57 protein-coding genes (1 of these 57 running past the window's edge) are annotated in these 57,671 nt (G+C 42.5%); 23 read left to right on the top strand and 34 right to left on the bottom strand.

Annotated features, from left to right (window positions below; translation table 11 throughout):
• Positions 1-125: 125 nt before the first annotated feature.
• Positions 126-986, bottom strand: a complete 861-nt coding sequence (locus DXA54_RS12870; protein ID WP_008650496.1) for a phosphodiester glycosidase family protein — start codon at positions 984-986, stop codon at positions 126-128.
• Between the two features lie 263 nt (positions 987-1,249).
• On the opposite strand from DXA54_RS12870, the gene DXA54_RS12875 reads away from it, so the two are divergent.
• From DXA54_RS12875 to dnaG, 11 genes are all read left to right on the top strand, one after another.
• Complete coding sequence (locus DXA54_RS12875) at positions 1,250-1,471, top strand: DUF3791 domain-containing protein (protein WP_004305471.1); 222 nt, start codon at positions 1,250-1,252, stop codon at positions 1,469-1,471.
• Positions 1,471-1,950 carry a DUF3990 domain-containing protein gene (locus tag DXA54_RS12880; RefSeq protein ID WP_008776722.1) on the top strand — a complete coding sequence of 160 codons (480 nt, stop codon included), beginning with the start codon at positions 1,471-1,473 and terminating at the stop codon, positions 1,948-1,950. Before DXA54_RS12875 ends, DXA54_RS12880 begins: the two co-directional genes overlap by 1 nt.
• The gene (locus DXA54_RS12885; protein ID WP_008650493.1) at positions 1,947-2,177 is read left to right on the top strand and encodes a hypothetical protein; all 231 of its coding nucleotides are present in this window, start codon (positions 1,947-1,949) and stop codon (positions 2,175-2,177) included. Before DXA54_RS12880 ends, DXA54_RS12885 begins: the two co-directional genes overlap by 4 nt.
• A gap of 205 nt (positions 2,178-2,382) precedes the next feature.
• The gene (gene recJ, locus DXA54_RS12890) at positions 2,383-4,101 is read left to right on the top strand and encodes a single-stranded-DNA-specific exonuclease RecJ (protein WP_120079653.1); all 1,719 of its coding nucleotides are present in this window, start codon (positions 2,383-2,385) and stop codon (positions 4,099-4,101) included.
• On the top strand, positions 4,094-6,004 hold the full coding sequence (locus DXA54_RS12895) for an ATP-dependent DNA helicase RecQ (RefSeq protein WP_120079655.1): 1,911 nt from the start codon (positions 4,094-4,096) through the stop codon (positions 6,002-6,004). The genes recJ and DXA54_RS12895 overlap by 8 nt, the downstream gene beginning before the upstream one ends.
• A 38-nt stretch (positions 6,005-6,042) precedes the next feature.
• Positions 6,043-7,005 (top strand): tetratricopeptide repeat protein, encoded by a 963-nt coding sequence (locus DXA54_RS12900; protein WP_004297267.1) that lies wholly within the window; start codon positions 6,043-6,045, stop codon positions 7,003-7,005.
• A gap of 300 nt (positions 7,006-7,305) precedes the next feature.
• Complete coding sequence (locus DXA54_RS12905) at positions 7,306-8,154, top strand: prephenate dehydratase (protein ID WP_004297266.1); 849 nt, start codon at positions 7,306-7,308, stop codon at positions 8,152-8,154.
• Positions 8,129-9,307 carry a pyridoxal phosphate-dependent aminotransferase gene (locus tag DXA54_RS12910; protein WP_074557406.1) on the top strand — a complete coding sequence of 393 codons (1,179 nt, stop codon included), beginning with the start codon at positions 8,129-8,131 and terminating at the stop codon, positions 9,305-9,307. Before DXA54_RS12905 ends, DXA54_RS12910 begins: the two co-directional genes overlap by 26 nt.
• Before the next feature lie 87 nt (positions 9,308-9,394).
• Entirely contained in the window at positions 9,395-10,456 is a 1,062-nt protein-coding gene (locus tag DXA54_RS12915) for a bifunctional 3-deoxy-7-phosphoheptulonate synthase/chorismate mutase type II (RefSeq protein WP_004297264.1), read from the top strand.
• A 57-nt stretch (positions 10,457-10,513) separates the two neighbouring features.
• Positions 10,514-11,287, top strand: coding sequence for a prephenate dehydrogenase (locus tag DXA54_RS12920; protein WP_004297263.1), 774 nt, complete (start codon positions 10,514-10,516; stop codon positions 11,285-11,287).
• Between the two features lie 106 nt (positions 11,288-11,393).
• Positions 11,394-13,475 (top strand): DNA primase, encoded by a 2,082-nt coding sequence (gene dnaG / locus DXA54_RS12925; RefSeq protein WP_004315469.1) that lies wholly within the window; start codon positions 11,394-11,396, stop codon positions 13,473-13,475.
• 29 nt (positions 13,476-13,504) lie between these two features.
• On the opposite strand, the gene folE is transcribed toward dnaG, so the two are convergent.
• From folE to DXA54_RS12995, 14 genes are all read right to left on the bottom strand, one after another.
• Positions 13,505-14,095 carry a GTP cyclohydrolase I FolE gene (gene folE, locus DXA54_RS12930; RefSeq protein ID WP_004297261.1) on the bottom strand — a complete coding sequence of 197 codons (591 nt, stop codon included), beginning with the start codon at positions 14,093-14,095 and terminating at the stop codon, positions 13,505-13,507.
• Positions 14,096-14,102: 7 nt separating this feature from the next.
• Entirely contained in the window at positions 14,103-14,546 is a 444-nt protein-coding gene (locus tag DXA54_RS12935) for an SPOR domain-containing protein (RefSeq protein WP_004297260.1), read from the bottom strand.
• Between the two features lie 140 nt (positions 14,547-14,686).
• On the bottom strand, positions 14,687-15,442 hold the full coding sequence (tpiA, locus tag DXA54_RS12940; protein ID WP_004297259.1) for a triose-phosphate isomerase: 756 nt from the start codon (positions 15,440-15,442) through the stop codon (positions 14,687-14,689).
• 107 nt (positions 15,443-15,549) lie between these two features.
• The gene (locus tag DXA54_RS12945) at positions 15,550-16,908 is read right to left on the bottom strand and encodes a BT_3928 family protein (RefSeq protein WP_004297258.1); all 1,359 of its coding nucleotides are present in this window, start codon (positions 16,906-16,908) and stop codon (positions 15,550-15,552) included.
• On the bottom strand, positions 16,898-17,440 hold the full coding sequence (locus tag DXA54_RS12950; RefSeq protein WP_004297257.1) for a DUF1599 domain-containing protein: 543 nt from the start codon (positions 17,438-17,440) through the stop codon (positions 16,898-16,900). The genes DXA54_RS12945 and DXA54_RS12950 overlap by 11 nt, the downstream gene beginning before the upstream one ends.
• A 122-nt stretch (positions 17,441-17,562) precedes the next feature.
• Complete coding sequence (locus tag DXA54_RS12955; protein WP_004297256.1) at positions 17,563-18,435, bottom strand: peptidoglycan DD-metalloendopeptidase family protein; 873 nt, start codon at positions 18,433-18,435, stop codon at positions 17,563-17,565.
• Between the two features lie 20 nt (positions 18,436-18,455).
• Entirely contained in the window at positions 18,456-18,920 is a 465-nt protein-coding gene (gene ndk, locus DXA54_RS12960; protein WP_004305483.1) for a nucleoside-diphosphate kinase, read from the bottom strand.
• A gap of 223 nt (positions 18,921-19,143) precedes the next feature.
• The gene (gene recG, locus DXA54_RS12965) at positions 19,144-21,240 is read right to left on the bottom strand and encodes an ATP-dependent DNA helicase RecG (protein WP_004315467.1); all 2,097 of its coding nucleotides are present in this window, start codon (positions 21,238-21,240) and stop codon (positions 19,144-19,146) included.
• The gene (locus DXA54_RS12970) at positions 21,241-21,900 is read right to left on the bottom strand and encodes a 2-C-methyl-D-erythritol 4-phosphate cytidylyltransferase (RefSeq protein WP_004297252.1); all 660 of its coding nucleotides are present in this window, start codon (positions 21,898-21,900) and stop codon (positions 21,241-21,243) included. It abuts the gene before it with no gap.
• A gap of 7 nt (positions 21,901-21,907) precedes the next feature.
• Positions 21,908-22,459: a DJ-1 family glyoxalase III gene (locus DXA54_RS12975; RefSeq protein WP_004297251.1), complete on the bottom strand. Its 552-nt coding sequence runs from the start codon at positions 22,457-22,459 to the stop codon at positions 21,908-21,910.
• Between the two features lie 27 nt (positions 22,460-22,486).
• On the bottom strand, positions 22,487-23,362 hold the full coding sequence (locus DXA54_RS12980) for a cell envelope integrity protein TolA (RefSeq protein ID WP_004315466.1): 876 nt from the start codon (positions 23,360-23,362) through the stop codon (positions 22,487-22,489).
• A gap of 6 nt (positions 23,363-23,368) precedes the next feature.
• A complete protein-coding gene (locus DXA54_RS12985) occupies positions 23,369-23,785 on the bottom strand; it encodes an ExbD/TolR family protein (protein ID WP_004305499.1) in 417 nt (138 codons plus the stop codon).
• A 7-nt stretch (positions 23,786-23,792) separates the two neighbouring features.
• Entirely contained in the window at positions 23,793-24,509 is a 717-nt protein-coding gene (locus DXA54_RS12990) for a MotA/TolQ/ExbB proton channel family protein (RefSeq protein ID WP_004297248.1), read from the bottom strand.
• On the bottom strand, positions 24,506-25,222 hold the full coding sequence (locus DXA54_RS12995) for a pyridoxine 5'-phosphate synthase (RefSeq protein WP_118032033.1): 717 nt from the start codon (positions 25,220-25,222) through the stop codon (positions 24,506-24,508). The genes DXA54_RS12990 and DXA54_RS12995 overlap by 4 nt, the downstream gene beginning before the upstream one ends.
• A gap of 148 nt (positions 25,223-25,370) precedes the next feature.
• Here DXA54_RS12995 and DXA54_RS13000 point away from each other — a divergent pair, with 148 nt between their 5' ends.
• On the top strand, positions 25,371-26,240 hold the full coding sequence (locus tag DXA54_RS13000; protein ID WP_004305502.1) for an NAD kinase: 870 nt from the start codon (positions 25,371-25,373) through the stop codon (positions 26,238-26,240).
• 633 nt (positions 26,241-26,873) lie between these two features.
• Here the strand turns inward: DXA54_RS13000 and DXA54_RS13005 are convergent.
• Positions 26,874-27,746: a hypothetical protein gene (locus DXA54_RS13005; RefSeq protein ID WP_004297244.1), complete on the bottom strand. Its 873-nt coding sequence runs from the start codon at positions 27,744-27,746 to the stop codon at positions 26,874-26,876.
• Positions 27,747-28,631: 885 nt separating this feature from the next.
• Here DXA54_RS13005 and mdh point away from each other — a divergent pair.
• From mdh to DXA54_RS13035, 5 genes are all read left to right on the top strand, one after another.
• Positions 28,632-29,573, top strand: coding sequence for a malate dehydrogenase (mdh, locus tag DXA54_RS13015; RefSeq protein WP_004297234.1), 942 nt, complete (start codon positions 28,632-28,634; stop codon positions 29,571-29,573).
• 270 nt (positions 29,574-29,843) lie between these two features.
• Positions 29,844-31,307 (top strand): TolC family protein, encoded by a 1,464-nt coding sequence (locus DXA54_RS13020; protein WP_004305509.1) that lies wholly within the window; start codon positions 29,844-29,846, stop codon positions 31,305-31,307.
• 106 nt (positions 31,308-31,413) lie between these two features.
• Positions 31,414-32,406, top strand: coding sequence for an HlyD family secretion protein (locus tag DXA54_RS13025; RefSeq protein WP_004297231.1), 993 nt, complete (start codon positions 31,414-31,416; stop codon positions 32,404-32,406).
• 2 nt (positions 32,407-32,408) lie between these two features.
• On the top strand, positions 32,409-33,590 hold the full coding sequence (locus DXA54_RS13030; RefSeq protein ID WP_120079659.1) for an ABC transporter permease: 1,182 nt from the start codon (positions 32,409-32,411) through the stop codon (positions 33,588-33,590).
• Positions 33,591-34,850, top strand: coding sequence for an ABC transporter permease (locus tag DXA54_RS13035; protein ID WP_120079661.1), 1,260 nt, complete (start codon positions 33,591-33,593; stop codon positions 34,848-34,850).
• Between the two features lie 154 nt (positions 34,851-35,004).
• Here the strand turns inward: DXA54_RS13035 and DXA54_RS13040 are convergent, their stop codons facing one another.
• Positions 35,005-35,574, bottom strand: a complete 570-nt coding sequence (locus DXA54_RS13040; RefSeq protein WP_004314733.1) for a porin family protein — start codon at positions 35,572-35,574, stop codon at positions 35,005-35,007.
• A gap of 398 nt (positions 35,575-35,972) precedes the next feature.
• Between DXA54_RS13040 and DXA54_RS13045 the strand changes: the two genes are divergently transcribed.
• The 3 genes from DXA54_RS13045 (at position 35,973) to DXA54_RS13055 (ending at position 40,277) form a co-directional block, all read left to right on the top strand.
• Positions 35,973-36,338: a BlaI/MecI/CopY family transcriptional regulator gene (locus tag DXA54_RS13045; RefSeq protein WP_004305524.1), complete on the top strand. Its 366-nt coding sequence runs from the start codon at positions 35,973-35,975 to the stop codon at positions 36,336-36,338.
• Between the two features lie 18 nt (positions 36,339-36,356).
• Entirely contained in the window at positions 36,357-38,174 is a 1,818-nt protein-coding gene (locus DXA54_RS13050) for a M56 family metallopeptidase (RefSeq protein WP_120079663.1), read from the top strand.
• A gap of 189 nt (positions 38,175-38,363) precedes the next feature.
• On the top strand, positions 38,364-40,277 hold the full coding sequence (locus DXA54_RS13055; RefSeq protein WP_120079665.1) for a TlpA family protein disulfide reductase: 1,914 nt from the start codon (positions 38,364-38,366) through the stop codon (positions 40,275-40,277).
• A gap of 307 nt (positions 40,278-40,584) precedes the next feature.
• On the opposite strand, the gene DXA54_RS13060 is transcribed toward DXA54_RS13055, so the two are convergent.
• The 8 genes from DXA54_RS13060 to mnmA all read right to left on the bottom strand — a co-directional run bounded on the left by DXA54_RS13060 (position 40,585) and on the right by mnmA (position 48,436).
• Positions 40,585-41,685, bottom strand: coding sequence for an Mrp/NBP35 family ATP-binding protein (locus DXA54_RS13060; protein ID WP_004297220.1), 1,101 nt, complete (start codon positions 41,683-41,685; stop codon positions 40,585-40,587).
• Positions 41,686-41,775: 90 nt separating this feature from the next.
• Entirely contained in the window at positions 41,776-42,534 is a 759-nt protein-coding gene (trmB, locus tag DXA54_RS13065) for a tRNA (guanosine(46)-N7)-methyltransferase TrmB (protein ID WP_008650470.1), read from the bottom strand.
• Between the two features lie 112 nt (positions 42,535-42,646).
• Entirely contained in the window at positions 42,647-43,270 is a 624-nt protein-coding gene (locus DXA54_RS13070) for a DUF975 family protein (RefSeq protein WP_004297218.1), read from the bottom strand.
• 45 nt (positions 43,271-43,315) lie between these two features.
• Positions 43,316-44,362, bottom strand: coding sequence for a branched-chain amino acid aminotransferase (locus tag DXA54_RS13075; RefSeq protein ID WP_080564509.1), 1,047 nt, complete (start codon positions 44,360-44,362; stop codon positions 43,316-43,318).
• 24 nt (positions 44,363-44,386) lie between these two features.
• A complete protein-coding gene (gene xseB / locus DXA54_RS13080; protein WP_004297216.1) occupies positions 44,387-44,596 on the bottom strand; it encodes an exodeoxyribonuclease VII small subunit in 210 nt (69 codons plus the stop codon).
• Positions 44,597-44,656: 60 nt separating this feature from the next.
• Complete coding sequence (gene xseA, locus DXA54_RS13085; protein ID WP_165863243.1) at positions 44,657-45,946, bottom strand: exodeoxyribonuclease VII large subunit; 1,290 nt, start codon at positions 45,944-45,946, stop codon at positions 44,657-44,659.
• Between the two features lie 12 nt (positions 45,947-45,958).
• On the bottom strand, positions 45,959-47,326 hold the full coding sequence (locus DXA54_RS13090; protein ID WP_120079667.1) for a S8 family peptidase: 1,368 nt from the start codon (positions 47,324-47,326) through the stop codon (positions 45,959-45,961).
• A gap of 24 nt (positions 47,327-47,350) precedes the next feature.
• Positions 47,351-48,436: a tRNA 2-thiouridine(34) synthase MnmA gene (gene mnmA, locus DXA54_RS13095; RefSeq protein ID WP_120079669.1), complete on the bottom strand. Its 1,086-nt coding sequence runs from the start codon at positions 48,434-48,436 to the stop codon at positions 47,351-47,353.
• Positions 48,437-48,546: 110 nt separating this feature from the next.
• On the opposite strand from mnmA, the gene DXA54_RS13100 reads away from it, so the two are divergent.
• The gene (locus DXA54_RS13100) at positions 48,547-49,410 is read left to right on the top strand and encodes a hypothetical protein (protein ID WP_008776696.1); all 864 of its coding nucleotides are present in this window, start codon (positions 48,547-48,549) and stop codon (positions 49,408-49,410) included.
• Here the strand turns inward: DXA54_RS13100 and DXA54_RS13105 are convergent.
• From DXA54_RS13105 to DXA54_RS13120, 4 genes are read right to left on the bottom strand one after another with little or no spacing between them, the layout of a single operon-like run.
• Positions 49,400-50,407, bottom strand: coding sequence for a metallophosphoesterase family protein (locus DXA54_RS13105; protein ID WP_004297211.1), 1,008 nt, complete (start codon positions 50,405-50,407; stop codon positions 49,400-49,402). The genes DXA54_RS13100 and DXA54_RS13105 overlap by 11 nt on opposite strands.
• A gap of 19 nt (positions 50,408-50,426) precedes the next feature.
• On the bottom strand, positions 50,427-50,909 hold the full coding sequence (gene ispF, locus DXA54_RS13110) for a 2-C-methyl-D-erythritol 2,4-cyclodiphosphate synthase (RefSeq protein ID WP_004297210.1): 483 nt from the start codon (positions 50,907-50,909) through the stop codon (positions 50,427-50,429).
• A 39-nt stretch (positions 50,910-50,948) separates the two neighbouring features.
• The gene (locus DXA54_RS13115; protein WP_120079671.1) at positions 50,949-51,563 is read right to left on the bottom strand and encodes a fumarylacetoacetate hydrolase family protein; all 615 of its coding nucleotides are present in this window, start codon (positions 51,561-51,563) and stop codon (positions 50,949-50,951) included.
• The gene (locus DXA54_RS13120) at positions 51,563-52,213 is read right to left on the bottom strand and encodes a redox-sensing transcriptional repressor Rex (RefSeq protein ID WP_008650453.1); all 651 of its coding nucleotides are present in this window, start codon (positions 52,211-52,213) and stop codon (positions 51,563-51,565) included. The genes DXA54_RS13115 and DXA54_RS13120 overlap by 1 nt, the downstream gene beginning before the upstream one ends.
• Positions 52,214-52,378: 165 nt before the next feature.
• Between DXA54_RS13120 and DXA54_RS13125 the strand changes: the two genes are divergently transcribed.
• Positions 52,379-52,729, top strand: a complete 351-nt coding sequence (locus DXA54_RS13125; protein WP_004305562.1) for a translation initiation factor — start codon at positions 52,379-52,381, stop codon at positions 52,727-52,729.
• A 17-nt stretch (positions 52,730-52,746) separates the two neighbouring features.
• On the top strand, positions 52,747-53,232 hold the full coding sequence (locus DXA54_RS13130) for a TlpA family protein disulfide reductase (RefSeq protein WP_120079673.1): 486 nt from the start codon (positions 52,747-52,749) through the stop codon (positions 53,230-53,232).
• 113 nt (positions 53,233-53,345) lie between these two features.
• Here DXA54_RS13130 and tsf read toward each other — a convergent pair whose 3' ends face one another.
• The 5 genes from tsf to DXA54_RS13155 form a co-directional block, all read right to left on the bottom strand.
• Positions 53,346-54,338 carry a translation elongation factor Ts gene (gene tsf, locus DXA54_RS13135; RefSeq protein WP_004305564.1) on the bottom strand — a complete coding sequence of 331 codons (993 nt, stop codon included), beginning with the start codon at positions 54,336-54,338 and terminating at the stop codon, positions 53,346-53,348.
• Positions 54,339-54,459: 121 nt separating this feature from the next.
• Entirely contained in the window at positions 54,460-55,296 is an 837-nt protein-coding gene (rpsB, locus tag DXA54_RS13140; RefSeq protein WP_004305566.1) for a 30S ribosomal protein S2, read from the bottom strand.
• Positions 55,297-55,417: 121 nt separating this feature from the next.
• Positions 55,418-55,804, bottom strand: coding sequence for a 30S ribosomal protein S9 (gene rpsI, locus DXA54_RS13145; RefSeq protein ID WP_004297203.1), 387 nt, complete (start codon positions 55,802-55,804; stop codon positions 55,418-55,420).
• A 6-nt stretch (positions 55,805-55,810) separates the two neighbouring features.
• Positions 55,811-56,272, bottom strand: a complete 462-nt coding sequence (gene rplM / locus DXA54_RS13150; protein ID WP_004297202.1) for a 50S ribosomal protein L13 — start codon at positions 56,270-56,272, stop codon at positions 55,811-55,813.
• A gap of 203 nt (positions 56,273-56,475) precedes the next feature.
• Positions 56,476-57,671 carry the 3' portion of a RagB/SusD family nutrient uptake outer membrane protein gene (locus DXA54_RS13155; RefSeq protein WP_120079674.1) on the bottom strand. 499 nt of this gene lie beyond the right edge of the window, so only the last 1,196 of its 1,695 coding nucleotides appear in the window; its start codon lies off the right edge, out of view; it ends in the stop codon at positions 56,476-56,478.

The raw sequence follows: 57,671 nt of genomic DNA on the forward strand, positions 1-57,671 counted from the left end.
ACTTTTACAGGAAAATAATTTTTAATGCGTCTGCCCTGCTGCATAAAAAGTCACTAGTTTCTGCACTGAAAAGTCTTAATCTATGCACTGAAAGACCTTAAATACAATGAAGAATAATGGAAACGTTATTGATGCGTTATATAAAGAATATTAGGAACTTTCCGTTCTCCGGCATGGTCAAACCGCCCATTGTCACAAGGATAATTAACGACTCCATTATCCGATGCACCGGACAACCAAAGAGTAGTAGATCCACCTCCATCCAAATTTAATGCATCCTCACCTCCTAAAACCCGGATCAGATGTGCCAATTCCGGAATATTCACTCCTCCTGCTTGTTCAGGAAAACGCCCGTCTACCGTTATCAACAGGACTTTTCCATCCTTAGTAGTAGCAACAGCACTACGAGGGTGCTTCGTCCGGATAAAATTCGGTTCACACGAGTTCCAATCACAAACCTGTCCGTCTTTCAACATTAACGGACCGGAAGCTAGTATCGTACCTGCTTTGCCTTTATAATTCTTTTCTATCTGTTTGTTCCAAGGAATTAATTTCATTCCCCTTTTGCGCACACTAATGGCTCCTGTGACACGCTGTTTAAACTCACTCTGCAGTGTTGTATCAATAACTTGGCGATCCGTCTTCAGGAAACAGACCGAGTTTCCCCGTTTCATGTCAAAATAGGAGCCATTAATGGCTGCAATGGCGTTATATTCAGAAGCAATCTTACTTGTTTCTTTCATTTTATCCGAAACGGCAACATCAACTTTCAAGCCCGCACCGGGATCAACTTCTATCAGACTAACAGACTGGGGTCCCTGATACAATCGGGGGATAGAAGCATACTTATAAATGAGTCCTTTTTGAGGACTTTCCACCTTCCATTGGGCAGATACGATTGCCAAAGAATCGGATGCGGTTTGCCCTTTCAATGTTCCGATAGAACATAAAATCAAGATAGCAATTAACAAGTTTCTTTTTATCATAGATAGAGAAATGAATCATTTAGGCCGCTAAAGCTAGTTAATAATCGCCATTCATCCAAAAATCCCTGTAACTTTCCGCTCGCTCCATTTTCTCTACCTCCCTTTTTTACTATCCAGATAATCCATATCTTCTGACTGCATCTAATTCAGAGTGAGCAACAGAGCTTTAAGTCAACTTTTAATAGCTTCTTATTTTTGATATTGCAGAGTTTTTCCTATCTTTGTTTTCGGAAGGTAATACAAATGAAGAAAGGAGAACCATGATGTCTCGTATAGAGAAAAACAAATTGAATTTTACTGTAGCTTTAATCGCAGAGTTCGCAGCGACTTATCAAATCAAGCAAAAACAGGCATTCAACTATTTGAATCGTTTTAAAGGCCTTGTTTTTTTACAAAAACACTATGAAGTAATGCACACACAATCTTTCGAAGATTCTATTGAAGCTTTATCAATGGTATGCCGTAGAAATGGAGGACAACTGTAATGAAGCTATACCATGGTTCAAATATGGAAATAGACAAGCCGGACCTATCTCGTTCAAAGCCCTTCAAAGACTTTGGCCAAGGATTTTATCTTTCTCCCGGTTATGAACAGGCACATGCCTTAGCCAAACAAAAAACCGATCAATTACAATCCGGAGAGCCATGTGTGACCATCTTCGAACTGGAAGATCAAATAATAAAGACTTCAGATCTGCAAATAAAAATATTCGATGATTACTGTGAAGAATGGGCACAGTTCGTTTTACTCAACCGCGACCGTAGCCATACACATCCTGCACACACTTACGATATAGTCATTGGTCCTATTGCCGACGACGGAGTAACCTATCAGTTACGTCGTTACAGCATGGGAGACATTTCAATGAGCAGATTGATTGAAGAACTAAAATATGCCAAAGGGTTGACCATACAATATTACTTCGGCACTGAACATGCCCTTTCATACCTAAAGAAACTATGAAGCTGACGAATACACAAATAGAATGTATGATTGAAGATTTAAGTAGTGAAATCATACGGATACTCATGGAGGAATGGCAGTATAATATGACGCAAGCAATGGAAGTCTACTACAATTCCGACACCTTTGAGCGTTTGAGTGATCCGACTACGGGACTTTATTACCAAAGTGCCGGTTACGTGTACGACTTTCTAAAAAAAGAACTGACCACAGGACAAGTTAGTTAGAATAGAGTTTCACACTTGCTTGTCAGCATCCCATATCTTTCACAAGTAAAAAAGCTACCTTTATCAAACCTCTGTTTTCTACAGCCTTGAAATATTTTCGTCTTATCTACTATACACTTCCGCTTTTTTTCGTACTTTTACCCCTTGTTGGAAAGAAGTGCCTTTTCAACCCTTGAGAACAGAAAAAGAAAAAACAATATATAAAATGAATCACAAATGGAATTATCGACCCATTACACCCGAACAGGCAGAGACAAGCCAGACATTGGCCCAGGAACTAGGGATTAGCCCGATACTTGGACAACTTTTGGTGCAGCGGGGAATTACAAAGGCAGCAGATGCCAAGAAGTTTTTCCGCCCGCAATTGCCCGACCTGCATGATCCGTTCCTGATGAAGGATATGGATATTGCAGTAGAACGTCTGAACAGGGCGATGGGAAAGAAAGAACGTATTCTAATTTATGGAGATTATGACGTAGACGGTACTACTGCCGTGGCATTGGTCTACAAGTTTATTCAACAGTTCTATTCGAACCTTGATTATTACATACCCGACCGCTACAATGAAGGGTATGGCATTTCTAAAAAAGGAGTGGACTACGCCGCAGAAACCGGTGTAGGACTGATTATTGTACTCGATTGTGGAATTAAAGCAGTAGAAGAAATCACTTATGCCAAAGAGAAAGGGATTGATTTCATCATCTGCGATCATCATGTACCGGATGATGTGCTTCCGCCTGCCGTAGCTATTCTGAACGCCAAACGCCTGGACAATACGTATCCGTACACTCACCTTTCCGGTTGTGGAGTCGGTTTCAAGTTTATGCAGGCATTCGCTATCAGTAACGGTATCGAGTTCCACCACCTGATTCCTTTGCTGGATATTGTAGCCGTGAGTATTGCATCGGACATCGTTCCGATTATGGGTGAAAATCGTATCCTCGCCTACCACGGTCTGAAGCAACTGAACAGTAACCCGAGCATTGGTATGAAGGCTATTATCGACGTATGCGGACTTTCTGAAAAGGAAATCACCGTCAGCGATATTGTGTTTAAAATCGGACCGCGCATCAATGCATCAGGACGTATTCAAAACGGAAAAGAAGCCGTAGACCTGCTGACGGAAAAAGATTTCTCGGCGGCACTTGAGAAAGCCGGACAAATCAACCAGTACAACGAAACCCGGAAAGACCTCGACAAGAGTATGACTGAGGAAGCAAACAACATCGTTGCCAATCTGGAAGGATTAGCCGACCGCCGCTCTATTGTGCTCTACAACGAAGAATGGCACAAAGGAGTGATCGGTATCGTAGCTTCCCGCCTGACGGAAGTGTATTACCGCCCTGCCGTGGTATTGACACGAACGGATAACATGGCAACAGGTTCCGCACGTTCTGTTTCCGGCTTCGACGTATATAAAGCAATCGAACATTGCCGCGACCTGCTGGAAAACTTCGGGGGGCATACATACGCCGCCGGACTGTCGATGAAAGTGGAGAATGTGGATGCCTTTACCAAACGGTTCGAAGAATACGTTTCACAGCATATCTTACCGGAACAAACCAGTGCCGTTATCGAGATTGATGCTGAAATAGATTTCAGGGATATTTCATCCAAGTTCTTCAGCGACCTGAAAAAGTTTAATCCTTTCGGTCCTGATAACACGAAACCTATTTTCTGCACTCATCATGTTTATGATTACGGAACAAGTAAAGTGGTGGGACGCGATCAGGAACATATCAAACTCGAACTGGTCGATAATAAATCGAATAATGTAATGAACGGTATTGCGTTCGGACAGAGTTCGCATGTGCGCTATATCAAAACGAAACGCTCGTTCGACATCTGTTACACCATTGAAGAAAACACGCACAAGCGTGGTGAAGTACAACTTCAAATCGAGGATATAAAGCCGATTGAATAAGTATCAGGAGATATTAAAACAATATTGGGGATATGACTCCTTCCGCGACTTGCAGGAGGAGATCATCACCAGTATCGGCGAAGGCAAAGATACACTGGGACTTATGCCGACCGGAGGCGGTAAGTCCATCACTTTTCAAGTGCCTGCTCTCGCCCAGGAAGGAATTTGCATTGTCATTACTCCTCTCATCGCCCTGATGAAAGATCAGGTGCAAAACCTGCGTAAACGCGGCATCAAGGCGCTTGCTGTCTATTCAGGCATGACACGGCAGGAGATTCTCACTGCTCTTGAGAATTGCATCTTCGGTAATTATAAATTCCTCTATATTTCTCCGGAACGTCTGGACACGGACATATTCCGTACCAAACTGCGATCTATGAAAGTCTCCATGATTACGGTCGACGAAAGTCACTGTATCTCACAATGGGGATATGACTTCCGTCCTGCTTACCTAAAAATTGCCGAAATACGGACATTGCTACCGGGAATTCCGGTACTGGCACTTACGGCGACAGCCACTCCGGAAGTAGTGAAGGATATTCAAGCTCGCCTGGATTTCCGTGAAGAGAATGTTTTCCGCATGAGCTTCGAACGGAAAAACCTGGCGTATATCGTCCGGCAAACGGATAACAAAACTCAAGAGCTGTTGCATATCTTACGAAAGATACCCGGCAGCGCCATTATCTATGCCCGCAACAGACGGCGCACCAAGGAAATCACCGAGTTACTGGTAAACGAAGATATTACCGCCGACTTCTATCACGCCGGACTGGATAATGCCGTAAAAGACCTCCGGCAAAAACGCTGGCAAAGCGGAGCAGTTCGTGTAATGGTAGCGACAAACGCCTTTGGAATGGGGATTGATAAACCCGACGTGCGCATCGTATTGCATCTCGATCTCCCCGACTCTCTCGAAGCTTACTTCCAAGAAGCCGGTCGTGCAGGAAGGGATGGTGAAAAAGCGTATGCTGTGATCTTATACACCAAAACGGACAGAACGACGCTACACAGGCGCGTTGTGGATACTTTCCCCGACAAGGAGTATATTCTCAATGTCTACGAACATCTGCAGTATTACTATCAGATGGCAATGGGCGACGGTTTCCAATGTGTCCGCGAGTTTAATCTGGAAGAGTTTTGCCGGAAGTTCAAATACTTCCCGGTTCCGGTGGACAGTGCACTGAAAATATTGACTCAAGCCGGCTATCTGGAATATACGGACGAACAGGATAATGCCTCTCGTATTCTTTTCACGATTCGCCGGGACGAACTATACAAATTGCGAGAAATGGGAACGGAAGCCGAAGCACTGATACAGACGATTCTCCGCTCTTACACCGGAGTATTCACCGACTATGCCTATATCAGCGAAGCAACCCTGTCCATACGTACCGGACTGACCCGCGAACAAATTTATAATATACTGGTCACGCTTACCAAACGTCGTATCGTGGATTACATTCCGCACAAAAAGACACCTTATATTATATACACCCGCGAACGGCAGGAACTTCGTTTTGTGCATATTCCTCCTTCCGTCTACGAAGAACGCAAAGCCCGGTATGAAGCCCGCATCAAAGCGATGGAAGAGTATGTCACTTCGGAGAATGTGTGCCGGAGCCGGATGCTGCTCCGTTACTTCGGAGAGAAGAACGAGCACAACTGCGGACAATGCGATGTTTGTCTTAGTCACCGTGCAACCGATGCCCTGACCGAGAATTCTTTCGATTTCGAGGAACTGAAAAAGAAAATATCAGAATTACTCACCCAGAAACCGCTGACACCAATAGAAATAGCCGATAAGATAGAAGCGGAAAAAGAGAGCATCAGCGAAGTCATCCAATATTTATTGGAGGAAGGTGAATGGAAGATGCAGGATGGAATGATACATATTTCAAAATAAGTTACTACCTTTGCAAAGTAACTCAAAAATAACACACCATGCCGAACTTTTTTAAATCTTTCTTCTCCGGTAAGTCGGAAACTCCGGAAAGTGAAAAACAGAAAAACGATCAGAAAAATTTCGAGATTTTCAAATACGACGGTTTACGTGCGCAACGCATGGGACGTCCGGATTATGCAGTAAAATGTTTTATTGAAGCTCTTGCCATCAAGGAAGAGTTTGAAACAATGGGCTATCTTAGCCAACTCTACATCCAGATGGGGGAAACGGCAAAGGCCCGCGAGCTATTGGAAAAGATGGCTGCTATGGAACCTGACGTCACAAGCACTTTCCTGACACTGGCCAATGTATGCTTCATCCAGGAAGATTATCAGGCTATGGAAGAAGCTGCCAATAAAGCGATTGCCATCGAAGAAGGAAATGCCGTGGCTCATTATCTATTAGGGAAAGCCCGTAAGGGACAGGATGACGACCTGATGACTATTGCCCATCTCACCAAAGCAATCACTTTGAAAGATGATTTCATTGAAGCTCGCCTATTACGTGCGGAAGCATTGATGAACCTGAAACAGTATAAAGATATGATGGAAGATATAGATGCTGTGCTCGCCCAGAATCCGGAAGAAGAGACAGCCATGCTCCTGCGCGGAAAAGTGAAAGAAGCAGACGGCAAGGACGAAGAGGCAGAAGAGGACTACAAACTGGTGACGGAAATAAACCCGTTCAACGAACAGGCATACCTTTATTTAGGGCAACTTTATATCAACCAGAAAAAACTGACGGAAGCTATCGGCCTGTTTGATGAAGCCATCGAGCTGAATCCGAACTTTGCGGAAGCCTACAAAGAACGCGGACGTGCTAAATTACTGAATGGTGATAAGGACGGTTCGGTAGAGGACATGAAGAAATCTCTGGAATTGAATCCGAAAGAGGAAGCTGGTCTGAACGGAGAATTCAAGAACCTGGGACCAAAGCCTGAAGCACTTCCCGGCATCTTTTAAGTATCCTTTTCATCTATTTTAGGCAAGAAAACAAAAAAAGTATCGTTTTTTGTTTGCATCTAACAGAAAATTATTACTTTTGCCCCAGAATTAAAAACCAAAGCAAAAAAGATAGATTCTAATGAAATCATTTACTTATGCATATTACTTCTTTTTTTACTTTTACTTTAGCAACAAAGTAGAGCGGGAGTTTGTATGTATCAAGTGACAGTGATGCTTAAGGACTGAATAGAGAAATCAATCATATGAATCCCGCTCCAATATGGACGCGGGATTTTTTTATATAATACATTTAGAACAATGAAAAAGATAGCAATTCAAGGAACACTCGGCTCATATCATGATATCGCCGCACACAAGTACTTCGAGGGAGAAGAAATAGAGTTAATCTGTTGTGCCAACTTCGAAGATGTGTTTACTTCGATACGGAAAGACAGCCAGGTTATCGGAATGCTAGCCATCGAGAATACGATTGCGGGAAGTTTGTTGCACAACAATGAATTGTTGAGACAAAGCGGCACACAGATTATCGGTGAATACAAACTGCGCATCTCGCACAGTTTTGTCTGTCTCCCCGATGAGAACTGGGAAGATCTGACAGAAGTCAACTCCCACCCTATCGCCCTGATGCAGTGTCGCGAATTTCTGAATCAACATCCGCAGTTGAAAGTGGTGGAAGGTGAAGATACGGCCCGCAGCGCAGAAATCATCAAGAATGAAAATCTGAAAGGACACGCTGCCATCTGCTCCAAAGCAGCAGCTGAACGTTACGGTATGAAAGTCCTTCAGGAAGGTATTGAAACAAACAAGCACAACTTCACCCGTTTTCTGGTTGTTGCCGATCCCTGGCAAGTAGACGAACTCCGTCAACATCATGCCAATGCAACCAACAAGGCAAGTATCGTATTCACTCTTCCACATACGGAAGGCAGCCTGTCACAGGTTTTATCCATTCTATCGTTCTATAATATCAATCTGACAAAAATTCAATCGTTGCCTATCATCGGACGGGAATGGGAATACCAGTTTTACGTAGATGTAGCTTTCAACGATTATCTAAGATACAAGCAGTCTATTGCTGCAATCACTCCATTAACCAAAGAACTTAAATTATTAGGCGAATATGCAGAAGGAAAGTCAAACGTATAAAATCGCTCCTGCCGACAGATTGGCAAGTGTAAGCGAATACTACTTCTCAAAGAAGCTAAAAGAGGTAGCACAGATGAATGCAGAGGGGAAGGATGTTATCAGCCTCGGTATCGGAAGCCCCGATATGCCTCCCTCAAGGGAAACCATCGAAACATTGTGCAACAATGCTCATGATCCCAACGGACACGGTTACCAACCGTATGTAGGTATCCCCGAACTGCGCAAAGGCTTCGCTGCCTGGTATCAACGCTGGTATGGAGTGGAACTGAATCCGAATACGGAGATACAGCCTTTAATCGGCTCTAAAGAAGGAATTCTCCATGTTACGCTGGCATTCGTCAATCCGGGTGAGCAGGTGCTAGTCCCGAATCCGGGATACCCCACCTATACTTCTTTGAGTAAAATACTCGGAGCGGAAGTTATCAACTACGACCTGAAAGAAGAGGATGGCTGGATGCCTGACTTCGAGACACTGGAAAAGATGGATCTTAGCCGCGTAAAACTGATGTGGACCAATTATCCCAACATGCCGACGGGAGCCAATGCAACTCCGGAAATCTATGAACGTCTCGTTGACTTTGCCCGTCGTAAGAATATCGTAATTGTGAATGATAATCCGTACAGCTTTATCCTGAACGATAAGCCTATCAGTATCCTAAGTGTACCGGGAGCCAAAGACTGTTGCATCGAGTTTAACTCTATGAGCAAGAGCCACAATATGCCCGGCTGGCGTATCGGCATGCTGGCGTCAAACGCGGAATTCGTGCAATGGATACTGAAAGTGAAAAGTAATATCGACAGTGGTATGTTCCGTGCTATGCAACTGGCTGCAGCAACTGCTCTTGAAGCCGAAGCGGACTGGTATGAAGGCAATAACGAGAACTACCGCAACCGTCGTCACCTCGCCGGTGAGATCATGAAAACATTGGGATGCACCTACGACGAAAAACAAGTAGGAATGTTCCTTTGGGGAAAGATTCCCGCTTCCTGCAAAGATGTAGAGGAACTGACAGAAAAGGTGCTGCATGAAGCAAGAGTGTTTATCACTCCGGGATTTATCTTCGGCAGTAACGGAGCAAGGTATATCCGTATCTCACTTTGTTGCAAGGACAATAAGCTGGCAGAAGCTCTGGAAAGAATTAAAAGAATCTAACCTCTCCCAAAGAGAGAACGACAGTAGAATGAGACAGAACAATTTCAATGAAAACAAGTTATTAAAAGAATAAAAACAAATAAGAATATGGAACTCGAATCAATTTTATTACCGGGCGTTGAAGCTAAAAGACCGATTGTCATTGCCGGCCCGTGTAGCGCAGAAACGGAAGAACAAGTAATGGATACAGCCAAACAACTGGCTGCTAAAGGACAAAAAATATATCGTGCCGGAATCTGGAAGCCGCGTACCAAACCGGGAGGTTTCGAAGGTATCGGTGTAGAAGGTCTTGCCTGGTTGAAAGAGGTGAAGAAAGAAACTGGAATGTATGTTTCTACGGAGGTAGCAACAGCCAAACACGTTTACGAATGTCTGAAAGCGGGAATCGATATTCTTTGGGTAGGTGCACGCACCACTGCCAATCCTTTCGCCGTACAGGAAATCGCTGACGCACTGAAAGGGGTTGATATCCCTGTATTGGTTAAGAACCCGGTGAACCCGGATCTCGAATTATGGATCGGAGCACTGGAACGTATCAACAACGCTGGTTTGAAGCGTCTGGGTGCTATCCACCGCGGTTTCAGCAGTTATGACAAAAAGATCTATCGGAATCTTCCCCAATGGCATATTCCTATCGAACTACGCCGCCGTATCCCTAATCTTCCGATTTTCTGTGATCCGAGCCATATCGGTGGAAAACGTGAGTTGGTAGCACCGCTTTGCCAACAGGCTATGGACTTGAATTTCGACGGTCTGATTGTAGAAAGCCACTGCAACCCGGATTGCGCATGGAGCGATGCTTCTCAACAAGTTACTCCGGACGTACTCGACTATATCCTCAATCTGTTGGTAATCCGTACGGAAACACAGTCTACCGAAAGTCTGGCACAGCTCCGTAAACAGATTGACGAATGTGACGACAATATCATTCAGGAATTAGCAAAAAGAATGCGTGTGGCACGTGAAATCGGTACTTACAAAAAAGAGCACGGAATCACAGTCCTTCAAGCCGGACGTTACAATGAGATTCTGGAAAAACGTGGCGCGCAGGGCGAACAATGCGGTATGGACAGCGAGTTTATGAAGAAGATTTTCGAAGCCATCCACGAAGAATCAGTTCGTCAACAGATGGAAATTATTAATAAGTAGTTAGAGTAGTCAAGTAGTATCTACTACTTACTACTTGACTACTAAATAATAAACATTATGAGAATATTAATCCTTGGAGCTGGTAAAATGGGCTCCTTCTTTACTGATATTTTGAGCTTTCAACACGAGACGGCCGTGTTCGACGTCAACCCGCACCAGTTGCGTTTCGTCTATAACACGTATCGTTTCACTACATTGGAGGAGATTAAGGAATTTGAACCGGAACTGGTTATTAATGCTGTTACAGTGAAGTACACGTTGGATGCCTTTCGCAAAATACTGCCTGTATTACCGAAAGACTGTATCATTAGTGACATTGCCTCTGTAAAAACAGGATTGAAGAAGTTCTACGAAGAAAGTGGTTTCCGCTACGTTTCCAGTCACCCTATGTTTGGCCCGACTTTCGCAAGTCTTAGCAATCTAAGCAGCGAAAATGCCATCATCATCAGTGAAGGCGACCACCTGGGAAAAATATTCTTCAAAGACCTCTACCAGACATTACGGTTGAACATCTTCGAATATACATTTGATGAGCACGACGAAACAGTAGCCTACTCGCTTTCTATTCCGTTCGTATCGACGTTCGTATTTGCTGCCGTAATGAAACATCAGGAAGCCCCGGGAACTACGTTCAAAAAGCACATGGCAATCGCCAAAGGGCTGCTAAGCGAAGATGATTACCTGCTTCAGGAAATACTGTTCAACCCACGCACTCCGGGACAAGTGACTAATATCCGGACAGAGTTGAAAAACCTTCTCGAAATCATCGAAAACAAGGATGCGGAAGGTATGAAAAAGTATCTGACGAAGATCCGGGAAAAGATTAAATAATCAATACCGGTGCCAAGATTTAACGATCCCCTGCAAAAAAGTTCTTTGCAGGGGATTTTTTTATGTGTACCTTTGTATCCGCAAAAACGGATTCACAGGAGAAAGAATGATAGATCAAATTACCATAGACCGGATATTGGACGCGGCACAAATTATGGATGTCGTTTCGGATTTTGTCACCCTGCGCAAACGTGGTGTCAATTATGTCGGTTTATGTCCGTTCCACAGTGATAAAACCCCTTCTTTTTATGTCTCTCCTGCTAAAGGATTATGCAAATGTTTTGCTTGTGGAAAAGGTGGAAATGCCGTGCATTTCATTATGGAACACGAGCAGATGTCTTATCCGGAAGCATTGAAGTACCTTGCCAAGAAATATAATATTGAAATCAAGGAGCGGGAATTAAGCGATGAAGAGAAGTTTGTGCAAAGCGAACGCGAAAGTCTGTTTATCGTTAATAACTTTGCACGCGACTATTTCCAGAATATACTAAAAAATCATGTAGACGGGCGTAGCATCGGTATGGCCTATTTCCGCAACCGTGGCTTTCGCGACGACATCATTGAGAAATTCCAATTAGGTTACTGCACTGAAGCCCACGATGCATTCGCCAAAGAAGCAATCCAAAAAGGATATAAGAAAGAGTACTTGGTAAAAACAGGACTTTGCTACGAAACGGACGACCACCGGTTACGGGATCGTTTTTGGGGACGTGTTATTTTCCCTGTACATACGCTTTCCGGCAAAGTGGTGGCTTTTGGCGGACGTGTACTTGCCAGTGCAACGAAAGGGGTTAAAGTCAAATACGTCAATTCGCCCGAATCGGAAATTTACCACAAAAGTAACGAGTTATACGGTATATATTTTGCCAAACAGGCTATTGTAAAACAAGACCGTTGCTTTTTGGTTGAAGGCTACACGGACGTAATCTCCATGCATCAATCCGGCATAGAGAATGTGGTTGCTTCCTCGGGAACAGCCCTTACACCGGGACAAATCCGTATGATTCACCGGTTTACCAACAACATGACTGTGCTTTACGACGGCGACGCAGCAGGTATCAAGGCTTCTATCCGGGGAATTGACATGTTATTGGAGGAAGGTATGAATATCAAAGTCTGTCTTCTTCCCGATGGGGACGACCCGGACTCTTTTGCCCGCAAGCACAACTCAACGGAATTTCAGACTTTTATCTCGGAACATGAAACGGACTTTATCCGCTTCAAAACGAACTTGCTACTGGAGGATGCAGGAAAAGATCCCATCAAGCGTGCGGAACTGATTGGTAATCTGGTGCAAAGTATTTCTGTCATCCCTGAAGCAATTGTCAGAGACGTCTATATCAAAGAATGCGCGCAGCTACTTCATGTAGAAGATAAGCTGCTAGTATCAGAAGTTGCCAAAAGACGGGAAACTCAAGCAGAGAAGCGAGCTGAACAAACGGAACGGGAACGCCGGATGGCTGAAAGAACGGCTATGATGTCACAGGGCAGCACATCTCCTGAAGATGTTCCAATACCTAATGGAGATATTCCGTTACCTCCTGAAGTGGATGGCGGATATACAGATGTTCCTCCTGCTCTGCAGGAAGACAGTTATGCCTCCTTTATTCCACAGGAAGGAAAGGAAGGGCAGGAATTCTACAAATTCGAGCGACTGATATTACAGGCGGTAGTTCGTTATGGAGAGAAAATCATGTGTAACCTGACCGATGAAGAAGGAAACGAAATTCCGGTAACCGTCATAGAGTATGTGGTTAATGATTTGAAAGAGGACGAGTTAGCCTTCCATAATCCGCTGCACCGCCAAATGTTATCGGAAGCTGCTGCACACATGCACGATTCCAACTTCATTGCCGAACGTTATTTCCTGGCACATCCTGATCCGGTAATCAGTAAATTGAGTGTAGACTTGATTAATGTGCGTTATCAGCTTAGTAAATATCACTCCAAGTCCCAAAAGATTGTGACGGATGAAGAGCGGCTCTATGAAATGGTTCCGATGTTAATGATTAACTTCAAGTATGCAATCGTAACAGAGGAATTGAAGCACATGCTTTATGCCCTCCAAGATCCTGCTCTTGCCCATGATAATGAGAAATGCGACTCACTTATGCAACGCTATAATGAGTTGAGAACCGTACAAAGCATCATGGCAAAGCGGTTGGGAGATCGCGTCGTTTTACGATAAGCTTATTTGTTTAGTAAGCAGAAAACGGATTATACTCTTCCGTGTTGAATCAGATTCATAAACTCTTCACGAGTCTTTGCCTGATTGAAAGCTCCGGTAAAGTCAGAAGTAGTAGTAATAGAGTTTTGTTTTTCTACACCACGCATCTGCATACACATGTGTTTGGCTTCCACCACCACCATTACTCCCAGTGGATTCAGCGTTTCCTGAATGCACTCTTTGATTTGCAGTGTCATGCGTTCCTGCACTTGCAGACGATGAGAGAATATATCGACTACACGGGCAATCTTACTCAACCCTGTGATATAGCCATTAGGAATATAAGCCACGTGCGCCTTTCCGTAGAACGGCAACATGTGATGTTCGCAAAGAGAGAAGAAATCGATATCTTTCACAATCACCATCTGGCTATATTCTTCCTGGAATTTAGCAGAGCGAAGCACTTCGTGAGGGTCCATGTGATACCCTTTCGTCAAGCTTAACATCGCCTTAGCCACCCGTTCCGGAGTTTTCAATAACCCTTCCCTTTCGGCATCTTCACCCAACAAAGTTATAATACTACGATAATGACTCTTCAACTCCTCCAGATTCGGAGAAACAATTTCTTCTTTTTCTAACATGATACAATTATAAAGGAATATTGATCTGGTCTCTTACAATAGAAACCTCTTTAAACACACCGGTAGCTTTCAACCGACGCATCATTGCGTCCGCTTCTTCAATGCTACGGAAATCACCTACACGACAAAGCCAACGAGGCGGATTGAACGAAGTATATACCGTCAATTCAGGAAAATACTCTTTCACACGCGATGCTACATGATAAGCATCATTCTTCGCCTGACGAGTATTGTTACCGGCATACGCCTGGATTCTGAATCCGGAAGTCTTTATTACTTTCTGTTCACCTGTTGCAGGACGTTCCATACCTATCAGAGCCTCGATGCGGGGATCTTGATGGATAGTCACCTTTCCTTGCCCCGGAATGTTACGTTCCAGACTCTTGATAATACTTTGCGCTTGCGCAAAAGTAGCTGTCAAAACAAACAATAGGGTAAGTAAAACTTTCATTATTAAACAGTTGATTGTTGATAAATGATAAATGACAGTTAGAGAATGACAGTCGGAAAATGATAGTTGAAAAGATAAACGATAGTCGATAGCAGGCTATAGTACATAGCAACTATCAACTATCATTTATCAACTATCATTTAATTGAAGGCATCAATGATACCTTTGAAATCAGATACTTTCAAAGCAGCACCACCAATCAAACCACCATCAACGTCCGGGTTAGCGAACAGTTCTTTAGCGTTAGAAGGTTTGCAACTACCACCGTAAAGGATAGAAGTATTGTCTGCGATTTCTTTACCATACTTGTTAGCTACGATAGAACGGATGAAAGCATGGATTTCCTGTGCTTGTTCAGGAGAAGCAGTTTTACCTGTACCGATAGCCCAAACCGGTTCGTAAGCCAATACGATCTTAGAGAAGTCTTCAGCAGACAGAGAGAATACAGATTCCATCTGTGCAGCTACCACTTCGTTCTGCTTGTTAGCTTCGCGTTCTTCCAACACTTCACCGATACAGAAAATCGGAGTCAGACCGTTAGCCAAAGCCAATTTTACTTTTTCTTCCAGGATAGCAACTGTTTCACCGTAGTATGCACGACGTTCAGAGTGTCCCAGAATTACATATTTTGCACCTGTAGAAGCAACCATTTCAGCTGAAACTTCACCTGTATATGCACCTGAAGCTTTGTCTGCACAGTTTTCAGCACCTACACCGATCTTTGCAGCGTCTACCAACGGAGTAACAGAAGCCAGGTGGATAAACGGAGTACAGATGATTACATCACAGTTAGGCTTTTCGTTAGCCAATGCTTCGTTCAATTCTTTAGCCAAAGCGATACCCTCTTGAAGGGTTTTGTTCATTTTCCAGTTTCCTGCAACAATGTTCTTTCTCATTTTGTTTTTTATTTTAAAGGGTTAATAAATTTACGATTTCACGATTGACAATTGAACGATCGGAATTAGCGTTCGTTACAGAGGCCGCTCGTTATCATTTATTTTTTTTATTCTTGTTCTTCTATTTTCGGATTCTCCGTTTTTAATTCTTTGCTTTTCATCTCTTCCTCTTGTTGCTTCCGCTTCGCGTTTTTCCGTTCTCTGCGGCGAACGACCAAAACATCCACCCCAAGCACTAACAACAATGGAATAACAAACCATAAGAATACATATCCTACCGTATGAGTGTCACTGCTCACCTTCTGCTTTCCTAACGACAGATTTTCCAGTTTGTCCGTCAGCACATATTCATCCGGTATATCCTCATCGCTCCATTTATTCAGAATTGTTCCGTTCTTAATCAGTATCAATCCCGGATTGGAACGAACCATCGTCTTTAATGTAATATCATCCATCTGACAGAAAGGATATTCGGCTCCCGTCTTGTCCTTCCACAATTCGATCTGTTCTTCCGGTGAAGAAGTGAGGCAATAAAACTTATAGCCATGCTCCACCGAATAGTCATATATCTCATTAATCAAATCAATGTTACTATCATCCGCCTCTTCAATCCGATGGGCAACCAACAGGAAGGTGTATCCTATATCCGTCAATACATCGTCTGTTATATCCTCGCCCGTATTCAGATCAATCATAGAGAAATCGTGAATAGCCGGTTCATATCCTTTTTCCTTCAGGATTGTCCGTGTGTCGACAAATGTCCAGGTACTATCCGGATAGTTATCCAACGTAAATTCTTTCTTCTCTCCGTTCTTTTCCAGAATAAAGATGCTTTCATATACACTCGGTTTCGCTCCTTCGGGCATTGTCATTCCTTCCAGAATATTCTTTCCGATCTTGTAAGGACGAAAGTCTAAAACAGGCAGACGGTCCAGACAATAGAACGACAAAGTAAATACAAAGAACAACGTGTAGAGAGAAACTAGCCACTCCATTTTCACACTGATAAAACGAACCAGCATCCTTCTGTGACGGAAAGCCATCATTGCTGCAAACAGCAGAACTATATTCTTACCGAATGTCTCCCAGTTCGTCAACACCCATGCATCTCCAAAACAGCCACAGTCCGAAACCGGATCAAAGATGGCAAGATACAAGGTCAGTGGTGTCATGAAAATCATCAGCATCAAAGCCAACGAAGTAGCCAATGTTCTTCTGGTAGCAAAAAATAAGGAGATACCGATAAAAAACTCAACGGCTGACAAGATGATGCCTCCCAATAAAGGGAAGAATGAAGGGAACCAGGAAGCCATTCCGAATGCGGTCAGATAATCCTGGATCTTATACTGGAACCCCAGTGGATCAACTGCCTTTACAAATCCGGAAAAGATGAACGATGCCGCCAAAAGAAAGCGACACGTATTCGCCACTACCTCCTGAATGATATGTAAGTTCTTATCCTTCAAATTCTATCTTAATCAGTCCGAAAACAGAGTAATTAATCATATCCATATAATTGGCATCAATTCCCTCTGACACCAATGTGTTGCCGGCCAGGCTCTCAATCTGCTTGGTACGGTAAATCTTCATCAAGATCAAGTCTGTGTAAGAGCTGACACGCATGCTCCGCCAGGCTTCATCATAATCATGGTTTTTGGCAAGCATCAGGTCTAATGCCTCTTTTGCATACTTATCGTATAAAGCCATCGCTTCTTCATTGCTGATGTCGGCAGACTCGGCATAACCCAGTTCCAACTGGATGAGCCCGACAATGCCATAATTGACAATCGCAATAAATTCAGCACGGATTCCCTCATCAATCAAGGTCACTCCTTTGGTTTCAATACTACGAATCCGATTGGCTTTAATAAAAATCTGGTCAGTCACCGAAGCCGGACGCAGGATACGCCATGCAGGCCCGTAATCGTGCAGCTTCTTGGAAAATAAGTCACGGCACAAAGCGATGACATGTTCAAATTGTTGCTTGGTATCTTTCATCTTCTTCCAAATAGTGCGCAAAGGTAACAATAATTAAGTAAAAACAGAAAGAGGGCACTCTAAATTATATTAAAGTGCCCTCTCCTAAAGATATTGTATTACTGTTTTATAAGCTATATTTTTTATGAACAACGCAAAACCTGTCCGATACGCAAAGTAGTGGTCGGTTTGATACGGTTCAGTTTGCAAAGCGTGCTGACTGATACGCCACGCAATTTAGCAATGCGGGACAATGTATCGCCACTCTTCACCTTATGATAACGGATAGTACCGTCAGCCACTTGGGTATCATGAGAGCCTGCACGTTTCACACCTTTTGTTTTGCGGAACGTATAAGTATCGGCAACGATATCCTGTTTTGGAAAGTCAAACATATAAATCGGATTAATTGCAATTCCCAGGAAGCGGGTTTCGAAATGAAGATGCGAACCTGTAGAACGTCCGGTGTTACCACCCAACCCGATCGGTTCACCAGCTTTTACCAACTGATTTTCTTCAACCAACTGCTTAGACAAGTGTCCATATATAGTTTCCAATCCATTATCGTGACGAATGACTACATATTTACCGTACCCTCTGCGTTCATATTTCACAATACGTACCTTACCATCAAAAGCAGAAACAATCGTATCACCGATATTAACTTTTAAATCAAGGCCATTATGCATTCTTCTCCAACGCGGGCCAAAAGGCGAAGTTATTTTTGTACTCGGAGTCGGCATACGAAAACCCGTCAGGTCAATTGTATATGTTTCCGGAATAATCGCATTTCCATAAGAATGCGCATATTGATTATTCCAATTCGGATAAAGACTTAAAGCGGGATATTCGGATTGTTCGGCACGGATTTGCTTCTGCAATGCCAAAGAATCTACTGATTTTAATTTTTTGTCTATCGGTGCCTGGCGGGCAATCAGGTCTTGTGAGAAAGAGCTCAAGCTGACCATAGCCGCAACAGCGACCAATCCTGTTTTAATAATGCAATTGAAATTCATTCCTTTTTTATCAATTCTATTTAATATTCGTCATTTGCATACAGGTAGTTAAATGTTGCCTGCTTGTAATCGAATATTTCTTCCGGTTTAAAAAATCTCTTTAATTCAATAGCCGCAGTCTCCGGAGAATCAGAAGCATGAACTATATTTTCCTGAAAGCTCATGCTGTAATCCCCACGAATGGTACCCGGGGCAGCCAGACGTCCATTAGTTGGTCCCGCCAACGTACGGACTGTTTGAATAGCATCCACACCTTCGAAACAACAAACAATGACAGGAGCTGTCATCATCGAATCTTTCACACGCTGAAAGAAGGATTTGCCGCTAAGGTGGGCATAATGTTCGCTCAACAATTCATCAGTCAGTTGCATCATCTTCATGCCAGCCAACCGTAATCCTTTACGCTCAAAGCGATGAGTAATCTCACCAACCAATCCCCGTTGAAGGGTACACGGTTTTAAAATGACCAGCGTTTTTTCAAGCATAATACTCGACTTTGCAAATGGTTAAACAATACATTTACTAAAAAAATTCTTCCAAAGATAGTGTTTTCCTACGAAATGGCAAGGAAGTTATTAACTATTTTTCAGAAGCTTAGAACGAAAAGGAAGAGGAATCAGGTCGTTAAACTCCTATAAATAGGGAGAATAGAGCCGAAATATGTTTTGCAACACATTTACGCAAATAAACTGCATGTTTAACCGTTTTTCAGCTTATGGCAGCCCAGTTAACATTCGTTTTCCGTAAGGCTTTAAGCTGTCGCCATAAGATTTCGTTCTCCGGACTTTGTGCTGCAGGGTCTTGTTCTACAATACTTTCAGCTATAGCACGAACGTATTGCAACAGTTGACCGTCGCGGACAATATCCGCGATCTTCAAATCGAAAGCGATACCGCTTTGCTGTGTACCTTCAAGATCACCGGGACCACGCAGTTTCAAATCGGCCTCCGCTATTTCAAAACCATCATTGGTGCGCACCATGATTTCCAATCGTTTCCGGGTATCCTCCGTCAACTTGTAATTCGTCACCAGAATACAATAAGACTGTTCTGCTCCACGCCCTACCCGACCGCGCAACTGATGTAACTGTGATAACCCGAAACGTTCTGCATTTTCAATAATCATAACCGAAGCATTCGGAACGTTCACTCCCACTTCAATGACGGTGGTAGCTACCATGATCTGCGCTTTCCCCGAGACAAAAAGCTGCATTTGCTCATCTTTCTCGGCTGGTTTCATTTTACCATGCACTTTACAAACCGTACACTTCGGAAACTCTTCCAGAATATGCTGATACCCTTCTTCAAGATTCTTCAAATCAATTTTTTCGCTCTCTTTAATCAGCGGATAGACAATATAAACCTGGCGTCCTTCGTCGATCTGCTTACGTACCGAACGATACATGCTTTCCCGGCGATTGTCGAATTGATGGATGGTAGTAATCGGTTTTCTTCCGGGTGGAAGTTCATCGATAACAGACACGTCCAAGTCACCGTACAAAGTCATCGCCAACGTACGGGGAATGGGAGTGGCAGTCATTACAAGTACATGCGGAGGTTGAACATTCTTACTCCAAAGACGGGCACGTTGAGCCACGCCAAAACGATGTTGTTCGTCAATCACAACGAAGCCTAAAGAAGAGAAATTGACAGTATCTTCAATAACGGCATGTGTTCCTATTAATATCTGCACATCTCCTGTCAGCAATCCGGCCAGAATCGCTTCTCTCCTTTTTCCTTTAATAGAACCTGTCAGTAGCTCAACACGAATATCCATGCCAAAAAGCAGTTCCTTAATGGTTTCGTAGTGCTGGTTTGCCAGGATTTCGGTAGGTGCCATCATACAAGCCTGATAGCCATTATCCAATGCCAGCAACATACTCATCAAGGCAACCAGTGTTTTTCCGCTTCCTACATCTCCCTGCAAAAGGCGATTCATCTGTCTGCCACTGCCGACATCGTTCCGTATCTCTTTCAACACCCGTTTCTGCGCACCCGTCAGTTGGAAAGGAAGATTCTTTGCATAAAATGTATTGAACACATCTCCCACTTTTTCAAAGATGTATCCACGATACCTTTTCTGCCTGTCTTTGGCATATCGGAGAATGTTTAACTGAACATAAAACAGTTCTTCAAATTTAAGACGGTATTGTGCCCGACGGAGGACGTCAGGATTGGTTGGGAAGTGGATATTCCGGAGCGCTTCCGTCAAAGGCATCAAATGATGCTCCGTCAGCAACTTGGGAGAAAGTGTTTCAGGTAGAGGCTCCTGTATCTGCTGAATCACCGTTGCCATCATCTTCTCAATCGCGTGAGAGTTGAGGAAACTGCGTTTCATCTTCTCCGTCGTACTATAATAAGGTTGCAGCCCCACCGAGGAAAGTTTCAAATCATCCGGTTTGTCTACATCAGGATGCGCCACATTGATACGTCCGTTGAAAACAGTAGGTTTGCCGAAAATAATATATTCCTCGTGAAGTTTATACTTTCCCAAGATGTACTTTATACCTTGAAACCACACCAAATCCACGACTCCTGTACCATCCGAAAAATGCGCTGTCAAACGGCGCTGCCGTCCTTCACCAATGGTCTCGAAACCGAGGATTTCTCCTTTCAACTGGATATACGGCATATTGCCATCTATTTCATGAATGTAATAGATGCGGCTCCGGTCAATATATTTATAAGGGAAATAATAAATTAAATCGTGCAAGGAATAGATTTCCAACTCCTTATTTAATACAGCGGCTTTTTGAGGGCCTACACCGGAGATAAATTTTATGTCGCGTGTGGCTAAATCGAACATTTATAAAAGAGCACTCCCTACTTTTAAATCGAAAGGAGTTGTTATTTTTATATTTTCACGGTTGCCTTCTGCCAGATAAACGGGCATTCCCATCGCTTCCACAACGGAAGCATCATCTGTAAAGAAGGGGGTAAATTCCTGGGCATAGGCTTGTTGCAGCAACTCTACATCAAACACTTGCGGCGTTTGCACCAGTTTATAATCAATCCGGCTGACTGTTTCACTTCCGGCATCTGTCAAATGGCGAAGCGTCTCTACTACATCCACCACAGGAATCACTGCTTTTTGCACCTCTGCCAACTCATAACAACGGCGAATCACTTCTACTGATACAAACGGGCGTACTCCATCATGCACTCCCACCAATCCCGGCTCTTGCACCAGTGCCAGCCCGTTCTTTACGGAATGGAAACGTGTTTCACCTCCTTCTGCAAGGACATGTTTTACCGTAAAATGATGTTCATCGCAAAGTTGCTTCCAGAAACTTTGTTGCTCCTGCGGAAGCACCAATATGATTTGAAGTGCCTCGTCATATCTCCTGAAGACTTCCAGGGTATGCATCAACACAGGTTTATCACCCATGGGAAGGAATTGTTTGGGAAGATCACTTCCCATTCGCAAGCCCTTTCCACCGGCGACAATGATTACATATTTCTTCATGGACGGTTTAGCGTTTAACGCACATCGCTTCTACCAGTTCGTCTACTTTTTCTTTACCTACCAACAGGTCAACGATTGTCAAGGCAAATTCCATAGCAGCACCTGGTCCCATACCCGTAATGATGTTTCCATCACGTACGACATGTGCATTTACACATTCGGCACCATCCAGATATTGTTCGAAACTCGGATAACAGGTAGCCTTCTTTCCTTTCAGCAGTCCCAGTTTACCCAACACCATCGGAGCAGCACAAATGGCAGCAATAGGTTTACCTTTTGCAGCAAAATCAAGGATCAATTTGCGCAATCCTTCGTGCTTGTCAAGTGTAGCAGCTCCCGGCATTCCTCCCGGCAACAACAAAAGTTCAGCATCAAAGAAATCACAATTCTCGAAATTAATATCGCAAAGAACGGATACATCATGTGCTCCTACTACAATTTCATCCGGTGTAACGGATACGATTTCTACATTCAGTCCGGCACGTCTCAACGTGTCAATAGCAGTAAAGGCTTCAATTTCTTCAAAACCATCTGCAAAAAAAGCGTATACAGTTCCCATAATGCTTAATATATTTGGTTAATGATACTATCTCAAGTTAAAATAATAGGTGATTGTCCCTGTCTGGTTATTCACTCCATCGATCGTATTAAAACGGGCTTTCTTAGCTGCATCCTCCGCCGCCTTACGCAAAGCGGAATTTACAGTGTTCGTTTGAGGGCTAATGCTGGTCGATATCACTTGCCCTGCAGGATTCACGGTGATATTCACCACTACACGTCCTTCTTCCTGCACATTATATACAGGCTTCGGCAAACTGCCCGTACCTAAAGAACGTCCGCCAAGGTCAAATGTTCCATAACCTCCGGTTCCGGTCTTCGCTCCGGTAGAAGAGTTACCCTCCTTGCTACCTTCGGTTCCCGTGCCACTAGCCGCTGTTCCTTTATTTCCTGTCATTTGCGCTCCTTTTCCAAACGCACCGGACACCCTCTTTCTGGCAGCTTCTTCGGCAGCCTTACGTTCACGTTCCGCTTTTTCTTCTGCCAGTCGTTTCGCTTCTGCAGCTTTTTCCGCTTCCGTTTTTTCCGGCTTCTTCACCGGTTCTTTCGGCTTGACCATCTCTTTAGGTTTCACCGTCTCTTTTTTCGGTTCTTCCGTCTTAGGCTTCAAAGTGACCGTTTCCTCTTCAGTCTGTGTCAGTAAATCCTGTTCAGAAGGGAGTTGCGGTTCTGTTTCCGCAGGCGGTGCTGCCGCATCTTCATCCATAATATCCACGTCTACCAGAGAGGGATCATCGAAACCACTTGCTGCGTCTACATTTCCCATCATCACAGGCACTCCGCCTGCATCTTCATCCGGTTGGGGGACAGTAAAGCTCACCAGAATCAAAAGAGCAATCACTGCCACATGCACCAACAGTGCACCGAGCGCTCCTATGTATTCACCCTTTTTTCTTCTGTCCATTGTTTCTTATTTATTTTCAGGCGGGCGGGTAGCCAGCACCATCTTAAAATGATTCTCGTTTGCAATGTTCAATACCCTTACAATCTCACGATAAGGTACCGATTCATCTGCATACAATGCCACATACATTTCCGGTTCCTTCTCTGCACAACTCTGCAAAAATGAAGTCAGATCGTTCAGCGCCACCGGCTGCTCTTTTTCATTGCCGAAAGCGGCATAGAAATTCAAGTCCTTATCGATAACCACTCTTGTCAGCGGCTTGGCCGAAGTCTGCTGCTTGCCTTGAGGCAGCAATACCTTTATGGCATTGGGCGACACCACCGTAGAGGTTATCATAAAGAATATCAGCAACAGGAAGATGACGTCCGTCATGGAGGCCATGCTGAAATTGGGCGATACTCTATTTCTTCTTTTTAATCCCATCTGCCAATTATTTTGCAGGCTCGTTCAACAGGTCCATGAACTCCATTGTACGAGATTCCATTTTATTTACCACACGGTCTACCAGCATCACCAGATAATTATAGGCAAACATAGCGATGATACCGACAATCAGACCACCGACCGTTGTAATCATAGCTTCATAGATACCTCCCGAAAGCAAAGTGATATCAATGTTTCCACTTCCGGCATTCGCCATTTCGTAGAATGCGCGTACCATACCGGTCACCGTACCGAGAAATCCGAGCATTGGAGCACCTCCGGAAATAGTTGCCATCACAGTTAGTCCTTTTTCCAACTTTGCAACTTCAATGTTACCCACATTCTCAATAGCTACCTGCACATCGTTAATAGGACGTCCCAGACGGCTGATTCCTTTTTCTATCATACGTGCCGAAGGGGTATTCATCGTACGGCAATAGTTAATAGCCGCTTTGATCTCTCCACTATGAATATAGTCTTTAATCCGTTCCATAAACATGGGGTCCTCTTTTCCTGCTTTGCGAATCATGTAGTTACGTTCAAACAGGATATAGAAACAGATAACCGACAGTACGCCCAATACAATCATAATCCATCCACCCTTGACAGCCATATCAAGCATGTTCATTTCCGGAGCGTTTACCTCCGTCAGCACGGGGTTGGCAGTAGCCAGTGAGTCGGCCATATTCATAGCCCCTTGGGCTAACAAGATCATTGCATTCATGAGCGTAAACAGTTTTTATATTCCTGAATGGTACGTTCGAGTCCCAGATACAGTGCATCGCTAATCAACGCATGTCCGATAGACACTTCATCCACCCAAGGAATGTTTTTATAGAAATAATTTAAATTCACCAGACTTAAATCATGACCGGCGTTCAATCCGATACCCAGTTTACGGGCAGTCTTTGCAGCTTCGATAAAAGGAGCGATAGCTGCTTCCGGATTCTTCGGATAGTCCGTCGCATAAGGTTCAGTATACAGTTCGACGCGATCCGCCCCTGCTTTTGCCGCATATTCCACCATTTCAGGATCGGCTGCCACAAAAACGGAAGTACGAATGCCGGCACTGTTAAACTGATCGAGAACTTCCGTCAGGAATTCCTGATTTGCTTTCGTATCCCAACCTGAATTGGAGGTGATCTGTGAAGGATCATCGGGTACAAAAGTAACCTGATGAGGTTTTACTTTCAACACCAAGTCAATAAATTCCGGAGACGGATAACCTTCAATATTAAATTCAGTCCGCAACAGAGGACGCAAATCATATACATCAGAACGACGAATGTGACGCTCGTCAGGACGGGGATGAACGGTGATACCATCAGCCCCAAAAGATTCACAATCAAGCGCTACCTTTACTACATCGGGCACATTTCCCCCGCGAGCATTTCTTAGCGTAGCAATCTTGTTTATGTTTACACTTAATTTAGTCATAGTTCTACGTTATATTTGCCGCAAAAATACAAATATTATTATTAGTTGCCTAATAATACGAAACGCATTATGGGTTCTTTTTTGGTTATTTAAAGTAGAAATCCAAGAAAAAATGCCAAATTTGCATCCTGAACTAATGATATTGCTTATGAAATTCGCCATTTTCGGAAATACTTATCAGGCTAAAAAGTCCTCTCATGCTGTCACCTTGTTTAAACTTTTAAAGAAACAGGGAGCAGAGATTGGTATGTGCAGGGAATTTTATCAATTCCTAGTTTCTGAAAATATGGATATTGAAGCAGATCAATTATTTGATGGTGATGATTTTACTGCCGATATGGTAATCAGCATCGGAGGCGACGGAACGTTTCTGAAAGCTGCCCGCCGCGTAGGAAGAAAAGGGATTCCTATTTTGGGAATTAACACAGGACGTTTAGGATTTCTGGCAGATATTTCGCCGGAGGAAATGGAGGAAACATTTGATGAAATCCAAAACGGCAGATATAGTGTGGAAGAACGGAGCGTACTTCAGTTGATCTGCAACGACAAACATCTCCAAGATTCTCCTTATGCCCTCAACGAAATAGCTATTCTCAAACGGGACAGCTCCTCTATGATTAGTATCCGGACAGCTATTAATGGCGCGTATCTGAATACTTATCAAGCTGACGGGTTAGTAATTGCCACTCCAACAGGTTCCACAGCCTACTCTTTGAGTGTAGGAGGCCCGATCATCGTTCCTCATTCCAACACTATTGCCATCACTCCGGTGGCTCCACATAGTCTCAACGTCCGCCCTATCGTTATTCGGGATGACTGGGAGATTACATTAGATGTAGAAAGCAGAAGTCACAACTTCCTCGTCGCCATTGACGGGAGGAGCGAAACTTGCAAAGAAACGACTCAACTAACCATTCGCCGGGCAGATTACAGCGTAAAGGTAGTGAAACGTTTTAATCACATTTTTTTCGATACACTCCGCAGCAAGATGATGTGGGGAGCTGACGGAAGACGGTAAGCAGTTCACATTATGCAACCGTTATTCCTCATCACCCGATTCAACTATACGGTACTTAAAAATAGAACTTCTAAAAAAAGGGACATTCAAACTGGTGAGAATGCAACAATTTTGGGTATAGATTCCAACTAAAGACAAAAAGGGCTGGGATTTACGATCTTCAGAAATCAGATTAACATTATTTTCCCCTATATTTACTCAATAAGATTAAAATATACTGATTACACTTGCAAATCATTCTTTTATAGACAACAGTCATTCATTTTATCAGTTTCTCCTTACCTTTATTTACATACAAACTAGAGAAAAAAATAGCTTCTAATCATTCCTATATGAGTTCCTCACCGAGAAATGAGATGTCCCTCACCGAGGAAGGATAAGTTCCTCGGTGAGGGACATCTCGTTGGCTTTAATCCAACGAAGGCTTCCATGATTAAAAAGCCGCATATTGTCTGCAAATTCATGCTACGCTCGCCCTATTTTCTGTATATTATTGCAATTATTTATGCAGTTCTTTCCCCAGTTCATCCATAAAAGAACAACTGTTGCCCGAAGAAATATTAAAAACAGACCATCGGGTTAGCTAATATAGAAGAAAATAGAATATCGGTAGAGAAAAAGAATACCCCGATATTAATCTAACATAAAGGTCTGCGAACCAATCAGATTACCACCTTCGAAGATATCAACACGGTAGTTTCCGGCATACAAGAATTCTTCTACATCCCAAAACACATTGATATTCTGTTCTTCTCCGTTATATTCAATATACTTCTTAATTGAATAAACCAATGTACGGTTTTCATAAGGGAAAGTATTGGATGCACTCTTGGTCAGTACATCATTATCGGGTTTGGTTATACGTACATAGATGGTACGTTCACCGTTTTCGGCGGTTATATTCTTCACGACCGTGAAACTGATGGCTAACTTCACCACGTCTTTCACTTTCTTCGCCACTTTACCACGTTTATTGCGTGGTTCGATACGAATATTAGTTGCATCGAGTTGTGCGGCTAGCGTCACCTTCTTATTCAGATTCTTCTTTTCTTCAGAAAGGTTATCGATCTGTCGTGAAGCCTGATTATACTTTTGAGTCACTTCAGCTATGACCTGTTTCTGCTGTGCAGTCAGTTTATTCAGAGAGTCGATCTGATTAATATATCCAATCATTACCTTACGCAAAGTAGCCAACTCATTCTTTAAACGACGAATCTCTGTAGCATTCGTGCTCTTCACTGTACGAAGTTCTTCCAAGAGACGTTGAGTTTTCAATTGTTCCTGTTCCAGTAATTGAGATAAAGAGTCATTAGAAATCGTCATCTTTAACTCATCATATTGTTGTGCAAAACGGGTATATTCGTTTTCCAGATCTTCCTTATCTAATTGGAATTCCTGCACTAACTCCCGGTTAGCTTGTTTTTCGGTAAACAATAAATAAGTAATACCAATAATAGCTATCACCAAGATAGCCACGGCCGCAATAAGAAGGCTTTTTTTACTCATAGTTTCAGTTGTGAATTGATAACGTGCGCAAAAGTAATCATTTCGCAACAGAAGTCAAGTATAAAAAGTGAGAGTTTTTGAAAAACTCCCGACTAATCTATGCAATTTTAATTTATTAACCAGTCAACCAGGCCGAGCCGACAGACGCAAAGTACCCCGACTGATTCTCCTTTATGATCCTAAGCGGCCACTGGCATTACCTGATCGGAGCAGCCTTATTTGCGACTTTTACCTCGTTTGCGTACTGGTTTTGAAGCAAATGACACTTTAGCAAACCAGTATTGAAATTATTTTTTAGTGAAGCGGTAGCCCGAGAAATAATATAGAATTTACCTAACGTACAAACGTACGTTATCTACCGTGTGAATGTCCGTTACCCACCGGGCGAGCATCAACAACCTACCAGACAAAAGTCGGTTATCTGCCGGACGAACAGTTCATGAGGGACACGGGAACAGAAACGGCACCGACGAAGTGGTCCGAACCGACAACGGCAGCATCCAAAGCCATCTTCTCTGCCCAGTATTATTGCTGTTGTTTATAACAGAAATAATACTTTTACTTACTCTTCTCTTCTCTACTCTTCTCTACTCTACTGGTTTTCATTGGGTTTTTCCCCTTTACTGGCGGGCGTTTCAGCGCTTCGTACAGCCCTCTCCGAACACCCTCGTTTTTGTATCGTTTTCGTTGTTTATTCTCCACTTCTCTTCCACGCTTGCCAACGGCTTGTTCGACTACTTTTTTTTCATGATAGCTATCCATTCCGGAGAACTTCGACCTTTAACTAAAATTATTACGGAAAAATTTCTTTAATCAGGATTATCGTTGTAATTTTGTCGCGCTAAAAGATAAAACAAATTATCAACTTTTTAAATATATAGTATTATGTCAAAAGTAACCGTAGTAGGCGCAGGTAACGTAGGTGCTACATGTGCAAATGTACTTGCTTTTAATGAAGTAGCAGACGAAGTAGTAATGCTGGACGTTAAAGAAGGCGTTTCAGAAGGTAAAGCAATGGATATGATGCAGACAGCTCAATTGTTGGGTTTCGACACTACATTGGTAGGCTGCACGAACGACTATGCTCAAACTGCTAACTCTGACGTTGTTGTGATTACTTCAGGTATTCCTCGTAAACCGGGTATGACTCGTGAAGAACTGATCGGTGTGAACGCTGGTATCGTTAAATCGGTAGCAGAAAACCTGTTGAAATATTCTCCTAACGCTATCATCGTTGTTATCTCCAACCCGATGGATACAATGACTTATTTGGCATTGAAAGCTCTGGGCTTGCCGAAAAACCGTGTAATCGGTATGGGTGGTGCTTTGGATAGCTCTCGTTTCAAATATTTCTTGTCTCAAGCTATCGGTTGCAACGCTAACGAAGTAGAAGGTATGGTTATCGGTGGTCACGGTGATACTACGATGATTCCTTTGACTCGTTTCGCTACTTACAAAGGTATGCCTGTAGCTAATTTCATCTCTGCAGAAAAACTGGAAGAAGTTGCTGCTGCTACTATGGTAGGTGGTGCTACGCTGACTAAATTGCTGGGTACTTCTGCATGGTATGCACCGGGTGCAGCAGGAGCATTCGTAGTTGAATCTATCCTTCACGACCAAAAGAAGATGGTTCCTTGTTCTGTATTATTGGAAGGTGAATATGGTGAATCAGATCTTTGCATCGGCGTTCCTGTAATCCTCGGCAAGAACGGTATCGAAAAGATCGTTGAACTGAATTTGAACGAAGATGAAAAAGCTAAGTTCGCAGCTAGCGCAAAAGCTGTTCACGGAACGAACGCTGCTTTGAAAGAAGTAGGTGCTCTGTAATTAATCCCCTTACTTTATATATCAAGAAAGGCTGTTCTTCACTACGAGGAACAGCCTTCTTTCTTTTCTACAGAATCCTACCCCACTATATTTCTAAAAAAAGCTAATTCGTTTTGAGTTCTCACAGAAAGCACATACATTTGCATCGTTGTTTATGCAATTATTGTTTAAGTAAACAAGTACAAAAAAACAGACTACTTTAATAAACAAATTGCATAAGAACAGGGTTATTTAAAATAGAAGTACCACCTTATTAATATGCAAGATGCGATGAAAAAAGTTTTTCTTCTGACATTTCTGTTAAGTTTCACTTTTACAGTAAAAGCGCAGAGCTTTCTAAGTCTGGATAGTTGCCGCGCATTAGCTCTTGCCAACAACAAAGATTTGTTGATAAGCAATGAAAAAATAAGTGCGGCTCATTATCAACGAAAAGCTGCATTTACAAATTATTTGCCTAATTTCTCGGCAACGGGAGCTTACATGAGGAACCAGAAAGAGTTTTCATTATTAAACAATGACCAGAAAGCCGCGCTTTCAGGGTTAGGAACGAATCTGGCTGGCCCCATCCAACAAGCTGCAACCGAGATTGCAACAGCACATCCTGACTTGGCACCACTTATTTCTTCCTTAAGTGGAAAATTAGGAGCGGTGCTGCCCGCCCTCGATCAAGCGGGAAACTCTTTAGTGGATGCACTCCGTACAGACACCCGAAATGTCTATGCAGGTGCCATTACATTGACACAACCTTTATACATGGGCGGGAAAATCCGGGCGTACAACAAAATAACAAAGTATGCCGAAGAGTTGGCTCAAGAACAACATCACGGCGGTATGCAGGAAGTAATCATGAGTACGGACCAAGCCTATTGGCAAGTCATTTCACTGGTTAATAAGAAGAAGTTGGCGGAAGGTTATCTAAAGCTTCTGCAACAGCTGGACAGCGATGTAGAGAAAATGATTAATGAAGGAGTAGCCACCAAAGCGGATGGTTTGTCTGTACGCGTCAAGGTAAATGAAGCCGAAATGACACTGACTAAAGTGGAAGACGGATTGAGTCTTGCGCGAATGTTGCTGTGTCAACTATGTGGTATTGATCTTAGTTCTCCCATCACACTGGCAGACGAAAATATGGAAGACATTCCACTACTGACAACGGACCCTCATTTCGATCTATCCACCGCTTATGAGAATCGTCCGGAGATACGTAGCCTCGAATTGGCAACGCAGATTTATAAACAGAAAGTAAATGTAACCCGTGCGGAGCATCTTCCATCCATCGCATTGATGGGGAATTATATGGTAACCAATCCCTCTGTTTTCAACAGCTTTGAAAACAAGTTCAAAGGTATGTGGAATGTGGGAGTTATGGTACAGATACCTATATGGCACTGGGGAGAAGGTATTTATAAAACCAGAGCGGCAAAAGCCGAAGCTCGTATTGCACAGTACCAACTTCAGGATGCTCGTGAAAAAATAGAGTTGCAGGTCAATCAGGCTGCATTCAAGGTAAAAGAAGCTGGTAAGAAACTGGTAATGTCTTCTAAAAACATGGAAAAAGCGGAAGAAAATCTACGCTATGCAACACTTGGTTTTAAAGAAGGAGTGATTGCCACCAGCAATGTTCTTGAAGCACAAACAGCATGGTTGTCTGCTCATTCAGAAAAGATTGACGCGCAAATAGATGTGAAGCTGACGGAAATCTATCTGAAGAAGTCTTTGGGAACGCTGAAATAAATAAGATTCGGAAAAATAAAGTTAAGAACCCAATCAGAAACAACCCAATCTCTAACCAACTCACAATCTATAAATCACAATCCATAAATCATAATTCATAAATCATATGGCACCTATAAAATCACAAAACAGCAATATGCTTCTTGCATTCCTTACTCTGTTGGGAGTTATTGCAATCGTTGCAGTCGTTGGTTTCTTCATGCTCCGCAAAGGTCCTGAAATTATACAGGGACAGGCTGAAGTTACCGAATATCGCGTTTCAAGTAAAGTTCCGGGACGTATACTGGAATTTCGCGTGAAAGAAGGCCAAAGTGTCAATGCCGGGGATACGCTGGCCATTTTGGAAGCTCCTGACGTGGTAGCAAAAATGGAACAGGCACGGGCTGCTGAAGCTGCCGCACAGGCACAAAACGCAAAAGCAATCAAAGGCGCGCGTGAGGAACAAATCCAGGCGGCTTATGAAATGTGGCAAAAAGCCCAGGCAGGCGTTACCATTGCCGAGAAATCATATCAACGCATCAAGAATCTCTACGAACAGGGAGTGATGCCTGCACAGAAACTGGATGAAGTGACTGCGCAACGGGACGCAAGTATTGCAACAGAGAAAGCTGCCAAAGCACAATATACCATGGCGAAGAATGGAGCGGAACGTGAAGATAAGATGGCTGCGGAAGCTTTGGTAAACCGGGCGAAAGGAGCTGTTGCCGAAGTTGAATCGTATATTAAGGAGACTTATCTCATTGCTCCGGCTGCCGGGGAAGTTTCTGAAATATTCCCGAAGGTAGGCGAATTGGTTGGTACCGGTGCTCCTATCATGAATATCGCTGAACTCAACGATATGTGGGTAACATTCAATGTACGCGAAGATTTGCTCAAGAACCTGACGATGGGGTCGGAGTTCGAAGCTATCATTCCTGCTCTGGATAATAAAAAGATCCAGCTCAAAGTATATTATCTGAAAGACTTAGGCACTTATGCTGCCTGGAAAGCAACCAAAACGACCGGACAATTTGATCTGAAAACATTCGAGGTGAAAGCTTCCCCGGTAGAGAAAGTGGAAAATCTCCGTCCGGGTATGTCTGTTATCATTGACAAGTAACCATGAAAGAGAGAGAAAAGAAATATATAGCTTTGTGGCAGGTTATGCAAAGAGAGTGCCGGCGATTGGTATCACGCCCGCTCTATCTCTTCTGTATGGTCATTGCCCCGCTGTTTTGTTATATATTCTTCACCACTTTAATGGATTCGGGGCTTCCCAAGGATCTTCCTGCGGGAGTGGTGGACATGGATGATTCGTCTACTTCCCGTAATATTGTCCGCAATCTGGATGCTTTTTCGCAGACAGGGGTTGTAGCTCATTACAGCAATGTAACAGATGCGCGTATTGCCATGCAGGAGGGAAAAATCTACGGGTTCTTCTATCTCCCCAAGGGTTTATCGGCAGAGGCACAAAGCCAACGGCAGCCAACGATCTCTTTCTATACCAATTACTCATACCTGATTGCAGGCTCTCTATTGTTCAGGGATATGAAAATGATGGGAGAACTCACCTCCGGAGCTGCAGCCCGGACGATGCTGTATGCCAAAGGTGCGACAGAGAATCAGGCTATGGCTTATCTGCAACCGATCGTAATTGATACACACCCACTAAATAATCCGTGGCTGAACTATTCGGTATACTTATGTAATACACTGATACCGGGAGTACTCATGCTATTAATATTTATGGTTACCGTTTATTCAATCGGTGTGGAAATCAAGGATCGCACTGCCCGCGAATGGCTACGAATGAGTAACAACTCCATTTACATTGCATTGGCAGGAAAACTGCTTCCCCACACAATAGTCTTTTTCATTATGGGTATATTTTATAATGTATACCTGTATGGATTTCTGCATTTTCCTTGCAACAGCGGCATATTCCCGATGATATTCGCCACACTGTGTCTCGTACTAGCATCTCAATGTTGTGGTATTGTTATGGTAGGAACTCTGCCGACTCTACGACTCGGATTAAGTTTTGCTTCCCTGTGGGGAGTCATATCGTTCTCCATTTCCGGTTTTTCATTCCCGGTCATGGCTATGCATCCTGTTCTACAGGCTTTGAGTAATCTATTCCCGTTGCGGCATTATTTCCTGATTTACGTCGATCAAGCACTCAACGGATATAGTATGGCTTACTCATGGACCAACTATATGGCACTATTAATATTTATGATGCTCCCCTTCTTTGTGGTTCATCGCCTGAAGGAAGCATTGGTTTACTATAAATATATACCCTAAATGAAAGATATAAAATTAAAAGACAAGATAGCCCAAGGCATCAATGACCTGTTTTATATCTGGAAGCGGGAGTTTCAGACAACTTTCCGCGACCAGGGGGTGCTGATATTTTTCATACTCGTCCCATTAGGTTATCCGTTGTTGTATAGTTTCATTTATGACAACGAAGTAGTGCGTGAAGTTCCTGCCGTTGTTGTAGACGATTCACATTCATCTCTTAGTCGTGAATATCTCCGTAAGGTAGATGCCACACCCGATATTCAAATCGTCTCTTACTGTGCTGATATGGAAGAAGCCAAACAAATGCTAAAGAACCGGCGTGCGTATGGTATCATTTATATCCCTTCGGATTTCAGCGACAATATTGCCAAAGGAAAACAGACACAAGTCAGTATCTATTGCGACATGAGCGGATTGTTATACTATAAATCGATGCTTCTTGCCAACACTGCCGTTTCTCTGGATATGAACAGGGATATCAAAATTGCACGTAGCGGAAACACGACCGACCGTCAGGATGAAATCACTGCTTATCCGATAGAATATGAAGAAATCTCCATCTTCAACCCCACTGCCGGGTTCGCCGCTTTCCTGATTCCTGCTGTATTGGTATTGATTATCCAACAGACATTATTGCTCGGCATCGGTCTCGCTGCAGGAACTGCTCGTGAGAACAACAGATTTAAGGATCTTGTACCTATTAATCGTCACTATAGCGGGACGTTACGAATTGTATTAGGAAAAGGATTGAGTTATTTCCTAGTTTATATATTGGTAGCTTTCTACGTACTTTATGTCGTTCCAAGATTGTTTAGCCTCAACCAAATTGGGCAACCCAGTTCATTAATATTATTCGTTGTCCCCTATCTTGCGGCTTGTATCTTCTTTGCGATGACAGCTTCTATTGCCATTCGCAATCGGGAAACGTGTATGCTGATTTTTGTATTCACATCAGTCCCCCTGTTATTTATTTCAGGAATTTCCTGGCCGGGAGCAGCTATTCCTCCGTTTTGGAAGTATGTATCCTACATCTTCCCCTCAACGTTTGGAATTAACGGCTTTGTAAAAATCAACAATATGGGAGCCACTCTTAGTGAAGTAGCTTTTGAATATAAGGCTTTGTGGTTGCAAGCCGGCATTTATTTCCTGACCACCTGTTGGGTATACCGCTGGCAAATACTGATGAGTCGCAAACATGCAATAGAGAGATACAAAGAATTAAAAGAGAAAGCAAACTTATCCAAGCAGATAAGTGATTAATGAGTAAGAATTACAAGAGAGAGAATTAACGGTGTATCCTTTCAATGGGATATGCCGTTTTTCTTTTTATTAATAAGGATATAAAAAAATCCCCCGTTCCAAGAGAGTATAGAACGAGGGATTTTAGAGATATTATAAAGAGAGTATAATAAGTTTAGAACTTGTAACCTACGCCAATAGAGAAGTTCATGTTCTTCGGTGCACCGTCACCATCAGCCAATTTAGCCAAACCAAATTCTCCTGATAAGTCAATAAAGAATTTATTAATTTCATAAGCAACGCCTACACCGAGACCTGCATCAAATCTTTTTGCTCCAAATTGATCATCACCGTCACCAAAGAAATCAATTTTTTCATCACCAATTTTACACTTACCAGCAATACCAAATGCAAAATAAGGACCAGCTTTCACTACAATATTCTGGTTATCAGCAATTGCAAATCTTGCAGCAGCCAATACCGGAATCTCCAAATACATTGGATTCATTTTCACTTCATCCTGTTTAGCACCTTTTTGAGTGAACATCAACGAAGGTTGAATAGACCACATATCAGAGAACTGATATTCCATGCCAACGCCTACATTGAATCCAATCCTCATGTCAGTATCCATATCCCCAGTAAAGTTACTCATGTTCATACCAACTTTGGCATTCCAAGAAATCTGAGAATAAGAAACGATAGAAACAAGTGCAAATAGCACAAAAATCAAACCTTTTTTCATATCATTCATTTTTTAGTTTGCCTTCCTCTTCCCTTTGGTTGGCATTGTTAGTTAATAGTTCTGTTTGAAGTGTGGGGAATTATTCGCAACCGATTAAAGTATTGAAACGCACTCTTCCGTATTTAACGTATGTTTTGTAGCCGCAAATATATTTCATTTATTTTATATAAAAAAATCCGACACACTCTATTTTTTGCATAAATGTTATTAAAGTGTGACTATTTAGATAAAAATAATGCTCATCCTGTCTTTTTTTATGCTTAAATATTTTCCACGCAATAAGACTATTAAAATATTCTTGCAAGATTTATACATTTACAATTATTAACCGACTAGCTATTGCTTGCTTACGAAATATTCGTAGATTTGCGAAGTATTCGTAATTAAACAACATCTCCATGGAAAAGTTAACTATACAAGAAGAAGAAGTAATGATCTACATTTGGGAGTTACAATGCTGTTTCGTAAAAGACATTGTTGCAAAGTATACGCAACCGGCACCTCCTTATACCACAGTAGCATCTATCGTAAAAAACCTCGAGCGGAAAGGATATGTCACACCGAAACGTGTGGGTAATACCTACCAATATACTCCTGCCATTCGCGAAAATGAATATAAACGCCATTTTATGAGTGGCGTAGTTCGTAACTACTTTGAGAACTCTTACAAAGAAATGGTTTCTTTCTTTGCCAAAGACCAGAAAATTTCGACCGATGATCTCAAAGATATTATCGAACTCATTGAAAAAGGAAAAGAAAATTAATAGAAAACATTCATCACCATGACTCCGGAACTAGCTTATTTTCTAAAGATAAATGTAGCGATAGCTCTGTTCTATGCATTCTATCGGTTGTTTTTTCATAAAGACACCTTCTTCCATTGGCGTAGGATGGCTTTGCTATGTTTCTTTGCCATCTCCATGCTTTATCCTTTACTGAATATTCAGGGATGGATAAAAGCTCACGAACCGATGGTGGCAATGGCAGATCTTTATGCAACCATCATCCTTCCGGAGCAAGTAGTTACTCCTTTACAAGAGCCTGCAATGAACTGGCAAGAGTTTATCATGCAGCTCGCGAAAGTTATCTATTGGAGCGGAATGTTATTACCAGCCACACGTTTCTTTGTACAACTGGGTAGCATCATCCGGTTACACTTCCAATGCTCAAAAAGCAAGATACAAGGAGTACGCGTACATCTATTAAAGAAAAAAACCTGCCCTTTTTCTTTCTTCCACTGGATATTCATACACCCACAATCACATACGGAATCTGAAATCAGTGAAATTATTACTCATGAAGAGACCCACGCCCGTCAATACCATTCGGTAGACGTGCTTATCAGCGAGATAATGTGTATCTTTTGCTGGTTCAATCCATTTATCTGGCTGATGAAACGGGAAGTCAGAGGAAACCTCGAATACATGGCAGATCACCGTGTATTAGAGACGGGGCATGATAGTAAATCATACCAGTACCATTTGTTGGGACTGGCACATCACAAGGCTGCAGCAAATTTATCAAATAGTTTCAATGTTTTACCACTCAAAAATCGTATTAAAATGATGAATAAACGAAGAACGAAAGAAATAGGAAGGACAAAATATCTGATGTTTCTTCCCTTGGCTGCTATCTTAATGATTGTCAGTAACATCGAAATGGTAGCACGTACCACTGAAAAATTTGCCAAAGAAATGATGGGACAAGCAACAAAAGAAGTTGCCATGCAAGCTGAAACTACGGATATTCCGGAACTTCCTACAGAAGATATTCAAGGAACTACACTTCCACGGGATAAGCAAGAAAAGGAAATGGTGGAAACTCAAATCAAAAGTGTACCAGATTCCGTTGTCTTCCAGGTTGTAGAAGAAATGCCGGATTTTCCGAGAGGAGTACAGGCACTGATGGACTACTTATCGAAGAACGTCAGATATCCGGCTGAAGCACATGCAATCGGTGCACAAGGACGTGTGATTGTAAGCTTTACTGTCAAAAAGGACGGAAGCATAGCCGATACGAAAGTGGAGCGAAGTGTCAATCCGTATCTCGACAAGGAAGCCATGCGTGTAATTGCCGCCATGCCCAAATGGAAACCCGGCAAACAAAGGGGGGAAGCAGTGAACGTGAAATTTACAGTTCCTGTTGCTTTCCGGCTATCCGGTCCTGAACTTCCCAAAGCAGAAGAAGTAAAGCAGTCCGACATGGATGAAGTAGTGGTGGTGGGCTATGCTGCAAAAGATGATCCAACTCCAGAGGGAGGCAGTGTAAAAGGAGAAAATGAAGACGAAGTATTCACCATGGTAGAAGTAATGCCTAAATTTCCGGGAGGACAAGCCGGTCTGTTCCAATATCTGGCTAGAAGTATCAAATATCCCGTCATCGCTCAAAAAAGTAAGGAGCAAGGCAGAGTCATCATACAGATGGTTATTAGTAAAGACGGAAGTTTGTCGAATATCAAAGTCTTACGCAGTGTATCTCCGTCACTGGATGCAGAAGCCGTACGCGTAGTGGGTAATATGCCTAAATGGGAACCAGGAATGCAAAAAGGACAACCTGTTTCTGTCAAGTATACCATTCCTATCGTATTCAGGTTACAGTAATTTCTCTCTCCGGTGCCGCCCCCTTTCCTCATCGGTGAGGAACGGGGCGTTCATCGGTGGGAAACACCTTTCTCCCCGGAGCCGGATATATCCTTCTCCAGTACAAAAAAATCATTTCTTTTTTAGTTTTTTACAAGGATAGTTATAAAAAGATCCTTATATTTGTTCGTGTAATAAAACATTATTCACATGAAAAGATTCGTATGGATTATCGGTTTGATATTCTGCATAACCTGCACCATACAAGCCAAAGACAGAGTGATCGAGCGTCCTCCTTTTCTTGCATGGAGTTCCAATAGTATTGAGGTCGATAAAATTGTCATGAGTGATACAGTGACAACAGTGTATATAAAGGCTTTCTATCATCCTAAATATTGGATAAAAATAGCTACGGGCAGTTTCCTGAAAGACAACAATGGAATGCTTTATCCCATTCGAAGAGGAGTTGGAATCACATTAGATAAAGAGTTCTGGATGCCGGAATCAGGAGAAGCGGAATTCCAATTACAATTTCCTCCCATACCCGAAAATGTAACCAGTCTGGACTTCTCGGAAGGGGATTTTGACGGAGCATATAAGATATGGGGCATACAACTGGATAAGGACGCATTCTATAAACAGAAACTTCCCAAAGAAGCAGTCGTGCACAAAATAAATAAGAAAGCGATATTGCCGACTCCTAAGTTAGCCTATGGAACTGCCACCCTTAAAGGAAAAATACTAGACTATCAAAAAGAGATGATAAAGCAAGTGAAGATGCACATAGAAAGTCCTGCACTGAATATCCACAACGAACAGAATATCATAAAAATCAAGGAGGACGGCACTTTCCTGGCGGAAGTAAAGGTTGCATCTGTCACAAGCGTAGCATTGGAATTTCCTTTTGGTTGGATTGAATGTCTGATAGCTCCCAATGAAGAGACATCACTCATTATAAATACAAAGGAACTTTGCCGCAGACAAGCACATCTACAAAGAAAAGATAAAACGTATGGAGAGCCTGTATACTTCAATGGTTATCTGGCTAGCCTACAACAAGAATTAGCTTCAGTAGATATAGATATTGTATTAAAAAGCGTTTATTACATGGATATGTACAATGACATTGTCGGGAAAAGTGCAGATGAATATAAAGCTTATGTACTTGAGCGCCTTCCATCCGTTCGAAAAGAAATTGCGCAATCCCCATACAGCAATGCGTGCAAAGAGCTATTAAATATCCTGGTAGACCTGGATGCGACTGGCAAAATCGCCATGACAGAGAGAGAACTAAAATCTGCATATATTGCTGTTAACAAACTGAATAGAGAACAGACAGACGATTATTTTTATAATACCCACATCGATACTCCCAAAGGCTACTATGACATACTGAAGGAATTCAGTTCTATCAACACTCTTAAAGCTTTATACGGCAAATATTACGCGTCAACGATATATTTAATAAACTTTCTGCCGAATTCTTTAGATGTACTTAAAGAGACACTAAGAACGGGACAGGGACCTCTATTCGATAACATTAAATTTAATAAGCTATATCAATCCATTAAGGATTTTACCCCGTTAACAGCAGAACAGAATGTTGAATTAAAGACTTTTTCTTCCCCGGTATATGCAGAGATGCTTACTCAAGTTAACAAAGAGATAATAAAAAAGATAGAATTAAACAAAAGAAAGACAGGCTTCACTGTTAACGAGACTGGACAAGTCTCCAATGAAGATTTATTCCCATCCATTATCTCTAAATTCCGGGGACACACACTGTTAGTTGATTTTTGGGCAACATGGTGTGGCCCTTGTCGCACAGCTAATAAAGCCATCACCCCAATGAAAGAGGAATTAAAAGACAAGGATATTATCTACCTCTACATCACAGGCGAAACTTCCCCCAAAGGTACCTGGGAAAACATGATTACCGATATTCATGGTGAGCATTTCCGTGTGACAAATGAGCAATGGAGCTTTCTAATGTCCAACTTCAATATCCGAGGAGTTCCCACTTATTTTGTTGTTGATCCGGAGGGTAATATCACCTTCAAACAAACTGGATTTCCCGGAGTAGACACCATGAAAAAAGAACTCATGAAAGCTTTGAATAAATAATTCAAACGTAAAAAATAGATCAAGCAGAAATCGTTGTTGATATACGCCATAAATAAATGCAAGACTCCTGATTGATATAGAAAAAATAGTGACGGTATATGCTTAGGATAGTGACGGTATCGTTGTCATATACCGTCACTATTTATATTGGATAGCGTCACTATTTTGTAGAAGAGAATCCGCCAACAACGGATTCTATATGATCCTAATAAATAAACGAGCCTCCATAGTCTTTGAAAAGACTACAGAGGCTCGCTCTATATCCTATGGATAACTTACTGCAAAGCTATCCAACTCCAGATTCCATTTATTTATGCATTTCCACGATTTGAGTCGGAGCCATCTCTACATTCCGGCGATCTACCTGACGAACAACACTGGCAGCCAGGGATAAGAAAGCGCGTCCGGTCACGGAGTCTTCATCCAACGCAACGGGAGTACCATTATCTCCTCCTTCACAGATGCTTTGCACGATAGGAATCTGCCCCAACAAAGGAACATTCATTTCTTCAGCCAGTTTCTTGGCACCTTCTTTACCAAAGATATAGTATTTATTCTCGGGTAGTTCAGCGGGAGTAAACCAAGCCATATTCTCAACCAAACCGAGAATAGGTACATTTACCTTATCGTTGGTGAACATATTGATTCCCTTACGGGCATCTGCCAAAGCAACCGCTTGCGGAGTGCTGACAACAATCGCTCCTGTCATGGCTAATGTTTGAACAACCGTCAAATGAATGTCACTGGTTCCGGGAGGAAGGTCTATCAGGAAATAATCCAAATCTCCCCAGGCTGCATCAGCTATCAACTGTTTCAACGCATTACTTGCCATTCCGCCACGCCACAAAGTTGCCTGATCCGGATCGACAAAGAAACCGATAGACAATAATTTCACGCCATACTTCTCTACCGGAATAATCATGTCACGACCATCTATACGTTCAGCATAGGGGCGTGCATCCTCCACCTGAAACATCTTAGGCATGGAAGGACCGAAAATATCAGCATCGAGTAACCCAACCTTATAGCCTAATTTAGCCAAAGCAACTGCCAGGTTCGCAGACACCGTAGACTTACCTACTCCACCTTTACCGGAAGATATACCGACTATATTCTTCACTTGTGGAAGGAGCTTGCCAACTTCCGGACGAGCGGCTTGCTTACTCTCTGCTGTGATTGTTACCTGCACATCAGGAGAGACATACGTATGAATAGCTGTTTCCGCAGCTTTCAACATTGATTTCATAAACGGATCAGTCGGTTTCTCAAAGATCAATGAAAAGCTGACAGTCATACCATCAATACGGAGATTATCGGCAACCATCTCCGCTTCCACCAAATTCTTTCCCGTACCGGGATAACGCACCGTTGCCAATGCATCCAATATCAATTTAGGATAGAGAGTCATTTTATTTACTATTTGACGATTTACAAATTACTATTTAAAGTCACTATTCAGATGGCTGCCGGTTCACTTTAGGGTGATTGTCCCGGCAAGCTATTTGCTTGTGCTTAGACCGCTACGCTTGCTGCGGTTGTAGCTACGATAGGGATCAAGCTCTATTTCTACATCCGGCTCTTGCAGTTTACCTTCCTGCGGAAGCCGGAATTTGATATACTTTATATCTAAACCACGATCCAGCCATTGTTGTTCATAATAGGTTTTAATACCGAGAATATTATCTACCAGATCAGAATGATATAAATCTTCAGTCATAAACTCAACCGGAAGTTTGTTCGCCTCAATCATGTATTTTGTATAGGTAAACATAAAGTTGCTGTCCGTTTTCAGGTGGATAATACCATTCGGTTGCAAGAATTTGCGATACCTTTCCATAAAATAGGTAGAAGTCAGTCGCTTGGTTGCTTTCTTCATTTGCGGGTCAGAGAAGGTAAGCCATATTTCACTCACTTCGCCTTCAGCAAAAAAACGCTCGATGATTTCAATATTGGTACGCAGGAAAGCGACATTCTTCATTCCGGCCTGTAATGACTCCGTTGCTCCCGTCCACATACGGGCGCCTTTTATATCCACTGCTATAAAGTTCTTTTCGGGAAACATCTTACCCAGGCCAACAGTATACTCACCACGTCCGCAACCCAACTCGAGCACAATCGGATGATCGTTTTTAAAAAACTCCTTGTGCCATTTCCCTTTCATGTCAAAAGGCACGTTATCTACCGCCGAATAAGGATATTCGAACACGTGCGGATAACTCGCCATATCGGCAAACTTTTCTAATTTATTCTTTCCCATATCAATCCTGATTAGGTCGCAAAGGTACTGATTTTGAAGCAACCGACAAAAAGAAATGGAGCACAGATTTCTCTATGCTCCATTCTTCTATAGTACTGAATGATTCGTCTTATCAAATCTCAACATTCACTTCAACGTTTACCTCTACACTTCCACCTTGTTGGGCTTTCAAATCTTCATAGAAAGCTGCACGCGAAATAGCAACATACGGTTGCAGGAAAAGAAGTCCAATACCCAAAGTGAAAATACAAAGGATAGCCCAGCCAATGAAACTTAAATCAAGCATGAACAGCTTCATCTTGTTCCCTTCCATCATAGCCATACTTTTCTCAATAGCTGCATTGTTTTTCATTTCCGGTTCATCTTTCAAGATAAAAGATGTCATTGCATAAGAATAAGACTTAATGATACCCGGTATAACCAGCAACAGTGACCACAAAATTGTATAGACAGCCTGAAGCAACATAGTTACAAAAATACGTCCATAATCCTGGAAGCCTTCGAACAAAACACCAAAATCAATGTCTTTGCCTCTACATACGCCAAGCATTACAATAGTAAAGCCGTATGCAACCGGAAGTCCAACAAATAATGAACATAATCCGCCAATCACAGGAATAGCAGATAATCCACCGGCAATTGCTGAATAAATAAGTGCAGCAACGGCTGCCATAGGCCACTTTCCTCGAAGTGCCTCACGCGCCTGCGCACGTAGTTCTGAGTTTAGTTTTAACATAGTGAATAATATTAATTGATAAATGTGTTATTTCATAATATACAATTACTCTACAATCGTCACCCAGCCATGTGTATCCGGTTCGTCGCCATACTGGATTCCACGCAACTTATTGTACAATTTCGTACAGATAGGTCCCGGCTTGCCGTCTTTAGAAATCACATAAGATTTTCCATTTTCCAAATCATCGATACGCTGAATCGGGCTGATTACTGCGGCAGTACCACAAGCACCAGCTTCTTCAAATGTTTCCAGTTCTTCTTCCGGTATCGGACGGCGTTCCACTTTGATACCCATGTCTTCTGCCAACTGCATCAAGCTCTTATTGGTAATAGAAGGTAAGATAGAAGATGATTTCGGAGTGATATAAGTATTATCCTTAATACCGAAGAAGTTGGCAGCACCACATTCATCAATATATTTTTTTTCTTTTGCATCAAGGTAGAACTCGCAGGAATAGCCCAGATCATGTGCCTTCTTGTTAGCACGAAGACTGGCTGCATAGTTACCACCCACTTTATAAATACCTGTTCCATGAGGAGCGGCACGATCAAACTCACGAATGATAACGTACGGATTGGTAGAGAAACCACCTTTGAAATACGGACCTACCGGAGTTACGAACACTACAAACATATACTCTTCAGCAGGATGTACACCTACCTGGGCACTTGTTCCGATCAACAGCGGACGGATGTAAAGAGAAGCACCTGTTTCATAAGGAGGGATAAAACGTTCATTCAGTTTTACGACTTTCAAGATTGCTTCTTTAAACCGTTCTGTCGGAAGTTCTGCCATCAGGATTCCCTGGCAAGTAGATTGCAGACGGGCAGCGTTTTCTTCCAAACGGAAAATACGTACTTTACCATCTTTTCCACGGAATGCTTTCAGTCCTTCAAAGGCTTCCTGACCATAGTGTAAACAGGTTGCCGCCATGTGCAAATTGAGGTGTTCATCACTACTGACCTCTAATTCTCCCCATGCACCATTACGGAAGTTGATTCTCACATTGTAATCTGTCTTCATGTATCCGAACGACAGATTCGCCCAGTCTATTTCTTTCATATTGTTATGTATTAGTTTATTTTCCATTGCATTGAAACGCAAAAATAACTTTTATTCTTCAGATTGCCTCTTTTCTTGCAATAATTTTTCGACTTCCCGGTCGGCTTTTGTTAGTTTATCCTTGCAAAAGGCTATAATTTCATTGGCTTCTTTTATTTTCTCACTCAAAATGTCGATATCCAGTTCGTTATTATCTATCTGGCGAACGATCTTTTCAAGACGTTCCATTGCTTGGGAATATGTTTCTTTTTTTGCTGCCACGATGATTGATATTTAATGGTTAATAATGAATGTTTTTACAAATACACGTTTGACGGATAGCTACTTTTCTACTACCGATCGAACTTCTCCTTTCGATAGCCGGGTTATCAAATGCTCTCCCGGTTTCAGTAAAGAAGCATCCGTCACCGCTTTCCCATCCTTTATTGTAATACTATATCCCCGACTCAAAAGTTTATCCGGAGAAGCGTCCGCTATTCGTTGTTGCAAAAGTTCCAACCGGTGAGATTGACGGGCCACCAATGCTTTCGTCACCTGTGACAAATCTTTCTTTGCTGCCAGCAAAGAAAAACGGGCGTCCGCAAGTTTGCGATGAACAAGATTGGGAATACGGGTTTGAAGGGTTTCCAACCTCCGTCGTTCCAGATCAAGAAGCATATAAGCTCCCTGTTGAATCCGCATAGATAATTCTTCCAGATGCTCCGCGACTTCCGCCACCTGATGAATCAGGAGTTCGGCAGCAGCCGTAGGAGTTTTCACCCGGGTATGAGCCACGGAATCAAGCACTGTATCATCGCGTTCATGCCCAATACCGGTAATAATAGGTAATGGAAATTGCGCACATGCAGCTGCCAATAGATAAGTATCAAAGCCGGACAAATCGGAAGTAGCTCCACCGCCACGAATGATGACTACTACGTCAAATTCATTGATGCGGGCATTAATACGATCCAAAGCTGCCAACACAGATTCCTCCACCTGATTTCCCTGCATTAAAGCCGGAAAAAGCTCCGTATAAAAAAAGAACCCGCCCGAATTGTGCTGCAACTGATGACAGAAATCCCCATATCCGGCCGCAGTAGCCGAAGAAACGACAGCAATACGCTGGGGAAGAACCGGTATTTCAAGCTCTTTATTCAGCGTCAACACTCCCTCCTCTTCCAACTGCAATAATATTTCCCGACGGCGACGAGCCATATCTCCCAACGTATAAGCAGGATCAATATCAAGTACCGTCAGACTATAACCGTATAGCTCATGAAACTGAACTGTTACTTTCACCAACACCTTAATGCCGGAAGTAAATAGTTGCCCTGTGGTTTCCTCAAAATAAGGTTTCAACAAGCGGTAGATATTATTCCAAATCATACCGCGTGCCTTGGCTACGAGATTGTTGCTGCGAGGATCTTTCTGCACGAATTCCAGATAACAATGCCCTGTCGTATTGGAACGGACATCGCTCAACTCTGCCTGTATCCAATATTCATCGGGCAGGCATTGCTCCAGACTACGGCGCACGAGTGCATTCAGTTCTAAAAGAGAAAGCCTCTCCCTACCCTCTTCCAAAGAGGGTAAGTCAGATTGCTTCAACTTGTTTATAACGTTTATCATACAACAGTCACCTTATTTCTTTTCCTTGGAAGAAAAGTTTAGATAAGCCTTCCACAAATCGGGAATACCATATCCATATATGTTATCCGGGAAATCGGCTCTATCCCCCGATTGACGTACCAAATCAATAATCTGCTTCGCTGTCAGCTTCGGACAAGCCTGCCACAGACAAGCTATCATACCGCACATAATCGGAGAAGAGAAAGAAGTTCCGTTGGCACGGCGAAGATTACCATCCGTTCCCATCACATCCGAATTCAGACCGACAGCCACTACATCCGGTTTCACACGTCCGTCAGCCGTATTTCCAACAGAAGAAAACGGCGCCAGTTCTCCCCTTTTATTTACAGCTCCTACCGTTATTATATTCTCTGCGTCTCCCGGAGGAGTAATCTTCTTCCACGAACCTGCACCCGAATTTCCAGCGCTACAAACAACGACCATTCCTTTATCGGCTGCCTTCGCAGCTTCACGAGACATCAACGCATAATGACCATTCAAGTCACGATATCTATAATTCTTCGCAGGATCATCAAATGAGTAATATCCAAGCGATGTATTCACCAAATCCACTCCTACACTATCGGCAAACTCAATGGCTGCCGCCCAGTAATCCTGTTCTACCAGATTCTCCGAATATTCGTCCTCGCTACGCAACAACCAATAAGAAGCTTCAGGAGCTGTGCCAATCATCACATGCGGCTGATTCATGGCCATACAGGACAATACAGACATTCCATGACTGCTTTCCGCATAAATATCTGCCTCCGGATTCACAAAGTCACGCACCCCGAGAATATGAATATTTTTCATGGCGTCAATCTTATCTACATTATGGAATCCGGCATCAATCACGGCAATGGTCATTCCCTGTCCCTTAAAGCCCGCATCATGCAGAAGATCAACACGACTCATTGCCGCCTGTGTTATTGCAGGACCGTAAAGGCTATCGGTACGTACCGGTTTATTTATTAGCGAATCTCTTTGAAAGGCTCTTTGTGTGATACCTTTCCACACTCTTTCCGTGGAATGTACAAAAGGTAACTTTGCTATTTCGTCAATCAGAGTACTATCATTACAAGAAACAGTAACAAAATTATCCCATTTCCCCGTCACAAGTACATGAACCCCCGTCTTCCGTATAGCATCTACATATTTCTTGCAGACCGGCAAATCAGTGGAATCAATGGGTAATCCTTGTTTCTTTCTCCGTTCTATAGATTTCTTAGACAAATACTTTTCCGGTTTCTGCAAAGAATAGTCCGTAGCCGCTTTGTCTTTCAGACTAATCCGGTATTTTAAGGTATCTCCCGGAGTAAACTGGGCAAACACACCCAAATACATATTTAAAGCGAGAATCAATACTATAAACTTCTTCATAAGTTATCTTTCTATTTTAATCAATCATAATTCTTCATTTTCCATAATCACCAGCCCGATTCCTCTTTGGGAAGCAATGAAAGCTCCTCCCAGCACCCGTTTTCCATCATAAAACACAGCTGATTGTCCGGGAGCAATGGCCGAAGCTATTTCAAGGAAACGTATCAACAAACGTCCGTCTTCCAATCTTTTCACCCGGCAAGGAATCGGACGACTGCGATAACGAATCCGTACCGTCAGATTCTCACATCCGAACAATTCCCGTTCATCCACCATTTTATCCTGCTCCGCCAACATGTATTCAGTTTCCAGCTGGTCGGCATTTCCAAGCATCACCGTATTTTTCTGCGGATTGATTTTCAACACATAGGCAGGCTTTCCTAAAGCGATCTCCAATCCTTTTCGTTGGCCAATCGTATAATAAGGTGCTCCTTTATGCTTCCCAAGCTTCACTCCTTCAGAGTTGACAAACCATCCCGGTCCAATTTCACTATCCAGTTCGGGGCACTGCTCACGAAGAAAATCACGGTAATCCCCCTTGATAAAGCAGACTTCCATACTTTCTCCTTCTTTCGACTTTGCTTCATATCCTTTCTCTGCAAGATACTCACGAACCTTCACCTTCGTATAATCTCCCAACGGGAAAATACAACGTTTCAGCACATCCTGCCCCAATCTCCAGAGAAAATACGACTGGTCTTTCTTATCATCGTCTCCGGCTACTATATAAATATTTCCGCTTTTCTCTTCCAATCGTGAATAATGTCCGGTAGCCACCCATGCACAATTCAACTTATCCGCCCACTCCGTCAAAACACGGAACTTAAACAACGGATTACACATCACGCACGGATTCGGTGTACGCCCCTGCTTATATTCGTCTATGAAGTTTTTTACGATGGTTTCTTTAAAAGGAATACGTTCATCTGCTACATAATGTTCGATCCCCATCCGTTCAGCCAACCCCCTGGCATCCTGTGGTTCATCTCCCCACACGCGCATGGTAACCCCTACAATCTCGTATCCTTGTTCCTGCAGCATCAAGCAAGTAGCGGTGCTGTCTATGCCACCACTCATACCTACCAATACTCTCTTATTTCGTTCTTCCATTCGAATTTTGAAAATTTACATGGATACAAATGTACGAGATTTCAAAGAGAAAAGTTGCTTTTCTGAAAGAAAATCCTTATATTTGAAATATACCAAAAGCGAGAACAATTATGGCTAACCCCAGATTACCGGGCATTTCCGAAAACGAGCAAGCCTTATTGTATGCCAAATTGAATGAGTACAACCGAGGCAGAGCCTCTTTTAAAGAGGTAGGAGTCTACCTGGTGGTGTTGCCCCGACCGGGGAAACCAAATTATTCCCTTTGGCTGTACTCTCCCCTGCTCGAAAAGCAATCCATTCTTTATATACATGACCTGTCACCAGACATCAACGAATCCCTGCGGATGGCCAGCACGATGTTTTATTATTCGAAGCGTTGCATCATCCTGGTAGATTACAATGAGAAAAGAATGCAGAGTAACGGTGACGATCTTATCTTCTTCGGAAAATACCGGGGACATTTTCTACATGAAATCCTCAAAATAGATCCCGCCTACCTAAGTTGGGTAGCATACAAATTCATTCCCAAAATACCGAAACAGGAACGTTTCGTCAAAATAGCACAAGCTTATCATTCCATACACCTGGATATAATGATAAGAAAATCGAGGGAGAAGCGTTCATCCAGCCGTTATCTGGGAGAATTAGGAGAAAAGCTGACAGACTTAAAATTAAAAGTCACCCGGGTAAGATTGGAAGACGATCCGTACAAAACAAGAGTGAACGGCACTACCCCACAGTTTTTTGTCAAGCAGGTACTGACTTTGACCGATGCCAGTGGAAATTTAGTCACCATGAGTATTCCATCAAAAAATCCCAGTGCGGTTTCATGCACTCTATCCGGGATAGAACATGAATACCGACTGGGAGATATTATCTACGTTGCATCGGCGAAAGTATCGCGCCGATACGAAAGCTATGGTTCAAAATACACGCGCCTTAGCCATGTGAAGTTCGCAAGTCTCAACGTTTAGTCCAATCGTCTTTGACAAAACTTGCCGGATAAGAGATTTTATCCACCACACCGTCTTTCTGACGAATCCAGGATGTGAATGTACGGGCACCCTCATCCAATACGATGATACGCGCACCATTCGGCAAATGGTTATATTCCGTATTTCCACCGGTAAAGCGTCCATAAGCCAGAAGTATATCTTTCCACATCACTGCATAGTCATTATCGTGGTCGTGTCCTACAAACATACCCATCACATCACCAGCTTCTTTCATCGCTGCAAACATTCCTGTATTCAATTTAGGCGCACAAGCTTCCTCCATACGAGTTCCACGAAGAATTGCATTTTCGCTACGGGCAGCTTCATTGTATTCAGGAAGAGGAATATGGAAAAAAGCAAGAGCCGGCAGAGGCTGTCCGCCGTTTTGCACTTTATAAGCCGCACTCTGTTGACGATACCAATTTATCTGGTCGAATGTAAGCCATGCATACCCCTTCACATCTTTCAAAGGAGAATAAGAGTGAGAATCCATGCAATATAGCAAAGCAGCATCCTTCTTTAGATTGGAAGACGATTTCACTGTCAACACATAATCCGGCGACAAAACTGTTCCGCGATCAGGCAATAAATTGCCGGGAACTTGACGGATGATATCATATAACTGTTCCCGTGTCATTCCCTGTTCATTGTCATGGTTACCAAAAGTGACCACAAAAGGTAGTTTACGTTTAACTACCGGTTCCAGTACCTGCAACATTCCGGAATCCGCCGGAGCAGAATAAACAACATCACCGGTAAATATCACCAAATCCGGACGTTCGTCATCAAGCACCTGATTAATACGTTCCAGAGCTATATCTGAAGCCCGATTTCCATATTTAAAATGCACATCGGTAAATTGCACAATCTTGAATTTACCATCTTTGCTAAATTTCAGTTCACTCTTCTGAGCCATACAAAAAGTCGTTACCAATAAGAAGGCAAGTGTTAAGTAAATTTTAAAAAGACGAATCATAATTATTTGTTTTAGGGGGTTAAGAAATCTTCTCTATCAGCACAGTAGCATAAGCCGATATACCTTCTTCACGACCTGTAAAACCGAGTTTCTCGGTAGTAGTCGCCTTAATGGAAATATCATCCATATCAATCCCCATAACAGTTGCCATCGTCTCCTGCATCAAAGGAATGTGCGCTTTTAACTTCGGGCGTTCGGCACAAATAGTTGCATCGATATTGCCCACTTTATATCCTTTGGTAGCAATCAACTCCACTGTTTTTTTCAGCAGTATCTTGCTATCTATATTCTTAAATTCTCCTGCCGTATCGGGGAAATGATAGCCAATATCACGCATATTCGCCGCCCCCAACAGAGCATCGCAAACAGCATGCAATAATACATCAGCATCCGAATGCCCCAGCAATCCTTTTGTGTGTTCCAAAAGAATGCCACCCAGCCATAACTCACGACCTTCGACCAACTGATGTACGTCGAAACCAAAGCCTACTCTTATCTTCATATTTTATATAACAAATGAGTACTAATGAATAAAAAAAGATCAACGAATATAGAAATCCAGCAGTTTTTCTCCCTCCAGATAACCTTGCAAACGCTGTCCGATACTAACAGGACCTACACCCATAGGAGTCCCAGTAAAGAGCAAGTCACCAATTTTCAAAGTTACAAACTGGCTTACATAAGCGATTATATCATCTATCTTGAAAAGCATATCTGCCGTACAACCGCGCTGCACTTCCTTACCGTCGATCAACAAATGAAAGTCAAGATTCTGAATATCCTTATAGTGCTCCACCGGAACAAAAGTTCCAATAGCAGCCGACGAATCAAAACCTTTGCAAAGCTCCCAGGGATTACCCTGCTCACGGAACTTTCGCTGAAGGTCACGAGCCGTAAAGTCGATCCCTACAGTCACTGCATCATAATAACGGTTAGCAAAGCGGGGAGCTATATTTTTTCCCAATCGATTGATACGAACCACCAGCTCCGTTTCATAATGTATCTCTTTAGAAAAGTCGGGAATGAAAAACGGTTTGCCATCCTTCAGAATAGCAGAATCAGGCTTCATAAAAATCACCGGCTCCGTATTTACTTGTGTATGTCCCAGTTCTTTGTTATGCTGGGCGTAGTTCATTCCTACTGCAATAATCTTCATTATTTCTCGTTAAAATTCAATCGGTTAAACATAACAGCCAAATGAGCATATAGAGACGTATTCTGCACCACTATATTCTCGGGTACACGGATTCGGAAAGGAGTAAAGTTCCATACGGCTTTTATGCCTCCGTCTACCATCTTATCTGTAATTTCCTGAGCAATATTAATAGGTACGGTCAATACACCGATATTTACATCGTATTCTTTCATCTTTGCTTCAAAGTCATCGGAATGAAAAATAGGAATACCATTCAGGTCTTTTCCCACCAGTTCCGGATTCACATCAAAAGCAGCCACAATCTCCAGTCCGAAATGATGCAAACCAGAATCCCGAAGCAAAGCAGCCCCCAGGCTACCTACACCAAACAAGAAGGCTTTGTGCATATTGGTAAATCCAAGAAAACTCTCTAACACCTCAATCAGCGCATCAATATTGTATCCCACTCTCGTACGCCCCGAGATATTGACGTATGACAAATCCTTGGCGATTTGGGAAGCGTCAATATTTATTTCCTTAGAGATTTGTGTAGAAGAGACATACTGCTCCCCTTTTTCTTTCATTAGTTTTATATTGGACAGATACCAGGGAAGTCTGCGCAAGGTAGGCTCCGGCACTTTATCCGCCTCTTTTCGTATATAAGTGCTCATACTTCTTACAAAATTTGGTATTTTGCAAAAGTACATTATTTTTTGAGACTGACAACCCTATAACAGAAAACCTTAATAGAGATTAAACAAAACGATGAAAAGAGACTCAAATTTTGCTCTTTTCGATAAGTTTAATACTTTTGAAAAGGATTAAAAATGACAAGTATGAAAAATAATGATTGGAAAGATAGATTGAACGTTGTGTACTCCACGAATCCTGACTTCGGTTATGAAATGGATAACGATGAAGAACAGGTTACCCTCGACAAAGACAAGCAAAACCTGCGAGTTTCCATTGACAAAAAGAACCGGGGTGGTAAAGTGGTAACATTAATTACCGGATTTGTGGGTACGGATAATGATTTGAAAGAGCTAGGCAAGTTACTGAAAAGCAAATGTGGAGTAGGCGGTTCAGCTAAAGACGGAGAGATAATGGTACAAGGAGATTTCAAGACCAAGATCATAGATCTACTCATCAAAGAAGGATATACTAAAACCAAAGGTATAGGAGGTTAAATTAAATAATACAAGAAATGAGAAAAGTAATATTATTCTGTGCGGCAACACTATTCTCACTGTTGTCATTCGCACAAGAAAGTGATGCGGATATTGCTTTCACCCTTCATTCAACAGCAAACGGCACCGTAAACTCTGCAGATCTAAAAGGGAAAGTTGTATTAATCAATATTTTCGCTACCTGGTGCGGCCCTTGCCAAAGTGAACTGGCTGAAGTTCAGAAAACACTTTGGCCTAAATATAAAAACAACAAGGATTTCTGCATGTTAGTGATCGGTCGCGAACATACAGACGACCAATTAGCGGAATACAATAAAAGGAAAGGGTTTACATTTCCCCTCTACCCGGATCCCAAACGGGAAGTTACAGGCAAATTTGCCACCAAAATGATTCCCAGAAGTTATTTAATAGACAAAGAAGGAAAAGTAATATCAGCTACTACCGGCTATGAAGATGGAGCCATAGATACGCTGATGAAGCAAATAGATAAAGCATTGAAGTAGTCCCTATCTGCCTTAAAGAAAAAAGAGTCCGGTGCAATACCGAACTCTTTTCCCAAATTTTATATATAATAAATCTGACTTTGTAAGTAGTACTTAACAAGATTTGAATCAGATTATTCAGCTTTCAAAGTGAAACGCTTGAAGTCAACAATCTTCAGTTCAGGATCAGCAGCAGCCAACACTTCTCTTACAGTCTTCTTAGCATCCATGATATCTTCCTGGTTCAGCAGGCAAACTTCTTTCAAGAACTTAGCCAGACGACCCTTAGCGATGTTCTGAATCATTTGTTCAGGCAAATGTGCAGCCTTTTCAGCAGAAACAGTAGCAATGATTTCTTTTGCTTTCGCTACATCTTCAGCTGTAATCCAACCTTTAGCCATATTGCTTTCCATGTGATCTTCGCTGTCTACATGAGCCGGGTTGATGTTAGCCTTCTTCAGAGCAGCTTCTACAGCCTTCTGTACCTGTTCAGCCTTTGTCTTTTCGATAGCTACTTCGATTTCTTTTTGCTTCACTTCTTCAGAAACACCATCCTCATCAATAGCGATCGGATTCATGGCAGCAATCTGCATAGCTACTTGCTTAGCCAACTGCTCGTCAACGTTCTTGTTAAAAGCAACAATCGTACAAAGACCATTTCTGTTCATGTGGTTGTAAACAGCAGTGCTTGCGCCTTCTACAGTCATGTAACCATCAAGTTCCATTTTCTCACCTGTAATACCGCTACGGTCAGTCACTGCATCCTGTACAGTACCGTTACCCATCGGCAATGCTTTTACTTCGTCCAATGTCTTGCATTTGTTAGCCACAGCAAGATCAAGAATATCCTGAGTCAGTTTCACAAAGTCAGCATTCTGAGCTACGAAGTCAGTTTCGCACTTCAAAGCAATGACGACGGCATAGTCACCAGTAGTCTTAGCCAAAACGCAACCTTCAGAAGCCTCACGTTCAGAACGCTTAGCAGCAACAGCTTGTCCTTTCTTACGGATAATCTCCATTGCCTTGTCGTAATCGCCATCAGCCTCTGTTAATGCATTCTTGCAATCCATCATACCAGCTCCGGTCATTTTGCGCAGCTTGGTAATATCAGCCATAGTTACAGCCATAATAATTTCCTTTATTTAAATGAATAATAATTTTCGAAACAAAAAATGTGCCAATCTGCCAATCAAGATGCAAGTGTATAACAATACCCTTGCACATTAGCAAATTGGCACATTTTATATATTAAGCCTCTTCGTCTTCCTTGATGAAAGCAGCAGCTTTAGCTGCGTTGATAGCTTCTTCGTCAGACTTGTCGAGTCTAGCTTTTACTGATTTCTTCTTGCCTTTGTTAGCAGGAGCTTCACCAGCTGCTTCCATGTCGATCTTTTCAGCTTTTCTTTCTTCCAAACCTTCGATCATTGCAGCGCAACAAGCATCCAGGATAACTTCTATTGATTTAGTAGCGTCATCATTAGCAGGAATTACGAAATCCACGTTTGAAGGATCAGAGTTAGTATCAACGATACCAAATACAGGGATACCCAAACGGTTAGCTTCGCGAACTGCGATATTTTCTTTCATTACGTCGATTACGAACAATGCAGACGGCAGACGAGTCAGATCAGCGATAGATCCCAAAGTCTTGTCCAATTTTGCACGTTGACGAGAAATCTGAAGAACTTCTCTCTTAGAGAGGTTAGAATATGTACCATCGTTAGTCAATTTATCGATAGTAGCCATTTTCTTCACAGCCTTACGGATAGTCGGGAAGTTAGTCAACATACCACCCGGCCAACGCTCGATTACATAAGGCATATTAACAGATTGAGCTTTCTCAGCTACAACTTGTTTAGCTTGTTTTTTAGTAGCAACAAAAAGAACTTTCTTGCCAGATTTGGCAATCTGTTTCAAAGCTTCAGCAGCTTCGTCTACTTTTGCAACTGTTTTGTGGAGGTCAATGATATGAATACCATTGCGTTCCATGAAAATATAAGGAGCCATTGCAGGGTTCCACTTTCTCTTAAGGTGTCCGAAGTGGCAACCAGCCTCCAATAATGTATCAAAATTTGTTCTTGACATCTTGTTTTTTCTTTAAATCGTTTACTTTCTTTTTTGTTTTTTCTAAACCAACCGCTGGGTAGTCTATGAACAGAGTCCCAGTAGTTTAGATACTAAACATATTCCTCTATCAGGCAGCACATTAACGCTTGCTGAACTGGAATCTTCTACGAGCTTTCGGCTGTCCCGGTTTCTTACGTTCAACAGAACGAGGGTCACGAGTCATGAAGCCTTCTGCACGAAGAGCGGCTTTATCTTCAGCGTTCATCTTAACCAGTGCACGAGCGATTGCCAAACGCAATGCCTGAGACTGACCAGTGAAACCACCACCACACAAGTTCACCTTGATGTCATACTTCTCAGCAGCACCCAGCTTGTTCAATGGTTGTTTTACAACATACTGAAGAATAGTTGATGGAAAGTACTCTGCAAGGTCTCTCTTGTTAATAGTAATCTTTCCTGTACCTTCGCTTACGAATATGCGTGCAATAGCACGTTTACGTCTGCCTAATGCATTTACTACTTCCATTATATCTTATTTATATGAATTAATATCAATCATTTTCGGGTTCTGAGCAGCCTGTTTGTGTTCGCTACCAGCGTAAACATACAAGTTATTCAGCAATTTAGCTCCCAGGATATTCTTAGGAAGCATGCCCTTCACTACTTTTTTCAGTAATCTCTCTTCACCGTTCGGTTTTGTAATCAAACGGGCAGGAGTCATTTCTCTCTGACCACCAGGATAACCAGTATATGACAAATAAACTCTGTCATTCCATTTGTTACCAGTCAGTTTTACTTTGTCTGCATTGATGATGATAACGTTATCACCGCAGTCTACGTGAGGAGTAAAGTTTGGTTTGTACTTTCCTCTCAGCAATTTTGCAACTTTTGCTCCCAGACGACCTAAAGTCTGGTCTGTAGCGTCAACGATAACCCATTCTTTGGTTACAGTCGCTTTGTTTGCAGAAATGGTCTTGTAACTTAAAGTATCCACTCTAATTTTGTTTTTTAAATGTTACTACTAAAAATTTTCTTCACCACTCATTAGTCTTCCCCGGACAAAGGAATACTAACTTGCTATGAATTAATCTCTTATCATTTTGTGATAATAATCGGCTTGCAAAAGTACGGCTTTTCTTTGAATTGGCAAACTATTTTTGTATATTTTTCCAGTCGCCTATTCTATTGAGAGTCTTCTTAATACCCATTATTATTCATTCCATTGAGTTTCGGATTACTTTGTATCTCTTTCAGAGGGATAGGGAAAAGTTCATGTTTACCCTCCGTAAAATTCTGGTAAGCCGGATATGGTTTGTTCTCTTTCTGATTGACGGAACTGATCTCACCAAACAGTTTCAGAGCCTTGCCTAGTACTCCCCAACGTATCAGATCATATTTGCGTTGTCCTTCAAAAGCCAGTTCAAAGCCACGTTCCCAGTAAAGAACTGTACGAAACTTTCCTTCCGGTGTAGAATCATCGATGAAAGTCAGGTTATGTGTCTTTTTCCGTACGCTCATCATTTCATCATAATTCGCTTCTGTAATAGAAGTTGCATCAGCACGTGTACGTACGCTATTCAGCAAATCCCATGCTTTCTGTCTGTCCGTTCCCGTTTCATTATACGCTTCGGCAGCCATTAATACCACATCAGCATAACGCAAAGGGCAATAGTTCACATCCGCATAATTGATATTCTTGTTCCACGATTCTTTCGGCATCCATTCCCGACGCCATTTTCCCACATACCAGCTTCCTGCGCTTCTTTCTTCTTTTACATGCTCTTTTTTAGTACCATTCCAGGTATAACGATAGGTGCAAATAGCAACATCACGGCGTTTATCGCTCGCTTCGAAGAAGTTACGCCATTCGGGAACGACTATAAAGAAACCATTGGCACGTCCCATATACTGACTTGATTCAGATGCAGAAACTCCGGTAGGTTCCGCCACCTGCGGACCGTTATAAATCCCCCATGCTCCACCATTACGACGTCCTTGTGAATGATAGAAAGCAATCTCCCAAAGACTCTCCTTATTATTCAGTACCCCCTGCGAGTAGCTTTTAAAGAGTGCCTCATAACCACCGTCATAAAAATCATGGTACCCTTTCTTTTCAAAAGCCTCCCACTCTTCTATCACTGCATCGAAATATTCCATTCGCTTACTGTCCTCCGGACGTTTCAACTGTCCATTCGACTGAAGGCTATATCCTGCACACTGCAAATAGACACGCATCAGCAATGCACGGGCAGCTCCTTGCGTCACTCGTTCGGGACTGGAAGAAGCAGTTGCCCAATCCAGATTGTTCTTAGCGAAAGTAAGGTCAGATATAATCTCGTCATAAATCACTTCCCTGTCCACACGTTCACCAAAAGCAGATTCGTAGGATGAAG

This window comes from Bacteroides sp. OF03-11BH (assembly GCF_003604005.1).
Classification (GTDB): Bacteria; Bacteroidota; Bacteroidia; order Bacteroidales; family Bacteroidaceae; genus Bacteroides; species Bacteroides ovatus.

What these genes read in the sequence shown, in the direction of transcription:
- DXA54_RS13045 (WP_004305524.1), top strand. Translation starts at nt 35,973, where the DNA reads ATGGAAAAGTTAACTATACAAGAAGAAGAAGTAATGATCTACATTTGG.
- DXA54_RS13070 (WP_004297218.1), bottom strand. Translation starts at nt 43,270, where the DNA reads ATGTTAAAACTAAACTCAGAACTACGTGCGCAGGCGCGTGAGGCACTT.
- DXA54_RS12875 (WP_004305471.1), top strand. Translation starts at nt 1,250, where the DNA reads ATGTCTCGTATAGAGAAAAACAAATTGAATTTTACTGTAGCTTTAATC.
- DXA54_RS13025 (WP_004297231.1), top strand. Translation starts at nt 31,414, where the DNA reads ATGGCACCTATAAAATCACAAAACAGCAATATGCTTCTTGCATTCCTT.
- DXA54_RS12880 (WP_008776722.1), top strand. Translation starts at nt 1,471, where the DNA reads ATGAAGCTATACCATGGTTCAAATATGGAAATAGACAAGCCGGACCTA.
- DXA54_RS12985 (WP_004305499.1), bottom strand. Translation starts at nt 23,785, where the DNA reads ATGGGATTAAAAAGAAGAAATAGAGTATCGCCCAATTTCAGCATGGCC.
- DXA54_RS13120 (WP_008650453.1), bottom strand. Translation starts at nt 52,213, where the DNA reads ATGAGCACTTATATACGAAAAGAGGCGGATAAAGTGCCGGAGCCTACC.
- DXA54_RS12870 (WP_008650496.1), bottom strand. Translation starts at nt 986, where the DNA reads ATGATAAAAAGAAACTTGTTAATTGCTATCTTGATTTTATGTTCTATC.
- DXA54_RS12955 (WP_004297256.1), bottom strand. Translation starts at nt 18,435, where the DNA reads ATGAATTTCAATTGCATTATTAAAACAGGATTGGTCGCTGTTGCGGCT.
- DXA54_RS12900 (WP_004297267.1), top strand. Translation starts at nt 6,043, where the DNA reads ATGCCGAACTTTTTTAAATCTTTCTTCTCCGGTAAGTCGGAAACTCCG.
- DXA54_RS13090 (WP_120079667.1), bottom strand. Translation starts at nt 47,326, where the DNA reads ATGAAGAAGTTTATAGTATTGATTCTCGCTTTAAATATGTATTTGGGT.
- folE (WP_004297261.1), bottom strand. Translation starts at nt 14,095, where the DNA reads ATGTTAGAAAAAGAAGAAATTGTTTCTCCGAATCTGGAGGAGTTGAAG.
- recG (WP_004315467.1), bottom strand. Translation starts at nt 21,240, where the DNA reads ATGTTCGATTTAGCCACACGCGACATAAAATTTATCTCCGGTGTAGGC.
- xseA (WP_165863243.1), bottom strand. Translation starts at nt 45,946, where the DNA reads ATGATAAACGTTATAAACAAGTTGAAGCAATCTGACTTACCCTCTTTG.
- DXA54_RS13020 (WP_004305509.1), top strand. Translation starts at nt 29,844, where the DNA reads ATGAAAAAAGTTTTTCTTCTGACATTTCTGTTAAGTTTCACTTTTACA.
- DXA54_RS12905 (WP_004297266.1), top strand. Translation starts at nt 7,306, where the DNA reads ATGAAAAAGATAGCAATTCAAGGAACACTCGGCTCATATCATGATATC.
- DXA54_RS13030 (WP_120079659.1), top strand. Translation starts at nt 32,409, where the DNA reads ATGAAAGAGAGAGAAAAGAAATATATAGCTTTGTGGCAGGTTATGCAA.
- trmB (WP_008650470.1), bottom strand. Translation starts at nt 42,534, where the DNA reads ATGGGAAAGAATAAATTAGAAAAGTTTGCCGATATGGCGAGTTATCCG.
- mnmA (WP_120079669.1), bottom strand. Translation starts at nt 48,436, where the DNA reads ATGGAAGAACGAAATAAGAGAGTATTGGTAGGTATGAGTGGTGGCATA.
- ispF (WP_004297210.1), bottom strand. Translation starts at nt 50,909, where the DNA reads ATGAAGATAAGAGTAGGCTTTGGTTTCGACGTACATCAGTTGGTCGAA.
- DXA54_RS13100 (WP_008776696.1), top strand. Translation starts at nt 48,547, where the DNA reads ATGGCTAACCCCAGATTACCGGGCATTTCCGAAAACGAGCAAGCCTTA.
- DXA54_RS13000 (WP_004305502.1), top strand. Translation starts at nt 25,371, where the DNA reads ATGAAATTCGCCATTTTCGGAAATACTTATCAGGCTAAAAAGTCCTCT.
- DXA54_RS13035 (WP_120079661.1), top strand. Translation starts at nt 33,591, where the DNA reads ATGAAAGATATAAAATTAAAAGACAAGATAGCCCAAGGCATCAATGAC.
- DXA54_RS13050 (WP_120079663.1), top strand. Translation starts at nt 36,357, where the DNA reads ATGACTCCGGAACTAGCTTATTTTCTAAAGATAAATGTAGCGATAGCT.
- DXA54_RS13005 (WP_004297244.1), bottom strand. Translation starts at nt 27,746, where the DNA reads ATGAGTAAAAAAAGCCTTCTTATTGCGGCCGTGGCTATCTTGGTGATA.
- mdh (WP_004297234.1), top strand. Translation starts at nt 28,632, where the DNA reads ATGTCAAAAGTAACCGTAGTAGGCGCAGGTAACGTAGGTGCTACATGT.
- DXA54_RS12995 (WP_118032033.1), bottom strand. Translation starts at nt 25,222, where the DNA reads ATGACTAAATTAAGTGTAAACATAAACAAGATTGCTACGCTAAGAAAT.
- DXA54_RS12915 (WP_004297264.1), top strand. Translation starts at nt 9,395, where the DNA reads ATGGAACTCGAATCAATTTTATTACCGGGCGTTGAAGCTAAAAGACCG.
- recJ (WP_120079653.1), top strand. Translation starts at nt 2,383, where the DNA reads ATGAATCACAAATGGAATTATCGACCCATTACACCCGAACAGGCAGAG.
- DXA54_RS12920 (WP_004297263.1), top strand. Translation starts at nt 10,514, where the DNA reads ATGAGAATATTAATCCTTGGAGCTGGTAAAATGGGCTCCTTCTTTACT.
- DXA54_RS12950 (WP_004297257.1), bottom strand. Translation starts at nt 17,440, where the DNA reads ATGAAAGATACCAAGCAACAATTTGAACATGTCATCGCTTTGTGCCGT.
- rpsI (WP_004297203.1), bottom strand. Translation starts at nt 55,804, where the DNA reads ATGGAAGTAGTAAATGCATTAGGCAGACGTAAACGTGCTATTGCACGC.
- rpsB (WP_004305566.1), bottom strand. Translation starts at nt 55,296, where the DNA reads ATGTCAAGAACAAATTTTGATACATTATTGGAGGCTGGTTGCCACTTC.
- DXA54_RS12980 (WP_004315466.1), bottom strand. Translation starts at nt 23,362, where the DNA reads ATGGACAGAAGAAAAAAGGGTGAATACATAGGAGCGCTCGGTGCACTG.
- tsf (WP_004305564.1), bottom strand. Translation starts at nt 54,338, where the DNA reads ATGGCTGTAACTATGGCTGATATTACCAAGCTGCGCAAAATGACCGGA.
- DXA54_RS13040 (WP_004314733.1), bottom strand. Translation starts at nt 35,574, where the DNA reads ATGAAAAAAGGTTTGATTTTTGTGCTATTTGCACTTGTTTCTATCGTT.
- DXA54_RS13130 (WP_120079673.1), top strand. Translation starts at nt 52,747, where the DNA reads ATGAGAAAAGTAATATTATTCTGTGCGGCAACACTATTCTCACTGTTG.
- DXA54_RS13125 (WP_004305562.1), top strand. Translation starts at nt 52,379, where the DNA reads ATGAAAAATAATGATTGGAAAGATAGATTGAACGTTGTGTACTCCACG.
- dnaG (WP_004315469.1), top strand. Translation starts at nt 11,394, where the DNA reads ATGATAGATCAAATTACCATAGACCGGATATTGGACGCGGCACAAATT.
- DXA54_RS12990 (WP_004297248.1), bottom strand. Translation starts at nt 24,509, where the DNA reads ATGAATGCAATGATCTTGTTAGCCCAAGGGGCTATGAATATGGCCGAC.
- ndk (WP_004305483.1), bottom strand. Translation starts at nt 18,920, where the DNA reads ATGCTTGAAAAAACGCTGGTCATTTTAAAACCGTGTACCCTTCAACGG.
- DXA54_RS12885 (WP_008650493.1), top strand. Translation starts at nt 1,947, where the DNA reads ATGAAGCTGACGAATACACAAATAGAATGTATGATTGAAGATTTAAGT.
- DXA54_RS12910 (WP_074557406.1), top strand. Translation starts at nt 8,129, where the DNA reads ATGCAGAAGGAAAGTCAAACGTATAAAATCGCTCCTGCCGACAGATTG.
- DXA54_RS12970 (WP_004297252.1), bottom strand. Translation starts at nt 21,900, where the DNA reads ATGAAGAAATATGTAATCATTGTCGCCGGTGGAAAGGGCTTGCGAATG.
- DXA54_RS12975 (WP_004297251.1), bottom strand. Translation starts at nt 22,459, where the DNA reads ATGGGAACTGTATACGCTTTTTTTGCAGATGGTTTTGAAGAAATTGAA.
- tpiA (WP_004297259.1), bottom strand. Translation starts at nt 15,442, where the DNA reads ATGAGAAAGAACATTGTTGCAGGAAACTGGAAAATGAACAAAACCCTT.
- DXA54_RS13075 (WP_080564509.1), bottom strand. Translation starts at nt 44,362, where the DNA reads ATGGAAAATAAACTAATACATAACAATATGAAAGAAATAGACTGGGCG.
- DXA54_RS13105 (WP_004297211.1), bottom strand. Translation starts at nt 50,407, where the DNA reads ATGATTCGTCTTTTTAAAATTTACTTAACACTTGCCTTCTTATTGGTA.
- DXA54_RS12935 (WP_004297260.1), bottom strand. Translation starts at nt 14,546, where the DNA reads ATGAAAGTTTTACTTACCCTATTGTTTGTTTTGACAGCTACTTTTGCG.
- DXA54_RS13115 (WP_120079671.1), bottom strand. Translation starts at nt 51,563, where the DNA reads ATGAAGATTATTGCAGTAGGAATGAACTACGCCCAGCATAACAAAGAA.
- DXA54_RS13060 (WP_004297220.1), bottom strand. Translation starts at nt 41,685, where the DNA reads ATGACTCTCTATCCTAAATTGATATTGGATGCATTGGCAACGGTGCGT.
- DXA54_RS13055 (WP_120079665.1), top strand. Translation starts at nt 38,364, where the DNA reads ATGAAAAGATTCGTATGGATTATCGGTTTGATATTCTGCATAACCTGC.